The following is a 56198-nucleotide window of genomic DNA, read 5'->3' as shown; positions in this document are numbered from 1 at the left end:
CGCTCCAGCGCGAACACGCCCATGGCGCCGACCTTGAACTCGATCCACACGAACGGGACTTCCGGCAGCAGCGCGGCCAGCGCGTGCTCGCTCTCGCCCACTTCGACGATCAGCAGGCCGTCCTCGCTGAGGTGATCGGCCGCTTCGTCCAGCATGCGCAGGCACAGGTCCAGGCCGTCTTCGCCGGAGGTCAGGCCGAGCTTGGGCTCGTGGCTGTATTCGCCCGGCAGCGCGGCGTATTCGGCTTCGGTGACATAGGGCGGGTTGGACACGATCAGGTCGTAGACGCGGCCCTGCACGCCGTTGAAGAGGTCGGACTTGACCGCCTCGACGCGGCCTTCCACGTGCTGGAACACGATGTTCTCGCGCGCCAGCGACAGCGCTTCCTCGCTGACGTCGACGATGTCGACCTGCCAGTGGGGGTTGTACTCGGCCATGGCGATGCCGATGCAGCCCGAGCCCGTGCACAGGTCGAGCGCTCGCTCGACGTGGCGGTGCTCCAGCCACGGCTGGAAGCCGGATTCGATCAGCTCGGCGATCGGCGAACGCGGCACCAGGGCGCGGCGGTCGCTCTTGAACTTCAGCCCGGCGAACCAGGTTTCGCCGACCAGGTAGGCCACCGGCAGGCGCTCGTTGACGCGGCGCTCGATCAGCGCCAGCACGCGCTCGCGCTCTTCGCCGGTGAGCTTGCCGGCGCCATAGGCCGGCGGGATGTCCGGCGGCAGGTGCAGGCTGGCCAGCACCAGATGAGTGGCCTCGTCGATCGGGTTGTCGTGGCTGTGGCCGAAGGTCAGCCCGGCGGCCGAGAAGCGGCTGGCGCCGTAGCGGATGAAATCGATGATGGAGGCGAGTTCGGCGGTCACGGCGGCCAGGGTCTGCGGCTGGAGGATCGCCAAGTATAGCCGCTGGGGATGGCCTCACTGTGGGGACCGGGCTGGCGGCGGGGGTGGGGCTGGCCGATATACTGGCCGGATGACTTTCAAAGTGCTCCTGCAATACCTCCTGCCCCATCGCGCGCTGTCGCGGGTGGTCTACTGGGCCACGCGCTGGACTTTCGTGCCGTGGAAGAACTTCCTGATCGGGCAGATCGTGCGCCGCTACCAGGTGGACATGGCCCAGGCCGCCCAGCCCGATCCGTTCGCCTACCAGCACTTCAATGCCTTCTTCACCCGCAAGCTGCGGCCGGATGCGCGCCGTGCCGACGCCGACCCGCAGGCTCTGCTCAGCCCCGCCGACGGGCGCATCAGCCAGTCCGGCCGCATCGTGGACGGGCGCATCTTCCAGGCCAAGGGCCAGGAATACACCGCCGCCGAACTGCTGGGCGACGAGGCCGCCGCCGCGCCGTACCGCAACGGCCGCTTCGCCACCATCTATCTGTCGCCGCGCGACTACCACCGCGTGCACATGCCGCTGGCCGGCACGCTGAAGGAAACCGTGCACGTGCCGGGACGCATCTTCAGCGTGGCGCCGTTCGCGGTGGAGGCGATCCCGCGCCTGTTCGCGCGCAACGAGCGCCTGGTCTGCCACTTCGAGAGCGAGCGCGGCCCGTTCGTGGCGGTGATGGTGGGCGCGATCCTGGTGTCGTCCGTGGCCACCGTGTGGGACGGCCTGGTGATTCCGCCGTATGCGCCGGCGATCCGCCGCAAGTCCTTCGCCGGCCAGAACATTTCACTGGAGCGCTTCGCCGAGATGGCGCGCTTCAACATGGGCTCGACGGTGATTCTGCTGCTGCCCGACGGCATGGCGGAGTTCGACGAATTGCAGCCGCAGCAAGCGGTGCAGGTGGGTCAGCGTCTCGGTCGCTGTACGAACTGACTCACATATCCGAGTGACGCTTTTCGTCGTTTTGTGACTTTTTTGGCGCAAGGCGAAGCGAGGCGTCGCTATCCTCCCCGGTATTCGCCGCAGCGCGTGGACGCGCTGCATCCCGAATCCGCGACCGGAGGAATCGCATGCGCATCGTCAGTCAGATCATCGCCCTGAGCCGCAGCCGGCAGCTGGGTCGTCAGTTCCGCGAGATCGAGCGCATCGTCAACAGCCTGCCACGCCGCACGCGCGTCCAGCTCGGCACGCTGACCCTCCGCGAGATCGGCCAGGCCTCGCGCAGCGAATTCCCGCACCTCTATGGCACCTCGCCGGAGCAGCGCTACCTGCCCTGGGGCGAAGGCACCGACGTCGGCTATGCGCGCGCCCGCTCGGACAACGCCGAAGTCGCCATCCGCGGCGTGGCCCTGTGGCTGGCGGTGGCCTACCACGAGACCAAGGATTCCCCGCACCTCAAGCTGCAGCTGCAGCACCGCCATCTGCTGAAGGTGCTGCACGGCCTGAAGGAAGCACACCGCAACGGCGCCGAGGCGGCGCCGACCCGCGGCAACAGCCTCGCCGCGGCCTGAGTGCGATAAGCGACACCCTCCCAAAGCCGTCATTCCGGCGCAGGCCGGACGAGCGCGTAGCGCGAAGAACGCCTGAAGGGCGGCCCCGAAGGGGTGAGCGAAGCGAATCATCCAGTGGCGTCATGGCTGGGTTTTCGCGACCTCGTCCGACAGCTCTGCCCTGTCGCGACCATCGATCGATATCGTTACTGGATTCCGGCCTACGCCGGAATGACGAGAGTGTGGGTCAGCGGCAAGCGGGCAATTTGAGCGTCTGCCCCGGCTTGATGTGCTGCTGCCTGATGCCGTTGAGCTGGGCCACTTCCTGCACGTCCGAGCAGCCGAGCTTGCGCACGATGCCGGCCAGGGTGTCGCCGCGCTTCACCGTATAGCTGCGCGATTTCGACGGCGCCGAACGCGACGGCGACGGATCCGGCGTGGAAGCCACCACCGGCACCACCGCGGTATGCAGGTCGTTGGCCAGGATCGGCCAGGGGCCGTCCGCGCAGCGCGCCGCATAGGAGGGCTCGATCAGCTTCGGCACCACCAGCTTGGTGCCCTGCGGCAGCGCCGCCTGCGGATCGACGCGCGGATTGAGATTGCGCAAGGTGCGGAACCAGCCGCTCTCCATGCCGCCGGCCGAACCCAGGCACACGGTGAGTTCGCTCAGCGAGGCCGGCCGCTTCAGCACCACGCTGCCCGGCACGCCGTCGACCTTGGGGAAGCGCAGGTTGTAGCTGTCCGGATGCAGGAACAGCCACGCGGCCGCCAGTACCGCCGGCACGTAGTCGCGGGTTTCCTGCGACAACTGGTTGTAGATGCGCGGGTCGTAGAAGCTCACCGAGGTATCGTCGCCGACCAGGCGGCGCATGCGGCCTTCGCCGCCGTTGTAGGCGGCCAGCGTCACTTCGAGGTTGTTGTTGAAGATGCCGAGCTGCTCGTCCAGGTATTCGGCATTGGCGCGCGCGGCCAGCGCCGGATCGAAGCGCTCGTCGAAGCCGCCGTCGCTGCTGAGGCCGAAGCGCAGGCCGGTCGCGTACATGAACTGCAGCGGGCCTGCCGCGCCGGAGCGCGACACCGCATGCACCTTGCCGCCGGATTCCTTGGCCATGATGCCGAACAGCACCGCCTCGGGCAGGTCGCGGCTCTGGTAGGCCGGCCACATCTGGTAGCGCATGTACTGGTAGTTGACGTAGGCGTCCATCAGGTTGGAGCGCCACTGGGTCAGCCACATCTCCAGCGCCGCCTTCACCGGGCCGTTCATGGCGATCAGCTCCGACAGCTTCTGGCCGTGCAGCAGGGTCACGCTGCGCTGCGCCTGCGGCAGGCTGGCGGCGCCGGTTTTGCCGGCGCTGGCGGTGCCTTCGGGGGTCTGCTCGCCGCTGACTTCCACGTCGTCGCCGAGCGAGAAGCTGCCGTCCTTCAGGCGCAGCAGGCGGTCGTACACGGCGAAGAAGCGCTGCGGATCGCAGCCCGGGCTGCTGCCGCACTGCGCCGAGGCGCGCTTGAGCTGCTCCAGCGAGGTGGACAGCGTCTGCTGCGAAGCCTGCGCGTCGCCGGCGCGCGCCTGCTGCAGCGCCGTGTCGTAGCCCTTGCTGGCCTGGTCCAGCTGCGCGTACAGCGCATTCACCTGGGCCGAGGGCGCCGCCGCCTTGGTGCCGCCGCCGCTCGCGCAGGCGCTCAGCGCGGCCAGTGCCGCGAACAGGGGAAGCAGGCGCAGGGAGCGCGCGGAAGCAGTTGACGGCATGAGGAAAGTCGCGTGTCGAAAGCGACGACAATAGCCGCCGCCCGCATCCGGCTCAACTGATCAGCGCCTGTCCGCACGCGGCTACAATCGCGGCGCCACTCTCGGACGGATCCTCATGACTGACATCTTCATCGGCCGCAACGACAGCGCCACCGTCAACCTCGACCCGCATTACGGCAACCGGCACGGCATGATCGCCGGCGCCACCGGCACCGGCAAATCGGTCTCGCTGATGGTGCTGGCCGAAGGTTTCTCGCGCCTGGGCGTGCCCTGCTTCCTGGCCGACGCCAAGGGCGACCTCGCGGGCCTGGCCATGGCCGCCGGTGAGCCGGGCGACAAGCTCAAAGCGCGCCTGGCCAAGCTCGACCTGAAGGACTGGAAGCCGCAGGCCAATCCGGTGATCTTCTGGGACATCTACGGCAAGCTCGGCCACCCCGTGCGCGCCACCATCAGCGAGATGGGCCCCACCCTGCTCGGCCGCATCCTGGAATTGAACGACACCCAGGAAGGTGTGCTCGAAGTCGTTTTCAAAGTGGCCGACGACAACGGCTGGCTGCTGCTGGACCTGGCCGACCTGCGCGCCCTGCTCGGCTTCGCCGCCGAACATGCCAAGGACATCTCCACCCAGTACGGCCTGATCAGCACGCAGAGCATCGCCGCGATCCAGCGCGCGGTGCTGAAGCTGGAACAGGACGGCGCCGACCAGTTCTTCGGCGAGCCGGCGCTGGAGCTGGCCGACCTGATGCGCCAGGACATGAGCGGCCGCGGCGTGATCAACGTGCTGGCAGCCGACCAGCTGATCCTCAAACCCCGCCTGTATTCCACCTTCCTGCTGTGGCTGCTGTCGGAGCTGTTCGAGCAGCTGCCGGAAGTGGGCGACCTGGACCAACCGAAGATGGTGTTCTTCTTCGACGAGGCGCACCTGCTGTTCGACGACGCCCCGGCCGCGCTGCTGCAGCGGGTGGAACAGGTGGTGCGGCTGATCCGCTCCAAGGGCGTGGGCGTGTATTTCTGCTCGCAGAATCCGGACGACGTGCCCGGCAATATCCTCGGCCAGCTCGGCAACCGCGTGCAGCACGCGCTGCGCGCGTTCACGCCGCGCGACCAGAAAGCGGTGAAGGCCGCGGCCGAAACCTTCGCGCCGAATCCGAAGCTCGACGTCACCGACGCCATCACCAAGCTCGCCGTCGGCGAGGCGCTGGCGTCCACCCTGCGCGACGGCGGCGTGCCCTCGCCGGTGGAACAGGTACTGGTGGCCTCGCCCACCGCGCGCATCGGCGCGATCACCGAGGCCGAGCGCGCCACGGTGCGCCAGCGTTCGCCGGTCGGCGCCAAGTACGACACCGCGGTGAACCGCGAGTCGGCAGCCGAGATGCTGGCGGCGCGCGCGGGCGAGAAGGTCGCTTCCGCCGCGCCGGCCGGCAAGGGCGCACCCGCCGCGGCGGAAGGCCCCGGCTGGGGCGATGCCGTGCGCGACGTGCTGCTGGGCAACGGCCGCCGCCAGGGCGTGATCGAGGCGATGGCGAAGTCGGCCACGCGCAGCATCGGCTCGCGGCTGGGCACGCAGATCGTGCGCGGCGTGCTGGGCAGCATCTTCGGCGGCAAGCGCTAAGCCGATGCCGAAGATCGCCACGGTCGCCGCGGACAAACCCTTCGCCGAACGCCTGCCCGCGGCGTTCGCCTATCCGCTGCGCGGCGCCGCGCTGGCCAGTTGCGTGGGGCTGGCGCTGGTGCACTACGTCGGCCTGCTGCCGTCGCTGCTCGGCGGTATCGGCACGCTGGCGGTGTGGGCGGCGACGTGGCGCTATGCCGCCGACTGCATGCTGCATACCGCCAACGGTTTCGCCGATCCGCCGGATGTCAGCCTGGGCGGCAATGAATCCTCCGGCTGGGCGCTGACCGCGATCCATTTCCTGCTGGCCGCGCTGTGCGTGCTCGCGGCGGTGTTCTTTCCGCACGCGCTGTGGCCGATCCTGCTGGTGTCCGCGCTGATCCTGCCGGCGATCGACATGACGCTGGCCTTCGAGGGCAATCTGGCCGATGCGCTCAATCCGCTGCAGATGCTGCGCGTGATCGGCGGTTTCGGCCTGGCTTATCTGATCCCGGTGGCGATCAACCTGATCGTGGCCGTGCTGATCGTGCTCGCCGCGGCCGCCACCGGCTGGCTGCCGCGGCTGCTCGCGCTGCCGCTGTATTCGTTCGCCTACACCTATCTGATCGTGCTCGGCTTCCATCTGATGGGCGCGATGATCCACGAGCGGCACGAGCAGTTCGGCATGGCGCCCGAGGCCGAGCGCCTGGTCGCCGCGAGCGGCCAGGACGAGGACAGCCGCCTGCTCGCCGCCGTGCAGCAGCGCGCCGCGGAACAGCCGCGCGCCGCCATCGACATGCTGGTGGGCCGCCTGCAGGACCGCAGCGCGCCGGCCTCGCTGCACCTGGCCTATCGCCAGCTGCTGCGCCAGGAAGGCCTGCGCGAGGCCTTGCTGGTGCACGGGCAGATCTGGACCGCCGCCCTGCTCGCCAACAACGAAGGCAAGCGCGCGCTTGGCCTGGTGCAGGAATGCATGGAGATCGATCCGGCCTTCCTGCCCGACGACCCGGCCACCGCCGCCCCGCTGGCCGAACTGGCCGCGCGCATGGGCATGAGCCGGCTCGCGGTGAAGCTGTGCAAAGGCTATCTTTCGAAATGGCCGCGCACGCCGGAAGCACCGCGCATCGGCCTGCTCGCCGCGCAGCAGCTCGGCCTGCGGCTGGACCAGCCTGCCGAAGCGCTGGTGCTGCTGCGCAAGCTCGCCGCCGCATTTCCGGATCACCCGGTGCACGCGGAGCTGCTCGCCCTGGAACGACAACTGCTGGATACCCCTCAAGCCCGATGAGCCGCTGGCGCCCACCTTCCCCTTCCTCGACCGCGATCATCACCCGCGAAGGCTTCGAGAAGCTCAAATCCGAACTCGATCACCTCTGGCACACGCTGCGGCCGGAAGTGGTGAAGGCGCTCGCCGCCGCCGCCGCCGAGGGCGACCGCTCGGAGAATGCCGAATACACCTACCGCAAGAAGCAGCTCGGCGAGATCGATCGCCGCGTGCGTTATCTGAGCAAGCGGATTCCCGCGCTGAAGGTGGCGGAAGGCGCACCGGCGGATCGCGGCGTGGTGTTCTTCGGCGCGCGCATCGAGCTGGAGAACGTGGACAGCGGGGAGACGGTGGTCTACCGCATCGTCGGCCCCGACGAGACCGACGCGAAAGCCGGCTGGATCAGCATCGATTCGCCGATGGCGCGGGCGGCGCTGAAGAAGCGCGTGGACGACGAGTTCGACGCGGAGCTGCCGGGCGGGCGTACGCGGTTTGCGATTGTGTCGGTGGAGTACTGAGCGCGCCGCGAGGGCGCGCTCAGGTGCCGCGACTGGATTACTTCGCGCCTTCGCTCATCTGCGCCGCAATCTGCTGCTGGTGCGACTCGAAGAACGTCACGTTGGCCGGATTCACCTTCGACTGGTCGATGGTCTTGGCCAGGTTGGGATCGCTGCGCGCCTGCACCGCCAGCGCCGCATTCATCAGCGCGAGATTGGCCAGCAGGAATTCCTTGGGCGTGAAGCCGTGCTTCTGCACCAGCGGCGCGAGCTTGCTGTCGCCGCCGACCGCGTAATTGGCCAGATCGTCCAGGTTGCGCACCTTGGTGGGATCGGGCGCCGGCTGTGGGTGGATGTTCTGCGCACGCGCTTCCTTGGTCACCGCCATCAGGCGGCCGAGCACGTCTTCGTTGAGCGTGTAGTTCCTGATCGCCAGCTGGTCGGCGGCCGGCAGTTCGGGACCGCTCGCGTTCGCCTGTGACTGGCCGGACTGCCCGGACTGGCGCTGCGGCGCCGCTTGCGGCTGCGGTGCGGCTTGCGGGCGGGGGCTGGCCTGCGCCGCGGCCGACAGCGGCGACAGCGCGGCGGCGCCCATCATCGAGAGCGCGAACAGCCAGCGCATGGAGGCGCCGCGGCGGCGGGCGTGGTGCTGAGTCATGCGAGATCTCCTGGTGGCATGAACGCCTCACCCTACGGATAAAGGATGAACCTCACCTGCCCAGGCGGGCTGAGCAAGATTGAATTTCCGACGCCGGGAAAGGGGTTCCCGGCTCTCAATGCGCCTGCAATTGCTGCAGCACCTGGTTGTGATCCGCCTCGATCTGCCGCAGCCGCGCATCGCGCGCCGCGTCGCTGACCCAGCGCCCATGCTGGGCCTGCTGCCGCTGCAAGGTGTATTCCATGTCCGAGAACGGACGCAGCACCAGGCTGTTGGCGGGCACGAAGCCGGCAAGATCGGGAATGCGCGCCAGATTGTCGCGCTCGCGTTCGCCCGCGGCGCCGCCGCCCTTGCCGTAGCCCAGCATGAAATCGGTGAGCTGCTTGCGCAGCTTCGGCTCCATGCCCGCGCGCACCACCAGCACGCCGGAGGGAATCAGGCTGGAGCGCCAGATCACCTTCAGCTGCGCGGCCTGTTCGGGAAAATTGCGGCGGAACAGATCCAGGTCCGGATTGTTGCCGCTGGACACATCCACTTCGCCGTTGACCACGGCCAGCGCGTTGTTCTGGTGGTTGCCCACGCGCACGCGGGCGAAGAAGGTGTCCGAATTGAGTCCGCGCGGCGCGAACACCTCGGCCTCGGGCGCGACATAGCCGGTCACCGACAGAGGCTCGCCGCGCGCATAGCGCCAGCGGCCAGGGTGCGCCAGCAGGCTGGTCAGGTCGCGGATCGGGCCATCGGCGCGCACCACCAGCAAGGCTACGTTGCCCTTGGCGCCGTCGCTGCGCTCGAACTGCGCGAAGACGCTCATCTGCTGGCGCAGCACCGCTTCGATGGCCAGCCGGCCGGACAGGAAGGCGATATCCACGCGCTGGTCGCCGATCGCGCCGGAAAGGCCGGCGTAACTGCTCACCGAGACGGTGGTGATCGGATGGCCCAGTCGTTTCTCCAGGTCGGCCAGCAGCGGACGCCACTGTTCGCGCGATTCCGCCGCACTGCCGATCGGCAGGATGCCGAAGCGGATCGGCTCGGCCGGCACGGCCTCCGCCGCCAGCGCGGCGAGCGGCAGCCAGCAGGCCAGTCCCAGCAGCCAAGACCCGATCCAGCGCCAACGCCCCGACGTTCCGGCCGCCATAAGAACCGCCCCCGATTTGCCCCGGCGTTTATATAGCCGCGAAGGCCCTGCGTCGGCAATTGCCGCGACAGTTCATGACAGCGGGGACGTGACGGCCGACACCGGCGGCGGATAGCGGCGCCCGTGGCGCAGGGGCTGGTAACACTCGGCGCGGCGATGAAAAACCTCGCTGCCATTGTCCGGATGCCAGCCTGGAATGCCGGACAGGGGCAGCGGGCGCAGCTCGAGCGGGTCGCGCAGCAGCGTGCCGTCCGCGATGCCGGCGGCGCAGCGCTGCGCCAGCGCGGCCTCGCCCTGCTCGCCGCAGGCAAACACCAGGGCCTTGCCCACCAGCAGCTTGCCGTCGGTCAGCGCGTGCTCCAGCAGGGCATGGCCGAACACCTCGGCATGGATCGAACCGTCCAGCCAGGCCTCGCGGCGGCGCCAGAACAGGCCGTGCCAGTCGTGCGCGTCCCATAGCGCCAGCAGCGAAGGGTCGCGCACGGCGACCAGCACGCCGGCTTCGTCGAAATGAGTGAGCGCGTACTGCGGTCGCGAACGCGTGCTCGGCCCCATCTGCGCGACCCCGGCCACCTGCTGCGCATTCAGCGCGCGCTTGATCGCCGGATAGCGCAGCCAGGCCAGCGCATTGAACAGGTCGTGCCAGTTGGCGGCGCGCGTGGCGATGGCGCCCTGCGCGTGGATGCGCTGCTCGTAGTGCAGGCCGTCGTCCAGCACGGCGCGCGTCTGCGCCACGAAGCGTTCGCGCTGCTGCGGCGGCAGCAGCGCATCGAGCCGGGCGACGTCGGGCCAGTCAGGCCCGCACAACAGATCGGCGTACTCGCTCCAGGCCGCCAGCGGCGGCCGCTGGAACACGGCCGGATCGACCGAGCCGCGCGCGGGCGCCACGTAGCGCATGGGGAATCAGCCGGCGAGGCGCGCGTGCAGGTCGTGCTCGTCGGCGGCTTCGACCACCACGTCGACGAACTGGCCCGGCTTCAGCGGCTGGCCCGGCTTCGCCGGATCGAGCGCGATGCGCACCAGGCCGTCGATCTCCGGCGCGTCGGCGGCGGAACGTGCGACCGCGCCATGCGCGTCGGCCTCGTCCACCAGCACCCGGATGGTGCGGCCGATCTTGCGCTGCAGCTTGGCCGCCGAGATCTCCGCCTGCACCGCCATGAACTGCTCCAGGCGGTCTTCCTTCAATTCCTCGGACACCGCGCCCGGCAGCTCGTTGGCCTTGGCGCCGTCCACCGGCGAATAGGCGAAGGCGCCGACGCGGTCCAGTTCCGCCTCGCGCAGGAAGTCCAGCAGCTCTTCGAATTCGGCGTCGGTCTCGCCGGGGAAGCCGACGATAAAGGTGCTGCGGATGGTCAGGTCCGGCACCGCCTTGCGCCAGTTGCGCACGCGTTCCAGCGTCTTGTCGATGTTGCCCGGGCGCTTCATCAGCTTGAGGATGCGCGGGCTGGCGTGCTGAAACGGGATGTCCAGGTACGGCAGCAGCTTGCCGTCCGCCATCAGCTGCATCACTTCGTCCACGTGCGGATACGGGTAGACGTAGTGCAGGCGCGTCCACACGCCCAGCTCCGACAGGCCTTCGCACAGCTCGGTCATGCGCGTGCGGTAGCTCTTGTCGCGCCACTGGCGCTCGGCATACTTCAGGTCCACGCCGTAGGCGCTGGTGTCCTGCGAGATCACCAGCAGTTCCTTCACGCCGCCCTTCACCAGGCGCTCGGCTTCGAGCAGCACTTCGTCGACCGGACGCGACACCAGGTCGCCGCGCATCGAGGGGATGATGCAGAAGCTGCAACGATGATTGCAGCCTTCGGAAATCTTCAGGTACGCGTAGTGCTTCGGCGTGAGCTTGATACCCGTGTCCGGAATGATGTCCAACAGCGGATTGCGCTTCGGCGGCAAGGTCGCGTGCACCGCGTTCATCACGCTGGCGTAGTCCTGCGGACCGGTGATCGCCAGCACGTCCGGATAGGCCTCGCGGATCAGCTCCGAGCGCTTGCCCAGGCAGCCGGTGACGATGACCTTGCCGTTCTCGTGCAGCGCCTCGCCGATCGCATCCAGCGACTCCTGCACCGCCGCGTCGATAAAGCCGCAGGTGTTGACCACCACCGCGTCGGCCGCGCCGTAGCTGGGCACGATCTCGTAGCCTTCGACCTTGAGCTGGGTAAGGATGCGCTCGGAATCGACCAGGGCCTTGGGGCAGCCGAGGCTGACGAAACCGATCTTCTGGGTGGCCTGGGACATGACCTGGGGACCGTTAAGAGGTTGGCAAACCGGGAATTATAGCTGAACCCGCCTGCCCCGTCCGGGCCGGCGCCCCGCTCAGGATTTCCATTCCTCGGTAAAGGCATAGCGCGTGGGCCGCAGCGACATGTACTGCACCACGCGCGGGCGCTGCGCCCGGTTCGGGCTGCTGCCGTGGGGCAGCAGGTGGTGCCAGATGACCATGTCGCCGCGGTTCGCGGCGATCGGCTGCATGGTCAGGGTGCGGCGCGCATGGTCGTTCGGATTCACGCCGGCCGGAACCGTTTTCAGCCACTGCTTCAGCTCGCGATGGAAGCCCGGCACGCAGCTGAAGGCGCCCTGGTCGGGCGCCACGTCGGCGAGATACAGGATGCCCTGCAGTTCCAGGTGGTGCGGTTCGGCGAGCGTGGAATCCCAGTGCAGATGCGGGCCGGGAAACATCCATTCGGGGCGCTCGGGCGGATTGAAGCCGACCTGGTCGACGGTGACCCACAGATCCTCGCGCCCCCACAGCTGCGCATGCGCCTTGTGGATGCGCGGCGAACGACGGTTCGCCACCACCGCCGGATGGTGCAGCAGCGGCACCCAGATCGAGTGGCCGAGCGATTGGCGGTACCAGGACTCCGGGTCGTCGCGATCCATGCCGAGAAAATCGTAGATGGCCGCTTCGGTGCTTTGCGCCGCTTCCGGCGCGATGGCGTTGCGCAGGATCACGTAGCCGTGTTCGTCCCAATGCGCGAGGTCGTCGGCGCTCAAGCCTTCGACGTCGTCGAGATCGCCGACTTCCGAACCGACCGCCTCGCCTGCCAATGCACGCCGCAGGCGACACAGCGCCGCTTCGTCCAGCCCGCCGCCATGGCGCTCGCCGATCCAGGCTTCGAACTGCGCGAAGCCCGGCTTGTGCTGGTGCAGATAACGCAGGGTTTCCAGCACGTTGAGGCGCAGGCCTGCAAGCAGGGTTCTCACTACGTCCTGCGGCAGCGGCGCCACCGAACCCGGCGCGCACTGGCACGCCCAGTACGTGTGCAACTGCTCGATACCCAGGCCCGCCGCTGTCTCGCTCATCGTGCCCCCCGACACTTCAAAGATGTTTCCGCTGCGCCGCGGCGCTTCAATAATCGCGGATATCCAGCGTGATGAAGCAGCGCGCGCTATAGCCCGGCCCGCCCGACGGCCAGGCCAGCTGGGCCAGCAGGCGGTCGCCGCCCGGCCAGGGCTGGTTGTCCAGCAGCGCTTCGGCCAGCACCGCGCCGTCGTCGGCGCGGCGGTAGAACAGGCGGATCCAGTGCAGCTCGCCGCTCAGCGATTCGTTGCGCAGCGCTTCCTGCAAGCCTTGCAGCAGGCCATCCGGAGCGGCCACGTCGTCGCGGCTCATCGCCAGCGGGCCGACGAAGATGTCCCAGCTGCGCAGGCCCAGTTCCCAGTTCTGCAATTGCATGCGCCGGTCGTCGGTGACGTACCAGCACGAGGCCAGCAGGACGTACAAGGCATTGCGCTCGAACGCCTTCAGCGCATCGCACATGCCCGCGTCGCCGCGGCCCTGGCCGGCGAAGCTTTCCTCGATATGGCGCTCTTCGCTGATCACCACGTCGACGTCGAGCCGGCCCGGCGCGTCGCCCGCGCCCTCGTGCCAGGTGGCGCGGATGGCCGGGAAATCGCCGTCGGTGACCAGCCATTCCTCGTCCAGCTCGAGTTCCACCTCGTGGCGCTCGAACAGGCGCAGCAGATCGGTTTGCACGGATTGGCCGTTCATCGAAACATCCTGGGAAATAAGCCGCACTAGCCTCTCATAAATGCACGGCCGCTCCCATCCGCCTAAACTCGGTGCTTTGCCGCAGCGAGAATGCAGCATGGGTCAAGACATCAACCTTCCCACCTCCGGCACCCAGTGCATCGGCGCCTACCTGGCCAAGCCCGAGGGCAAGCCCAAAGGCGGCATCGTGGTGATCCAGGAAATCTTCGGCGTGAACGCGCACATCCGCAGCGTCGCCGACCGTCTCGCCGCGGTGGGCTACATCGCCGTGGCGCCACATTTCTTCGACTACCTGGAGAGCGGCGTGGAGATGGACTACAACGCCGACACCATGGCGCGCGGCAAGGCGCTGGTGAACGAGCTGGGCATGGATCGCGCGGTCGAGGCCGTGGGCAGCGCGGCCGAATCGATCGCTTCCGCCGGCAACATCGGCACCGTGGGTTTCTGCTGGGGCGGCACGGTGGCGCTGCTGGCGGCGATCCGGCTGGGGCTGCCGTCGGTGAGCTATTACGGTTCGCGCAACCTGCCCTATCTCGACCAGCCGCTGCGGGCGCCGGTGATGTTCCACTTCGGCGAACTCGACAAGAGCATCCCGCCGGAGATGGTCGCCAGGCATCGCGAGAAACTGCCGCAGATGGAGATCTACACCTACCCGGCCGACCACGCCTTCAACCGCGACATCGGCGCGCAATACCACGAGCCCAGCGCGACGCTGGCCTGGGACCGCAGCATGGGTTTCTTCGCGCACGAACTGGCCGGCGCATGAGCGGGCACTTCGCGCTGGACGGCCGCCTCGCCGCCGACACCCGCCACGTCGCCAGTCTGCCGCTGTGCGAAGTGCTGCTGATGAACGACGCGCGCTTCGCCTGGCTGGTGCTGGTACCGCGCAAGGCCGGCATGGTGGAGATCGCGGACCTGGCGGACGCCGAGCAGCTCACGCTGTGGAGCGAAGTGAATCAGGCGGCGGTTGCGCTGCGCCGTTGCGCGCCTTGCGACAAGCTCAATCTGGGTGCGCTGGGCAATATCGTGCGGCAGCTGCACGTGCACGTGGTGGCGCGGCGCGAAGGCGATGCGGCGTGGCCGGGGCCGGTGTGGGGCAGCGGTGCGGCGCAGGCGTATGCGCCGGAGGCGCTGGACGCCTTGATCGGCAGCCTGCGCGCCGCACTGGCCTAGCCGAAAACAAAAAAGCCCGCGATCGCTCGCGGGCTTCTTGCCGGACCGAAGCGCGCTTAGCGCTGCGACGGATCGTAGCCGCCGCCGCTCGCTTCCTTGCCCTTCAGCTCGTCGTTCATCTTGACCGGGGCGTGGTAGTCCTCCAGCGCGCGCGCCTTGGTCTCCACCGGGTTGATCTTCTTCAGCGTGCCGCCGTCGTCGTAGTACACGGCGAAGCCGTAATCCAGCTGCATGCGCGCCATGAATTCCAGATGCGCCTTGCGCACCTTCGACTCGTCGCTGGGGGTGAGCAGCACGGTCTTGGGCAGCTTGCCCTGGTCCTTCAGGTAGGCGAAGTGGCTGCCGGTGTCGAGCGCCGAGAGCACCGCGCCGTCGACCACGAACTGGCCGCTCTTGTAGGCCTCCACCGTGGCGTCGAACTGGCCCTGCATCTGGGCCGTCTTGATGGCCTCGTCCTTGGTGGCGCCGCGATGGCAACCGGCCAGGACCAGCATGCTGCCCAGCAGGACGGCGGCAGCGCTGCGGCTGAGTAGCGTGGATAGACGAATCATGTGCATCTCCGGCAATTCAATTCAGGTGAAGACAACGAAGCGAGTGTAGCGCCGGCCCCCTGGCCTGCACCGGCGCGGGACGACGGCCGTTCAGCTGCCGCCCCGCGCGAATTCCTGCGAATCAGGTGCGCGGCAGCGTGACGCCGAGCTGGCCCTGGTATTTGCCGCCGCGGTCGCGGTAGCTGGTCTCGCATTCCTCGTCGGATTCGAGGAACAGCATCTGCGCCACGCCTTCATTGGCATAGATCTTGGCCGGCAGCGGCGTGGTGTTGGAGAACTCCAGCGTGACGTGGCCTTCCCACTCCGGCTCCAGCGGCGTCACGTTGACGATGATGCCGCAGCGCGCGTAGGTGCTCTTGCCCAGGCAGATGGTCAGCACGCTGCGCGGGATGCGGAAGTACTCCACCGTGCGCGCCAGCGCGAACGAGTTCGGCGGGATGATGCACACGTCCGCCTCCACGTCGACGAAGCTGGTCGGGTCGAACGCCTTCGGGTCGACGATGGTGGAGTTGATATTGGTGAAGATCTTGAATTCGCGCGCGCAGCGGACGTCGTAGCCGTAGCTGGACGTGCCGTAGGAGACCAGCTTGTTGCCGTCGCGGAGCTTGATCTGGCCCGGCTCGTACGGCTCGATCATGCCCTTCTGCTCGGCCATGCGCCGGATCCACTTGTCGGATTTGATGCTCACTCGGACTCCCGTTGCGATCTGCTGGTCCGGCCCCGCGCGAACGCCGGGCCGAAAGCGGAAAAACATAGCGGATCGCCCTGGGTCCCGCCAGTCGCGACCATGGGAGGACCGCGGCACCGGGGGCGGGGGCGGCCGCCTCGATCGCCGCTACGCACGAGGCCGATTATCGTCAGCCAGCCGCAAGCCACGCAGGACAAACCACTGATTCGAAGAGATTTTCAGAACAGACCAATTGAGTCCAAGGCTGAGCGCCGGCTAAATCCGCCCTGCCCGCGCCCGTCAACACGCCCTCCGGCCTCCCGTTCTCCGCAGCACCCGGGCCACGCTGTTCCACCATTCCAAAGAGGAGAACGTCCATGCAGCATCGCATCAGCTTCCGCCGTCTCGCGCTCGCCGGTTTCATCGCCGCCGCCTTCGGCGCCGCTGCCCACGCGCAGGAGGCACCGGTCAATCAGGACGTGCAGCGCAACGTCAACCAGCAGCAGCGCATCGAGAACGGCGTCAAGGACGGCCAGCTGACCACCCGCGAAGCCTCGCAGCTGGAACAGGGCCAGGCCCACGTCGACCGCATGGAGCAGCGCGACCTGAAGAAGGGTCCGCTGACCAGCCAGGAACAGGCGCAGATCCAGCACGCGGAGAACGTGCAGAGCCACGACGTCTACCGCGACACGCACAACAACCGCACGCAGAACCCCAACTCCGCTTCTTCGCGCCGCATGGCCAACGACGTGCAGCGCAACGTCAACCAGGAAAAGCGCATCGACCAGGGCGTGCGCAGCGGCTCGCTCAACGACAACCAGGTGGCGCACCTGCAGGGCCGCGAGGCGCACGTCGACCACGAGGAGCACAACGCCGGCGCCAACGGCCATGTGAGCCGCGGCGAGCAGCGGCATATCCAGCACACGGAGAACCGCGACAGCCGTGCGATCCACCGGCAGAAGAAGGCCGGCGGCTGATACGGATGACGGATACACGACGGGCGCCGCGAGGCGCCCGTTTTTTTTATGCGGCCAGCGCAGCGGCCAGGCGGGACAGCGCGGCGCGGATGCGTTCCACGTGGCTGGCATCGCCGAGCAGCGCTTCCACCGAACAGCCTGCGCCTGGCAACGGGAATGAAGCCGCCGCTTCGTCCAGCATGCGCGCCGACATGGTGACGAGGATCTCGCGCAACGCGTCCTGCGCGTGATGCGAACCGCGACCCGAGGCATTCCATTGCGCGACCGGCTTGTCCGGGAATTCCAGGCTGGATACCAGCCAGTCGAGCAGATTCTTGAACGGGCCCGGCACGCCGTGGGCGTATTCGGGACAGGCGATGACGATGGCGTCGCTCGCGCCGACCGCTGCACGCAGTGCGAGCACCGCGGGCGGCAGCGGTTCGACGTCGAGATCGGGATTGAACAGCGGCAGTTCGCCCATGCGTTCGAACAGCGTCAGCTCAAGCGATGCCGGAGCGAGTGCGCGGCAGGCGCGCAGCAAAGCAGTGTTGGCGGAAACGCCGCGCAGGCTGCCGCTGAGGCAGAGGATGCGCAAGCTCAATGCCACCGGCCGGCGTAGGTTGGGGTGAGCGCAGCGAACCCCCACAGCCCCCGCCCGCCGGGGCCCAGGTGGGGGGGGGGGGGGGCCCCCCCACCCGGGCGGGGGTGGGTTGGGTGGCGCGCAGCTACCCCCAACAGCCCCATACCGCGGTCGCCATGTTGGGGTTCGCTGCGCTCACCCCAACCTACGCCGTGACTGGTCATGCCGACGGTGTGCCCTGCACGATGATCTTGCCCAGCCCCAGCGACTTGTTGCGCGGCTGGCGCGACAGGCGCCCGGCGGCATTGCGCGCGATCTCGCGATAGCGCGCGGCCAGGTCGGAATCGGGAATCGCCGCGACGGTGGGCGTGCCGCTGTCGGCCTGCTCGCGGATGCGGATGTCCAGCGGCAGCGAGCCCAGATACGCCACGTGGTACTGCTCGGCCATACGCGCACCGCCGCCCTCGCCGAAGATCGGTTCCTCGTGCCCGCAGTTCGTGCACACGTGGGTGGCCATGTTCTCCACCACGCCCAGCACCGGCACCTCGACCTTCTCGAACATCTTCAGCGCCTTGCGCGCATCCAGCAGGGCGATGTCCTGCGGCGTGGTGACAATCACCGCGCCGGCCACCGGCACCTTCTGCGACAGCGTGAGCTGGATGTCGCCGGTGCCGGGCGGCAGGTCGATCACCAGGTAGTCGAGCTGCTCCCAGCGCGAGTCGTTGAGCAGCTGCATCATGGCCTGGGTGACCATGGGGCCGCGCCAGATCATCGGCGTCTCTTCGTCGACCAGGAAACCGATCGACATCGCCTGCAGGCCATGCGCCTGCAGCGGGGTGATGGTCTTGCCGTCCGGCGATTCCGGCTTGCCGCTGATGCCGAGCATGCGCGGCTGGCTGGGGCCGTAGATGTCCGCATCGAGCACGCCGACCTTGGCGCCCTCGGCGGCCAGCGCCAGCGCAAGGTTGGCGGACACGGTGGACTTGCCCACGCCGCCCTTGCCCGAAGCGACCACGATGATGTTCTTCACGTTGGGCAGCGGCGCCAGCGTGCCCTGCACCTTGTGCGCATAGATGCGGCTGCCCGCCGACACCGCGGCGGCCTCGATCGCCGGGTCCGCTTCCAGCGCCTGCTTCGCCAGCGCGGCGATCGCATCCACGGCGCCCGCGGCGGGATAACCCAGCTGCAGGTCGACGGAAACGCGCGCGCCGTCCACGCCGACGGCGCGCAGGCTGTCGGCGAGCGGTGCGCCGGTGTGGGGGTCGATCGTGTCGCCGAGGATGCGGCGTACCAGGGCTTCGCTTGCCTGCGTCATGGAAGGGATTTGCTGCGGGAGAGAGCGGCCATTATGCCAGCCCATGGCCTCATTACTGAGCTGCCGCGGCCTCGGGACCGAGCTTGCGCATTGCAGCTTGACGGGCCGGCAGGGCCTCGTCAGGCTCCGTCCATACCGTTTCGTATGGGAGGGACTGCATGAAGCCTTTGATCCGCCTCGCCACCGCCGCCGGCCTGCTCTTCGCCGCCGGTGCCGCCCTGGCCGCCAGCAACACGCCGGTAGGCACCTGGAAGACCATCGACGACAAGACCCACCAGCCCAAGTCCATCGTGGAGATCACCGAGGTCAACGGCGAGCTGCAGGGCAAGGTGCTGCATGTGCTGCAGTCCGACCATGGCCCGAACCCGAAGTGCGAGGAATGCGACGGCGCGCGCAAGGACCAGCCGATCGAAGGCATGGTGATCCTGTGGGGCGTCAAGCAGGACGGCGACGAATGGGACGGCGGCAAGATCCTCGATCCCAAGAACGGCAAGACCTACAAGGTCAAGCTGAAGATGCTGGAGAACGGCGCCAAGCTCGACGTGCACGGCTATATCGGCTTCTCGCTGATCGGGCGCAGCCAGGTGTGGGAACGCCAGGAATAAGCCGCCCGCCAGGCAACCAGAAAGCCCCGCACAAAGCGGGGCTTTTTTTTGTCAGTCCGCCGCCGCGTCCGCGCGATGCACCGCCACGCCGCGCGCCGTGTAAGCCGCTCGCGCCGCCTTGTCCACGTCGTGCTCCACCACCAGGTGCTGCACCTCGCCCAGCTCCGCCACGCGATGCGTGGCCACCGTGCCGAGCTTGTCGCTGGTGACCACCACCGCGGTCTCGCCGCTGCACTCGACCATGGTGCGCTTGAACAGCACTTCCTCGCTGTCGAAACCCCACAGGCCGCCGTCCAGGTCCAGCGCGCAGGCGCCGGGAAAGCACAGGTCCGCGCGGATCCCCTGCAGCGACTTCACCGCCTGCGCACCCACCGCGCCGCCGATGCGCGCATCCACGCGGCCGCCGACCAGCAGTATCTCGAAACCCTCGCGGTCCATCAGCGCCAGCGCCACGTCCGGCGCATTGGTCACCACGGTCAGGCCGCTGCGTTCGGGCAGCGCGGCGGCAATGGCGGTATTGGTGGAACCGGCGTCGATCAGCAGGATCTGCCCCTGCCGCACCAGCGTCGCCGCCTTGCGCGCCAGCGCCTGCTTGCGGCCGGCGTGCTCGGCGCGGCGCTGCTTCAGCGGCTGCACGGTGACGGTAAGCGGCAGCGCGCCGCCGTAGACGCGCTTGCACAGACCCTGCGCGGCCAGTTCGCGCAGGTCGCGGCGGATCGAGTCCTCCGACACCTGGAACTCCGCCGCCAGCTCCGCCGCCACCACGCGGCCGCAGCTACGCAGGCGCTGCAGAATCCATTGCTGGCGCTCCTGCGGCAGCGCCTCGGCGGGGAAGCTTTCGTTGGCGACGCTGCGGCTCATGCGGTGGCCCTTGCGCCGACCAGTCCCTGCGCAGCGAGCCAATCGCGCAGGCCTTCCGCGCCCTGGAACCACCACGCATGCATGCCCAGCGCGGCAGCGGCATCCACGTTGCGGCGCGCATCGTCGATATAGATGCTGCGCGCCGGCTCGATGCCGTAGCGCTCGAACAGCCGCTGGTAGATGCGCGGATCGGGCTTGATCAGCCGCTCCTCGCCCGACACCACGATGCCTTCGAACCAATGCAGGAAGTCGTACAGCTGCAGCGCACGCGGGAAGGTTTCGTTCGACCAGTTGGTGAGCGCGTAGAGGCGCACGCCGCGCGCCTTCAGCTCCGCCAGCAGTTCCACGCTGCCGGCGATGGGGCCGGCCAGCATCTCTTCCCAGCGTTCGCGGAAGGCAGTGATCAGCGGGGCCTGCCGAGGATGCCTGGCGCAGAGTTCGGCGATCGCCTCGCTCCACGGACGGCCCGCATCCTGCTGCTCGTTCCACGGCCCCGTGCATACCTCGGCGAGGAAATGCTCCATCGCCGCCTCGTCGTCGAACAGCTGGCGGTACAGATGGCGCGGATTCCAGTCGACCAGCACGCCGCCGAGGTCGAACACCACGGTATCGATCATTGCATCACCCTTAGTTTTAGCTGCACGTCATCGCCGCACGATCCGCGCCGAAGCGGACACCACCACCAGCAGCCCCGCCACCGCGGCCATCGCCATCGGCAGGCTGCTGATCTTCGAAAGAAAGCCGATCAGCGCCGGCCCGCTGAGCAGGCCGATATAGCCGAGCATGGTCACCGTCGCCAGCGCGACCGCCGGCGAGGTGCCGGGCAGACGGCCCGCGGCACTGAACATCACCGGCACGATGTTCGAAGCGCCCAGGCCGATCAGCACGAAGCCGAGCAGCGAGGCCGGCGCCCACGGCACGGTGGAAACCAGCGCGAAACCGGCTGCGGCGATGGCTGCGCCAGCACGCACCGTCCATACCGTGCCCACGCGCTGCACCAGCCGGTCGCCGGTGAGGCGGCCCAGCGCCATGGCGATGGAGAAGCAGGCGTAGCCGATGCCGGCGGAGCTGGCGGCGAAGCCGCGGAAGTCGCGCAGGAACACCGCGCTCCAGTCCAGCATCGAGCCTTCCGCCATGAAGCTGACGAAGCACAGCAGGCCCAGCAGCAGCACCAGGCCGCGCGGCATGCCGAACGCCGCATGGCCTTCCGCCTCGCTGGCGCCTGTGAGCAGTCCATCGCGCAAGAAGAACACCAGGGCGGCGAGCAATGCCGCGACCGCCGCCGCGCACCAGGCCAGCGAAAGGCCCGTCGCGAGCAGAGCGCTCATCACCGCCGCGCCGGTCAGGCCACCGACGCTGAAGAGTCCGTGGAACCCAGACATCAGCACGCGCCCGTCGAGCTTCTCCACTTCCACCGCATGCGCATTCATGGCGACGTCGACCACGCCCAGCATCACGCCGAAATACGCCAGCGCCGCGGTAAGCGCGATCGCGCTCGGCGCCAGCGCCAGGGCCGGCAAGGCCAGGCACAGCAGCAGGCCCGAGGCGACGATCACGCGGCGGTTGCCATAGCGATGGCTGAGCCAGCCCACGAACGGCATCGAGGCCATCGAACCGCCGCCGAACACCAGCAAGATCAGCCCCAGCTGGGCGTCGTCCAGGCCCAGCCGCGACTTGGCGTACGGCACCATCGGCGCCCACGCCGACATGCCGATGCCGGAGACCAGGAAGATCAGGCGGGTGGACAGCGTGGCGCGGCCCAGGGATACGCGGCCGCCCAGGGCGCCGTCGGTGCTTGCTTTCATGCGGTGTTGCTCGGGGTCAACAATGGGGATGAATGTATACAATCGTGCATAAACAAGCAAACAGCGAAAGTGCGCGACGCTTAAGCCCCTCTCCCCTTGGGAGAGGGGTTGGGGTGAGGGTACGGGCGGAGCGCAAGAGTGATGTGCACCGCTCCGGCCGAACCCTCATCCGCCTGCCGGCACCTTCTCCCGGAGGGAGAAGGGCCCTACCTTGGAGGGCTAAGGAAATAGCGCAGCGCGCAAGGAAGACCCATGCCCACCATCCTCACCCACGCCGCCGTCCCCCTCCTGCTCGGCGCCGCCGCCGGCCAGCGCGCGGTATCGCCCCGCCTGCTCGCCGCCGGCGCCATCGCCGCCATGCTCCCCGACGCCGACATGCTGGCCTTCAAATTCGGCATCGCCTACGCCGACAGCTTCGGCCATCGCGGCGCCACGCATTCCATCGGCATGGCGCTCGCGCTCGGCGCCATCGCCGCGCTCGCCCATCGCCCCTTACGGACCACCGCGTGGCGCGCCTTCCTGTTCGTCGGCCTCGCCGCCCTCTCGCACCCGCTGCTGGATGCGCTGACCGACGGCGGCCTCGGCGTCGCGCTGGCCTGGCCGTTCTCCAGCGAGCGCTTGTTCTTCCCCTGGCGGCCGATCGCGGTGTCGCCGATCGGCGCGCGCTTCTTCAGCGCGCGCGGCCTGTCGGTGCTCGCCTCGGAACTGCGCTGGGTATGGCTGCCCTGCGCCCTGGCGGCGCTCGCCGTGTGGCTGGCCCGGCGGCATGCCGGCAGCGCCCGCGTGCCATAATCCTCGATCCCTCCGCCAGCCGAGCAGCCATGTCCCGCCGACTCCTCGTCACCAACGCCCTGCCCTACGCCAACGGTCCGCTGCACCTGGGCCACATGGTGGGCTACATCCAGGCCGACATCTGGGTGCGGGCGCAGCGCATGCAGGGCGACGAGGTGTTCTACGTATGCGCGGACGACGCGCACGGCACGCCGATCATGCTGGCGGCGGAGAAGGCCGGCGTGGCGCCGGAGACCTTCATCGAAGGCGTGCAGCTGAGCCACGAGGCGGATTTCGCCGCCTTCGGCGTGGCCTTCGACCATTACCACTCCACCCATTCGGACGAGAACCGCGAGCTGTCGGCGCTGATCTACACGCGCCTGCGCGACGGCGGCTACATCGCGCGCCGCACGATCCAGCAGCTGTTCGATCCGGAAAAAGCCATGTTCCTGCCGGACCGCTACATCAAGGGCACCTGCCCGGTGTGCGGCACGCCGGACCAGTACGGCGACAACTGCGAGAACTGCGGCGCCACCTACGCGCCCACCGACCTGATCAACCCCTACTCGGTGATGTCCGGCGCCACGCCGGTGCTGCGCGATTCGGAGCACTACTTCTTCGAGCTGGCCAAGTTCGAGCCGCTGCTGCGCGACTGGTTCGGCGGCAAGCTCACCGACGGCGCGCCGGTGGCCAACAGCGGCGTGATCGCCAAGCTGCGCGAGTGGCTGGACGGCGGCCTGAAGGACTGGGACATCTCGCGCGACGCGCCCTACTTCGGCTTCCCGATTCCCGACGCGCCGGGCAAGTTCTTCTACGTCTGGCTGGACGCGCCGGTCGGCTACCTGGCCAGCTTCCAGGCGCTGTGCGCGAAGACCGGCACGCGCTTCGAGGATTTCCTCGCGCCGGACAGCCGTGCCGAGATGCACCACTTCATCGGCAAGGACATCATCAACTTCCACGGCCTGTTCTGGCCGGCCATGCTCAAGGGCGCGGGCTTCCGCACGCCGACGGCGCTGCACGTCAACGGCTATCTCACCGTCAACAACGCGAAGATGTCCAAGTCGCGCGGCACCTTCATCAAGGCGCGCACCTACCTGGACGTCGGCCTGCATCCGGAATTCCTGCGCTACTACTTCGCCTCGATGCTGGGCGACACGCCGGTGGACGTCGACCTGGACCTGAAGTCGTTCGAGGAGCGCGTCAATTCGCATCTCGTCGGCAAGTGGGTGAACATCGCCAGCCGCACCGCCGGCTTCCTGCAGAAGTTCTTCGACGGCCGCCTGGCGCCCGCTTTCGGCAAGGAAGAAGCCGAGCTGTGGCGCGAACTGATGACGCACTACGACGAAGTGCCGGCGCTGTATCGCCAGGGCGAGTTCGCCGAAGTCACGCGCAAGTTCGTGCAGATCGCCGACCTGGTGAACGGCCACATCGCCGCCAAGGCGCCGTGGAACATCGCCAAGGACAGCACGCGCAAGCAGGAGCTGCACCAGGTCTGCTCGTTCGCCATTGCCGCGTTCCGCCTGCTCGCCGGCCTGCTCAAGCCGATCCTGCCGGCCACGGTGGAAAAGGCCGAGCGCTTTCTGGATGCACCGGTCACCGGCTTCGACGACGCACGCGCCGAACTGCACAACCACACCATCCATGCCTTCGAGCCCCTGCTCGGCCGCATCGACCCGAAGCTGATCGAAACGATGGTGGAGGAGTCGCGCGATTCGCTGGCTCCGCCCGAGCCGGCCGCCAAGCCGGCCAAGGCCATCAAGAACGAAACGAAGAAGGACAACGGCAAAACCATGAGCGACACCAGCAGCACCGACACCGTAGCCACCATCGGCATCGACGACTTCGCCAGGCTCGACCTGCGCATCGGCAAGGTCACCGCCTGCGAGTTCGTCGAAGGCTCCGACAAGCTGCTGCGCTTCGAACTGGACGCCGGCCCGCTGGGCGCGCGCCAGATCTTCTCCGGCATCCGCGCCGCCTACGGCGAGCCGGAAAAACTGCTGGGCCGCAACGTGGTCTTCATCGCCAACCTGGCGCCGCGCAAGATGCGCTTCGGCCTGTCGGAAGGGATGATCCTTTCCGCCGGCGACGGCGGGGACGACCTGTTCCTGCTCGATGCGGATCAGGGTGCGAAGCCGGGGGCCACGGTTCGCTGAGTTCCGCCGGAAGAACGGGATACCTCATTCCCGTTCTTCCGCTTCGTTCAAGCCCGACGCCATGAACACCCTCGCCGACCGCATCGACACCCTGCTGCCGCAGACGCAATGCGAGAAATGCGGCTATCACGGCTGCCGTCCGTATGCGGAAGCGATCGCGTGCGGTGAAGCGCAGATCAATCAATGCCCGCCCGGCGGCGCGGGCGGCATCCGCAAGCTGGCGGATCTGCTCGGGCGCGAGCCGCTGCCGCTGAATCCCGACAACGGCGTGGAAAAGCCGCGCACGCTGGCGCGCATCGTCGAGGCGGACTGCATCGGCTGCACCAAATGCATCCAGGTCTGTCCGGTGGATGCCATCGTCGGCGCGGCGAAAGTGATGCACAGCGTGATCGCGGACGACTGCACGGGCTGCGAGCTGTGCGTGCCGGCCTGCCCGGTCGACTGCATCGTGCTGGAGCCGATGCCGCTGGCGCAGGTGGAAGACCTCGCGCATGCCGACCGGGCGCGCGCGCATTTCCAGCGCCGCGAGGCGCGCCTGGCGCGCGAGCGCGAAAAGCAGGCGGCCGAGCTGGCCGCGCGCAAGGCGCAGCTCGGTGCGGCGGTGAGCGACAACCCGGTGCTGGCCGCGCTGGCCCGCGCCAAGGCCAGGCAACAGGAACCCAAACCGTGAAGCGAGCCGACGTCGTCGAGCTGTTCTCCCGCCTGCGCGAACTGGATCCGCATCCCACCACCGAACTGGACTACACCACGCCGTTCGAGCTGCTGGTGGCGGTGGTGCTGTCGGCGCAGGCCACCGACGTGGGCGTGAACAAGGCCACGCGCAAGCTGTATCCGGTGGCGAACACGCCGCAGGCCATCCTCGATCTCGGCGAGGAACAGCTCAAGCGCTACATCAGCACCATCGGCCTGTTCAACGCCAAGGCCAAGAACGTGATCGCGCTGTGCCGCATCCTGGTCGAGCAGTACGCCGGCGAAGTGCCGCAGACGCGCGAGGCACTGGAAGCGCTGCCGGGCGTGGGCCGCAAGACCGCCAACGTGGTGCTCAATACCGCGTTCGGGCACGCCACCATCGCGGTGGACACGCATATCTTCCGCGTCTCCAACCGCACCGGCCTGGCGCCGGGCAAGGACGTGCGGGCGGTGGAGGACAAGCTGGAAAAAACGGTGCCGCCGGAGTTCAAGCAGGATGCGCACCACTGGCTGATCCTGCACGGCCGCTACGTGTGCAAGGCACGCAAGCCGGATTGCCCGCAGTGCGTGATCCGCGATCTGTGCCAGTACAAGGACAAGACGCCGGCGGAGTCCGAGAAGAAAAAAGCCCCGGCCAAGAAGGCAGCGACGAAGAAGACCGCATCGCGGCGTAGGTTGGGGTGAGCCTAAGGCGAACCCCAACAATGCGACCGCGCCGCGACCGTGCGGACGTTGGGGTTCGCCATAGGCTCACCCCAACCTACGCCAGATATTTCGCGCACATTTAAAGCGTCCACACGCAGACACCGCCGCGCCGCGTCGCCACCGCGGCCATGCCCTTCGAGCGCAGCTTGGTCTTGCAGGTCGGGCACACCAGGTGCGAACCGTTCGGCTGCAGGATCGACTTCAGCCCACCCTCGTAGCAATGCACGCACAGGTCGTGCGGCACCGCGCCGGATTCGCGGCTGGTCTTGAAGCGATACACCAGGCCGCCCTGCGGCAGCTGGTGCAGCACGTAGCGTTCGCGCTCCATGCGCGCCTGGCGCACCTCTTCCACTTCGCGCGCCAGCGCATCGCGCTCCTCCAGCAGGACGCCATAAGCCAGTTGCATGGCGGCGAGGCGGTGCTGGATCTCGGCCATGGCGCCATACAGTTCCGGCGCCTTGCCGCGCGTCTCGTCCGGCGACAGCGCGCCGGCCATGTCGCGGGCGATGTCCGAGCCGGTCTTGATGGCGCCCAGCGCCGCTGTGATGTCCGCGAGCATCGCTCAACTCCCCTTGCCCCGGTCAAAGAAGCCCCGCGGACGCGCCTGGGCATCCGCGGGGTGTGGCAAAACCGCATGAAGCGATCAGGCCGCCTTGGCCGGACCTTCCACGCGACGCTCAAGCTCCATCCAATCCACCACCAGTTCGCAACCCCTGGACTTGGCGTTGCGGGCCCAGTCGCGCAGCAGCTCGAAGCTGGCCTGGTCGACGTGGTGCAGGTCGTCCATCACCACGTGCAGGCGCGTGTTCGGCGGCACCTGTTCCAGCGTGCGCGCCATCGACGGCACCTTCAGGAAGGTGGCAATGCCGGTCAGGTGCAGCTTGGCCGCGCCGGGCTCGTCGTCGTGCTCGGCCAGGTTCACCTTCAGGCGCGAAGACAGCAGGGCCAGGCGGAACAGCGACAGCGCGAAGCCCACCAGCACGCCGGCCAGCAGGTCGGTGGCGACGATGGCGAAGGTGGTCGCCAGGTAGATCGCGGCGGTGCCCTTGCCGTAGGCGGCGAAGCTCTTCACCTGCTTGAAGTTGATCATCTTCACTCCGGTAAAGACCAGGATGCCGGCCAGGCAGGACACCGGCGTCATGCGCATCAGCCACGGCAGCAGCAGGGCGAACACCAGCAGCCAGGCGCCGTGCAGCATGGTGGCCATGCGCGTGGCCGAACCGGCCTGCACATTGGCCGCGCTGCGCACGATCACGCCGGTCATCGGCAGCGCGCCGAACAGGCCGCACAGCGTATTGCCCACGCCCTGCGCGGTCAGTTCGCGGTCGTAGTTGGTGCGCGCGCCGTCGTGCATGCGATCGACCGCCGCCGCCGACAGCAGGGTTTCCGCGCTGGCGATAAAGGCGAAGGTCAGCGCGGCGATCAGCAGCGAGGGTTCGAGCAGGCCGCCGAGATCGGCGAAGCTGGGCAGCGCGATCGCCGACAGCAGGTTGGCCGGCACGTCCACCTTGTTGACGTTCACGCCGTTGAACTGCACGAACGCGGTCACCGCCACCACGGCCAGCAAGGCGCCGGGCACGAAACGCAGCTTCTGCGGACGCAGTTTTTCCCAGCCCAGCATGATCGCGATGGTGGCCAGGCCCACGCCCAGCGCGGCCAGGCCGGTGCCTTCGCCGGAGAACGCGTCGGCCAGTGCACCCGGCAAGGCGGCGAAATTCTCCAGGCCGCGCGCCGCCGGCTTGGCGTCGATCAGCACGTGCGCCTGCGAGGCCACGATCAGGATGCCGATGCCCGACAACATGCCGGCGACCACCGCCGGCGAGGTCATGCGGAACCAGATACCCACGCGGCACAGCCCCGCGGCGATCTGGATCAGGCCGGCCAGCAGCACCACCGGGCCTAGCGCCGCCACGCCGTGTTCGCGCACCAGCTCGAACACCAGCACGGCCAGGCCAGCGGCGGGGCCGCTGACCTGCAAGGGCGAGCCGGCGATCGAGCCGACCACGATGCCGCCGATGATGCCGGTGATCAGGCCGGCCGCCGGCGGCATGCCGGAGGCGATGGCGATGCCCATGCACAAGGGCAGCGCCACCAGGAAGACCACGATCGAGCCGAGCATGTCACGGCCGAACAGACCGCCCGAAAAGTACTTCGAAAACGCAGGGGAACTCATGGCGGGCAGCTCCTTAAGCCGTCGACGCGGAAGCGGCGAAACGCGCGTGCGGCGTCGCGTCCGGCACTTCGCGGGTGCTCGGATCGATCAGCACGAAGTGGCCGCTGTGCGCGTCGAACGCACGCAGTTCCGCCTGGGCGATGTCGTACAGCCAGCCGTGGATGCTCACGCTGCCGTTGGCCATCGCGGCGGCGACGGCGGGCAAGGTGCGCAGGTGTTCGAGCTGGCCGACCACGTTCTCTTCGGTGACGCGGCGCAGCGCTGCCTCGCCTTCCAGGTCCGGGCTGTTTTCGGCCACGACATAGCGCGCCACGTCGGCGTGCTTCAGCCACGCGGCGACCGACGGCATGTGCGCGACCTTGGCCGGCGCCAGCAGGCCCTTCATGGCGCCGCAGTCGGAGTGGCCGCAGATCACGATGTGCTTCACCTGCAGCACCTTCACCGCGTACTCGATCGCGGCGACCACGCCGCTCACGTGCTGCGCGTACGGCGGCACGATGTTGCCGATATTGCGGTAGACGAAGATCTCGCCCGGCAGCGCCGAGAAGATCATTTCGGGCATCACGCGCGAATCGGCGCAGGTGATGAACAGCGTATGCGGGCTCTGGCCGGTGGCCAGCTTCTTGAACAGCTCGCGCTGTTCCGGAAAGACGGTGCGGCGGAAGTGTTCGAAGCCTTCGAGCAGACGTTCCATGGGTAAATCTCCCAAGCAGTGGGGAAACGGGGCGGCAAACGGGCCGCCAAAAATTCTTCGATGGGGATGCGCCTCGCGCGGACACGGCAAGGCATCGGCAGGCAAGCTGCCGCAGGCGCGCAGGGACCTCAGCCGCGGACGCTCAGGCGCCGCGACGGAAAGCGCGCAGGGAGATCAGGCGTTGGGAGGGGGGCAGATCAGCCCGACCACGTGCTCGTGCACGTCGGGCACCGGGCCGATGGCCACGGAAGGAGCGCGGTCGTGCCACACGGACCACTCCATCGTCTCGACCATGATGTCGTCCAGACACTGGTCGTCGATGGCGCAGGCGCCGGCAAGCGCGTCGGAGCCGTCCTCGCCGTCGTCGGCGAGATCCTGGGCGATGTCTGCGTCGACCACGGCCGCCACGGCGGCGCGTCCGTCCTTGCCCATGCTCTGCGCCGTCGACGCGAACGTCACCAGCACGCCGAACAGGCATGCCAGGAACAGGACGAGGACGCGGGAGTAGCGGGTACGCATGACGTAGGAAGATACGGGCTCGCGCGGCGATGCTCAAGCCCTTGCAGCGCACAAATTTCGATCAAGCTGAATATGGACGTCCATTTCATTCAGCGCCGTGAAGCCAAAAACAAGGCTTTTTCTTCAAGTTTGCCCCCCGGCAAACCGGCGCTGCGCGGCCAGGCCGTCACAAAACCGACATGCCCGCGCCCTAGGCTCGCCGCCCCGCATGCCGCAAGAATTTGCGCGCAGGCATCCGCCGAAGCGGCGCCGGGCATCCAGGGACGGGAATCCATACGGCGCCGCGCGCATTCGCCACGCGGCCTACGCCGCCGATTCCTGGACGACCATGAAGAGAAAAAAACTCGCCTCGATGCTCTGGACCGTGGGCGCCGCCGCGCTCTCGGAAACGGCAGCCGCCGCCACGCTGGACCTGTACGTCGACCGCAAGACCCAGCAGATCTTCGCCGAGCCCGGTCCGGGCCGCGTCAAGCTCGGCACCTTCATGCAGGTGGATGAAAGCAGCGCCGCCGCGCCCGCTGCTTCGGCAAACGCGAGCGCGGCCACGCCCTCCTCCGCCATCGTCGCCGCGCCGGCAGCCGAAGCGAAGCCCGCCAAGGCTGCCGAGAAGAAGTGGTACGACCGCATCTCGCTGCGCGGCTACACCCAGCTGCGCTACAACCAGGGCCTGGGCGGCGATGCGGCGGACCTGCGTTCGCCCGGCGACCGCTTTATCGGCGACAACCAGGGCTTCGGCATCCGCCGCGCGCGCGTGGTGATCAGCGGCGATCTCAACGATCGCGTGTCGATCTACCTGCAGCCGGATTTCGCCAGTACGCCCACCGGTTCCACCACCAGCAACTTCGCCCAGCTGCGCGATGCGTATGCGGACATCTACTTCGACAAGAACCGCGAATTCCGCGCGCGCGCCGGCCAGTCGAAAGTGCCTTACGGCTGGGAAAACCTGCAGTCCAGCCAGAACCGCATCACGCCGGACCGCGCCGATGCGCTGAATTCCGGCGTGCGCGACGAACGCGATCTGGGCGTGTTCTTCTACTACACGCCGAAGCACGTGAAGGAGCGCTACCAGTACCTGGTGAAGTCCGGCCTCAAGGGCTCGGGCGACTACGGCGTGCTGGGCCTGGGTTTCTACAACGGCCAGGGCGCCAACCGCGCCGAGCAGAACAACAGCCTGCACACCGTGCTGCACGTCAGCTACCCGTTCAAGTTCGCCAACGGGCAGTTCTTCGAAGTGGGCGCCGATGCGTACAGCGGGCGCTTCAAGATCGCCACGCCGGCAGCCATCACCGTCAACGGCCGCAGCTTCACGCCGAAGGACACCGCGCCAGTCAACGGCTCGATCGACCAGCGCGTGGCCGTGCACGCCATCTACTACCCGCAGCCGTTCGGCCTGCAGGCGGAATGGACGGTGGGCCGCGGCCCGGAACTGGATATCGCGCGGCGCCAGATCCGCACCAAGTCGCTGCGCGGCGGCTACGTGCAGGCGATGTACAAGGTCGATGGCGGCAGCATCGGCACGCTGTTCCCCTACCTGAAATGGCAGACCTATCGCGGCGCTTCGAAATTCGACACCAACACGCCGCGCATGCTGGTCGACGAAACCGAGATCGGCGTCGAGTGGCAGCCGAACAATGCGGTGGAGCTGGCGGTGGCCTACGCCAATATGCGCCGCACCAATGTCGGTTCGGCGCCGTATCGCCGCATCGACGGCGACCTGCTCAGGGTGCAGCTGCAAGTGAACTACTGAACCCAGGCCGCTTCGCCACAACCCGGAAACTTTCTGGCTGCCGCAAAAAGCAAACGGCGGGCTTGAGGCCCGCCGTTTTCCATCCTTGGGTCGAACTCCCTTGCGATAACCGGTGAATCAGTAGGACAGCACGCCCCAGAAGCCGATTTCGTCCGTCTTGTACTCGAACGCGCGGATCGGGCCTTCCAGCTTGTCGTGCTTCCACGCGAACGCCAGGCGCAGGTTCTTCAGCGCGTCGTACGATACGCCGGCGTTGTAGTAGGTGTCCTTCAGCTTGCTCTGCGGGCCGGCGATGCCCCACCACTTGTAGTCCACGCGGTCGTAGCGGGCGAACACGGCCCACTGCGGCGCGAAGGAGTAGTCGCCGAACAGCGAGTAACCCTCGGACTTGTCGCGCACCACGGCCGGAGCCGGCACCACGCCGTTGTACTTCAGGACATCGTCCCAGTTCTTGGCGGTGAAGTATTCGGCGCCGACGCCGAAGGTCTTGTCGCGGTAGGCCACCAGCGCGTCGCCGCGGGTCGCGTTCTGCGTGGCCGCGCCGTTCTGCACCTTGTTGCCGCGCTTGCCGTCGTAGCCACCGATGGCGATGACCATTTCCTGGATCGGCTGGTAGCCGAAGCGGCCTTCCACGTCCACGCTGTCAGAGCGCGACGGGTTGCGGAAACCCCGGCCGTTGACCACCGACAGCTGGTAGTTGATGGCGTTGTCGCCGGTGGTCGCGCCCAGGGCATGGATACCCCAGTCGGACGAGTTGCCGAACGAACCCACGCCGGTCGGGGCCACGCCCACGGTGCCGCGGCCGCCGTCGATGCTGCGGTCGATCAGGGTGTTCTCGATGAAGCGGTAGCCGTACCACTTCTCGGCGAACGGAATCCACGGCATGTCGGCCGCACCGAAGCGCACCGTGAAGAGCGGGTCGAACGTGCCCTGCACGTAGGCCTTCTTCACGAACAGGCTGGTCTGGCTCAGCGTGGACTGGTAGTTGAAGTCGGTGGTCAGGTTGGCCGACCAGGTGTCGTCGAACTTGTGGTCGACGGTCAGGTAGAAGCGCTTGACGTCGAAGCCGGTGCCGTTGACCGAGCCATGGCCGTCCTTGCTGACGAAGCCGCCGGTCTTGCCCTTTTCCTTGTGGTCGGCATTGGTCAGGTCGAAGAACATGGTGCCGCCGATCTTCGTGTTGTTCACGAACTTGTCGATCGTGGACATCTTCTTGTCGGACGCGACCTGCGCCTTCTGCACGGCCTCGATGTTCTGGCCGGTGGACACGTTGATGTCCGACTGGGCGTCAGTGCGCTCTTCCAGTGCGATGACCTTGGCCTGCAGCTCGGCGAGCTGGGCCTTCAGCGCCTCGATCTCGGCGTTCTGGGACGCCTGCGAACCCTGGCTGGAGGTCTGGGCGGCCTTGCCCTTCGTCGCCGGCTCCGCGGCCACGTGGAAACTGACTACGCCCAAACCGGCAGCAATCGCCACCGCGAGCAACTTAGAACGCATGGATGTTCTCCGCATGTTGGTAGACATTGCCTGGACCGCCCCCTCTCGATCGGCACGGCCAACCAGGTAATGGCCGGCAGCATGCGGTGGGCGTTTTACGATTCCGTGCTACTTGCATGACAAAATAAAGACACTGGTGCGGCCAGTTGCAACAAAAGCTCCCTGCCCGCCCCGGGCCGATTCACGGCCGCCCCGGGCCGGCTGATATGCTTGCTCGATGGATAAACCGGAAAACCTCAGCAACAGCATGTCCAGCCGGCTGGCCGACCGCTTCCGCGGCTTCCTGCCGGTGATCGTCGACGTGGAAACCGGCGGCTTCGACGCCGAGCGCGACGCCCTGCTGGAAATCGCCGCCGTCACCCTGGACATGGACGCCGAGGGCTATCTGCGCCCCCGCCCGGCGGTGTCGGCCCACGTGGAGCCGTTCCCCGGCGCCAACATCGACCCGCGCGCGCTGGAGATCACCGGCATCGACCCGGACAACCCGCTGCGCGGCGCGCTCAACGAGCGGGCGGCGCTGGACCACATCTTCAAGGAAGTGCGCGAACGCATGCGCGACGCGGACTGCCAGCGCGCCATCCTGGTCGGCCACAACGCCGCCTTCGACCTGGGCTTCCTCAATGCGGCCGTGCGCCGCACGGGCCACAAGCGCAATCCGTTCCACCCTTTCAGCTGCTTCGACACCGCCACGCTCGGCGGCCTGGCCTACGGGCAGACGGTGCTGAGCAAGTCGGTGCAGGCGGCCGGCTTCGTGTTCGACACGCGCGAGGCGCACTCGGCCGTGTACGACGCCGACCGCACCGCCGACCTGTTCTGCGCCATCGTCAACCGCTGGCGCAGGCTGGAAACCTTCGAGCGCGAGCACATCGGCCTGGATGTGCTGTAGGTCCCGGAAAACCCTATAGATAAGGAATGCTTTCCGGCCGGCGCGGCGTGATGGTTTTGTCGCCGCTCCCGCCAATATGACAAGTTGTCATATCGGTGAAACATTCAGCTCATTTCATTGCAACACGGCGCGCATGAAATAGCGGTCGGGCGGGAATCCCCCGTGACCCTTATCACTAAGGAGCAACCGTGTTGACCTCTAGCAAATCTTTCTCCCGTATCGGCACGTCCGCTGTGTTCGCCGCGGCGTCGCTGTTCGGCATGTCGGCCCACGCCACGGACATCACCGGCGCTGGTTCGAGCTTCGTCTACCCGGTGCTCTCGAAGTGGTCCGCTGGCTACTCCGAAAAGACCGGCAACAAGCTCAACTACCAGTCGGTCGGTTCGGGCGCCGGCGTGGCGCAGATCAAGGAAGGCACCATCGATTTCGGTGCCACCGACGCCCCGCTGAAGGCCGAGGACCTCGCCAGCTTCAAGCTCGGCCAGTTCCCGGTGGTGGTGGGCGGCATCGTGCCGGTGGTGAACATCCCGGGCATCAAGGCCGACCAGGTCAAGCTCGACGGCGAGACCCTGGCCGACATCTTCCTGGGCAAGATCACCAACTGGAACGACCCGAAGATCGCCGCGCTGAACGCGGGCCTGAGCCTGCCGGCCAAGAAGATCACCGTGGTGCACCGCTCCGACGGTTCGGGCACCTCGTTCAACTTCACCAACTACCTGTCCAAGGTCAGCAAGGAGTGGGCGGACAAGGTGAAGTTCGGCACGGCCGTCGAGTGGCCGACCGGCGTGGGCGGCAAGGGCAATGAAGGCGTGTCGCAGTACGTCAAGCAGATCCCGGGTTCGATCGGCTACGTCGAATACGCCTACGCGAAGAAGAACACCATCGCCTGGGTCGACCTGAAGAACTCCTCCGGCCAGTTCATCGTGCCCAGCGCCGACAGCTTCGCCGCTGCCGCCGCCACGGCCGACTGGGCCAGCGCCAAGGACTTCAACGTGATCATGACCAACGCCCCGGGTGCGCAGGCGTGGCCGATCACCGCCACCACCTGGGTGGTGATGTACAAGAGCCCGAAGAACGCCGAGCACACCAAGGTGGCCTTCGAGTTCTTCAAGTGGGCGCTGAACAACGGCCAGTCCGACGCCGCCTCGCTCGACTACGTGGCCCTGCCGGCCACCCTGGTGCAGAAGATCGAAGCCTACTGGGCCTCCGAGTTCAAGCACTGATGAAAACCGCGGCGGGTTGTAAAGCAACCCGCCGCCACCGGCACGGAAGCCGCGCGTAGGACCGGGCCGCCCCATCGCAGGATGGGGCGGCCTGCTGCTGAACAGCGCCGACGCGGCGCCCAATCCATCGACCGGGCGGCCCAGCCGGCCGGCGTTGCCAGGAAAGCGAAACCATGCAAGCGAACGAGGCCGCGGCAGCGCCCTTTTCCACCCAGGAAGTCCGCGCCCGCCGCGACGCACGGGACGACCGCCTGTTCGGCTGGCTGCTCAAGGGCTGCGGCCTGCTGGTCCTGGCCAGCCTGCTCGGCGCCGCCGGCGCCACCTTGTGGGGCGGACGCGATGCGTTCGCACACTTCGGCCTGGGCTTCCTCACCAGCAGCGAATGGAATCCCAGCGACGACGTCTACGGCGCCCTGGTGCCGGTGTTCGGCACGCTGATCACCTCGTTCATCGCCCTGCTCGTCGCCGTGCCGATCAGCTTCGGCATCGCGCTGTACCTGTCGGAAGTGGCGCCCCCGTGGCTGCGCACCCCGGTGGCCTCGGCCATCGAACTGCTGGCCGGCATTCCTTCGATCATCTACGGCATGTGGGGCCTGTTCGTGTTCGCGCCCTTCTTCGCCGACCACGTCAAGCCCTGGCTCACCAATTACCTGGGCAACCAGCCGGACGACGGCAAGGTGTCCTGGGTGGCCGAGCACGTTCCCTTCATCGGCCGCATGTTCGGCAACGACAACCCGTTCGGCGGCAGCGTGCTGACCGCGGGCATCGTGCTGGCGATCATGATCATCCCGTTCATCTCCTCGGTGATGCGCGAAGTGTTCCAGACCGTGCCCACGCGCCTGAAGGAGTCGGCCTATGCGCTCGGCTCCAGCACCTGGGAAGTGGTGTGGGACATCGTGCTGCCGTATACCCGCTCGGCGGTGATCGGCGGCATCTTCCTCGGCCTCGGCCGCGCGCTGGGCGAGACCATGGCGGTGACCTTCATCATCGGCAACAAGATGAAGCTGTCGCCCTCCCTGCTCGATCCGGGCGCGTCGATCGCCTCCACCATCGCCAACCAGTTCGGCGAGGCCGCCGGCCTGCAGAAGTCCGCGCTGATGGCGCTGGCCTTCCTGCTGTTCGTGGTGACCTTCATCGTGCTCATGATCGCCCGCCTGATGTTGCGCCGACTCGCCCACAAGGAGGGCCGCTGATGAAGTCCTCCTCGCTCTATCTGCGCCGCCGCGTCAAGAACGTGGTCGCCCTGGGCCTGAGTTCCGTCGCCACCCTGATCGGCCTGGTGTTCCTGGCCTGGATCCTGTGGGAGACGCTGCGCCAGGGCATCGGCGCGATCAACTGGAACCTCTTCAGCAAGATCTCGGTGTACCGCGAAAACGGCGGCCTGGCCAACGCCATGGTCGGCAGCCTGATCCTGGACCTGCTCGGCATCGCCATCGCCACGCCGATCGGCGTGCTGGCCGGCACCTGGCTGGCCGAATACGCCAACCGCACGCGGCTGGGCGAGTCGATCCGCTTCCTCAACGACATCCTGCTGTCGGCGCCGTCGATCGTGCTGGGCCTGTTCGTCTACACCATCGTGGTGCTGCCGACGACCGCGCTGACCAATGGCAACACCACGTTCTCCGGCCTGGCCGGCGGCATCGCGCTGGCGCTGATCGCCCTGCCGGTGATCGTGCGCACCACCGACGAAATGCTGCGCCTGGTGCCGTCCACCCTGCGCGAGGCGGCGCTGTCGCTGGGCATCCCGCAGTGGAAGCTGACCATGCAGATCCTGATGCGCGGCGCGCGCTCGGGCATCATCACCGGCGTGCTGCTGGCGCTGGCGCGCATCAGTGGCGAGACCGCGCCGCTGCTGTTCACCGCGTTCGGCAACAACTTCCTGACCTTCAATCCGATGGACAAGATGCCGAGCCTTCCCCAGGCGATCTACGAGTACACCAAGGACCCGGATCCGGCGATCAATGCGATCGCCTGGGCCGGCGCCTTCGTCATCACCATGTTCGTGCTCGCGCTGAGCCTGCTTTCCCGCCTGATCCTCTCCCGCAACAAGGTGTCCCATGACTGAGTCCGCCGCCGCCGGCATTCATCCGCAGCCCGCCGCCGCGCTGGCGCCGACCAAGCTGCGCGTGCGTGACCTGAATTTCTACTACAACGGGTTCCATGCGCTGAAAGGCATCAACATGGACATCCCGGAGAAGAAGGTCACCGCCATCATCGGCCCCTCCGGCTGCGGCAAGTCCACTCTGCTGCGCATCTTCAACCGCATCTATGCGATCTACCCGAAGCTCGAAGCCAAGGGCGAGATCATGCTCGACGAGGAGAACATCCTCGACACGCGCTATTCGATGAACAAGCTGCGCAGCAAGGTCGGCATGGTGTTCCAGAAGCCGGTGCCGTTCCCGATGACCATCTTCGAGAACGTGGCCTACGGCATCCGCCACCACGAGCGCCTGTCGCGCGCCGACATGGAGATCCGCGTGGAGCAGGCGCTGCGCAGCGCCGCGCTGTGGGACGAGGTGAAGGACAAGCTCAAACAGAATGCGCTCGGCCTCTCCGGCGGCCAGCAGCAGCGCCTGTGCATCGCCCGCGGCATCGCCCTCAAGCCCGAAGTGCTGCTGCTGGACGAGCCCACCTCGGCGCTGGACCCGATCGCCACCGGCCGCATCGAACAGCTGGTGGAAGAGCTCAAGAGCGAGTACACCATCGTCATCGTCACCCATAACATGCAGCAGGCGGCCCGCTGTTCGGACCTCACCGCCTTCATGTACCTGGGCGAGCTGATCGAGTTCGACCGCACGGAACAGATCTTTACCAAGCCGGGCAAGAAGCAGACCGAGGATTACATCACCGGCCGTTTCGGCTAAGCATCATTGCTCCCTCTCCCCGCCGGGGAGAGGGCTGGGGTGAGGGGCGGGTGCTCGCGACAACCTGTCCTACCGACTCAAAACGAGACCAAACACATGAGCGGCAGCAGCAAGGAACACATCATCAAGAGCTACGACGACGAACTCGCCCGCCTCACCGGCGAGATCGTGCGCATGGGCGAACTGGCCGTGACGCAGCTGGAATCGGCCATCGACGTGGTCGAGCGCCGCGACGAGCGCGCCGCCCAGCGCGTGGTCGCCAACGACGACGCCATCGACCAGCTCGAACAGGAAATCAGCCACGACGTGGTGCGCCTGCTGGCGCTGCGCGCGCCGATCGCCGGCGACCTGCGCAACGTGTTCGCCGCGCTGCGCATCGCCGCCGACATCGAACGCATCGGCGACTACGCCGCCAACGTGGCCAAGCGCTCCATCCCGTTGTCGATGGTGGCGCCGATCGCCCCCACCAACGGCCTGGGCTACCTGGCGGAACTGGCCGCGGGCGAAGTACGCGAAGTGCTGGTGGCCTACCGCGACCGCGACGCCGAGCGCGCCTACCAGGTGTGGAAGGACGACGCCCTGCTGGACGAGGCCTACACCGGCTACTTCCGCCAGCTGCTCACCTACATGATGGAAGACCCGCGCAACATCACGCCGTGCACGCACCTGCTGTTCATGGCCAAGAACATCGAGCGCATCGGCGACCACGCCACCAATATCGCCGAGAACATCTGGTTCCAGGTGCACGGCGAGCCGCTGACCACGCAGCGGAGCAAGCGCGATTTCACCTCCAACCCCGAGATCACCAAGCTGGGCGATCGCGAGTAAGGCCGATCGGCTGCCATAAAAAAGCCCGCCGATCGGCGGGCTTTTTATTGTGCAGGTTGGGGTGAGCCGCAGGCGAACCCCAACCATGCGATGCGCCCGGCCACGTTGGGGTTCGCCTGCGGCTCACCCCAACCTACGCCGGATGACGTCGCTCAATGCGCCCCGCCGGTGAGCTTCAAGCCGATGATCCCGACGAAGATCAACGCCACGCACAACAACCGCGCCGGCGTCGCCGGATCGCCGAACAGCACGATGCCGAGTATCACCGCGCCCACCGCGCCGATGCCGGTCCACACCGCGTAGGCCGTGCCGATCGGCAAGGTCTTCACCGCCAGCGCGAGCAGGACGATGCTGACGGTCATCGCCGCCACCGTGCCCACGGTGGGCCACAGGCGGGTGAAGCCTTCGGTGTATTTCAGGCCGATCGCCCAGCCGATCTCGAACAGGCCGGCGAACACAAGATAGATCCAGGGCATGACAGACTCCTTGGGAGCCGATCGACGCATGCCTCGCGCATGCGGACCGCATCCGACGCTACGGGGCCGTCCCCGCGGGTGAGGATACGAGCGGGGTCGTCCCCGCAAGCCGGCGGAAGGCCGGAGCCCGCGCATTCTACCAAGCCGCGCGCTCCGCCTCCTGACCCGCTATTCAGCTGATGCGCTGCTCCACGTCCTTCAGCTCGCGCCGCACGCGCGCACTGTTGGCGATGCCGTAGATGCCGATCACCATCCAGGCCAGCTGCATCACGAAGGCCGATGCATTGAAGCTGCCGAACAGCAGCGACAGCATCACGCCCAGCGCACCCAGCACGTTCATCAGCTGGTACACCAGCCCGTTGCCGTGCAGCTTGCGCGCCTGCAGCAGCAGGAAGGCCAGCAGGACCAGCACCACGCCGAGATAACCGGCCCAGTCGTGCCACAGGATATTCATCGTTTCGCACTCCTTTGGCGCAGCGCCTCGAACAGCACCACGCCGGTGGCGACGGAGACGTTGAGGCTTTCCATCGTGCCCGGCATCGGGATGCGCGCCAGGAAGTCGCAGGTCTCGCGCGTGAGCCGGCGCATGCCCTCGCCCTCGCTGCCGAGCACCAGGGCCACCGGGCCCTTCAGGTCGATGTCGTAGATCGAGGTTTCGGTTTCGCCGGCCAGGCCGGTGATCCACACGCCGGCATCCTTCAGCGTGCGCAGCGCGCGCGCCAGGTTGGTGGCGGCCACCAGCGGCACGCGGTCGGCGCCGCCGGCCGAGGCGCGGCGCACCACCGGCGTGAGGCCGACGGCGCGGTCCTTCGGCACGACCACCGCGGTGACCTTGGCCGCCGCCGCGCTGCGCAGGCAGGCGCCGAGGTTGTGCGGGTCGGTGACGCCGTCAAGCACCAGCACCAGCGCATCCGGCCCGGCCTGCTCCAGCAGTTCGGGCAGGTCGCCCTCGTTCGCCATCGGCGGTGCCTCGTAACGCGCGACGACGCCTTGATGGCGCGCCTCGCCCGCTACTTTGTCCAGCTGCTCGCGCGGACGGTGGTGCACCGGAATGCGCAGCGCCTTGGCGCGCTCGGCCAGTTCATGCACGCGCGCGTTGCGCTGGCCGTTCTCGACCAGCACTTCCCGCACGCGTTCGGCGTCGTTGCTCAACGCGCCTTCGACCGGGTTGATCCCGACGATCCAACTCTCGCTCATCGCTTGCCTTTAGGTTTCGCGGACGGACGCCCGGTCTTGCGCGGTGCGCCGGCCTTGCTCTTGCTGGCCTTGGCCTTGGGGCCGCCCGTGGTTTTCGCCTTGGCGCCGCCCTTGGAGAAGCGGGAAGGCGGCGCCGCATCGCGCGCATTATCGCGCGACGGCGCCGTCTTGCGCTCGCCGCCCGCGGGAGGCTTCGGCAGCTTGGGCAGCGAATAGCGCTCGCCGGCCTGTGCGTAGTCGTAGGCGCGCGCGGCGCGCGGCGGCACGAAGGGCTCGCTCTTGCCGACCAGGCGGAAGTCGATCTTGCGGTCCTCCAGGCTGGCGCGCAGTACCTGCACGCGCACGTGGTCGCCCAGGCGGAACTGCGCACCGCTGCGCTCGCCCTTCAGCAGATGGCGGATCGGGTCGAAGTGGTAGTAGTCGTTCGACAGCTGGCTGATATGCACCAGGCCGGACACCTTCGACTCCTTCAGCTCCACGAACAGGCCGAACGAGGTGACGCCGGTGACGGTACCGTCGAACTCGCTGCCGACGTGCTTGGACATCCACGCGCACTTGTAGCGCTCGTCCACGTCGCGCTCGGCTTCCTCGGCGCGGCGCTCGCGCTGCGAGCAATGCAAGGCCATCGCCGCCATCTGCGCGGGGCTGTACACGTAGTCGGCCGGCTTGCCGCCTTCCACCGCATAGCGGATCGCGCGGTGCACCAGCAGGTCCGGATAGCGGCGGATCGGCGAGGTGAAGTGCGCGTAGGCCTCCAGCGCCAGGCCGAAGTGGCCGCGGTTGTCCGGCTGGTAGGCGGCCAGGCTCTGCGCGCGCAGCAGCACCGACTGCACCAGTTCGCGCTCGGGGCGGTCCTTGACCATGCGCAGCACGTCGGCGAAATCGCCGGGCGTCACTTCGTCCAGCGGCGGCAGGCGCAGCTTGAACTCGCGCAGGAACTGCTGCACGTCCTCGTACTTCTCTTCCGGCGGCTGCTCGTGGGCGCGGAACAGCGCGGGGATTTTCTTCTTCTCCAGGAACATGGCCGCCTGCACGTTGGCGGCGATCATGCATTCCTCGATCAGCTTGTGCGCGTCGTTGCGCTCGGTGGCGCCCATCGCCACCACGTCGCCGGTGTTGTCCAGGCGGAACTTCACCTCCGGCGTCTCGAAGTCGATCGCGCCGCGGCGCTTGCGCTGGGCGGCCAGCAGCTTGTACAGGCCGTGCAGGTTCTCCAGCTGTGGCAGCACGTTGGCCAGCTCGTGGCGCGCGTCCGCATCGTTCAGGCCGATCGCCTGCCACACGCGGTCGTAGGTGCAGCGCGCATGCGAGTACATCACGGCGCTGTAGAACTTCGAGCGGATGACTTCGCCGTCGACGTCCACCGTCATGTCGCACACCATGCACAGGCGCTCGACCTTCGGGTTGAGCGAGCAGATGCCGTTGGACAGCGTCTCCGGCAGCATCGGCACCACGAAGCCGGGGAAATACGTGGACGTGCTGCGCTCGTAGGCCTCGCGGTCCAAGGCGCCGCCTACCGGCACGTAATGCGAGACGTCGGCGATCGCCACCACCAGGCGGTAGCCGCCGCCGCGCTTGGGTTCCGCGTACACGGCGTCGTCGAAGTCGCGCGCGTCGGCGCCGTCGATGGTCACCAGCGGCAACGAGCGCAGATCCACCCTGCCCTCACGCTCGGCGGCGGTCACCTGCGGCTCGACCTGGGCGGCTTCGCGCGTCACTTCCGGCGGCCATTCGCGCGGCAGGTCGTAGCTGGCGATCGCCATCTCCACCAGCAGCGAGGGTTCCAGCCGCTCGCCCAGCACGGCGAGGATGTTGCCCATCGGGCCGCGGTGCGGTGTCGGCGGGTCGGTGATTTCCACCACCACGATCTGGCCGTTGCGCGCGCCCTGATTCTGGCCGGGCTTGATCATGATGTCCTGGTGCACGCGGCGGTCGTCCGGCGCCACCATGGTCACGCCGTTCTCCATCACCACGCGGCCGACCAGCCGTGGCGAACGGCGCTGCAGCACTTCGACGATGGCGCCCTGCTTGCGGCCGCGCCGGTCCAGGCCGACCACGCTGGCCAGCACGCGGTCGCCGTGCAGCACCTGGCGCATCTGCTGCGGCGACAGATAGAGGTCTTCGGTGCCGTCGTCCGGGCGCAGGAAGCCGTAGCCCTCGGCGTTGGCCAGCACCTGGCCGGCGATCAGGTCGAGCTTGTTGCTGGGCGCATAGCCGCCGCGGCGGCCGAGCAGCAGCTGCCCGTCGCGCACCATCGCGCCCAGGCGCTTGCGCAGCGCGTGCAGGTCGTACTCGTCGTGCAGCTGCAGCGATTCGGCGATGCGCGCCTCGCTCAGCAGCTCGCCGTGCTCGGTGAGCAGGGCGAGGATCGCCTCGCGGCTGGGAATCGGGCGCTCGTAGCGCTGGGCCTCGCGCTCGGCGTGCGGGTCGGACGCGCCGCGCGCTGCGTCGGCGCGCTTGCGCGGCGCGGGCGCCGCCTTGCCGGCCTGCGCCGGGCGGTTGGAGGTCTTCGGTTTGCCGGGGTTAGCCGGCTGGTCCTGTTTTTTTCGGGTCACTTATCAGCCTTGATGAAAGGCGCTGCGTCGGTCCGACGAAGCGCGATGAAGAATCGGTAAAAGAATAGTTGACAACCCACAGCTCCATCCCTAATCTACGCGGCTCACGCAGCTCGCTTAGCGCGGCGCGGGACACCTGCCCAGGTGGCGGAATTGGTAGACGCACTAGTTTCAGGTACTAGCGGGTAAAACCGTGGAGGTTCGAGTCCTCTCCTGGGCACCAATTGTAAACGAAGCCCGCCGAAAGGCGGGCTTCGTCGTTTCGGGGCCTCCGGATCAGGCGGCCGGCGCGCTTGCCGCCCTGGTTTTCGCTGGCATGCACAGGCGCAGCAAGCGCTCGCGCGTCCACCTCGAGAGCGGCGCTTCCACCCAGCGGAACAGCGCCCACGCGCAGATCACGGCGATCACCGGGCGTATCAGGAACAGCACGATCTCCGCAGCGGCCACGCGCTGCAGCAGCTCGAACACATACACGTGCACCAGATAGAGCGAGTACGAGATACCGCCCATCCACGCGCTCCAGCGCGGAACGCGGATCGCGTCGATCCTGGCCAGCAGCGCGATGCCGGTGAACGCGATCGCCAGCGGCGCGCCCCAGCCTTGCGGGCCGAAGAAATTCACCATGTGCAGCGATTGCCAGGCGATCCACAGCATCGCCAGGCAGATCGCTGTCATCGCGCAGATCTTCGCCACGGAACGGATCCCGATGCGCGAACCGTAAAGCCACGCCACCGCCATGCCGGCGATGAAATCCCACACGATCGGATTGACCGCGAGGTTCGCATAGCGCGACCACGCCACCAGCGGCTGCTCGCCCACATGCAGCGTGTAGCCGCCGCGCCATAGCGGGATCGCCAGCAAGGTCAAGGCGAACCATGCGGCCATGGCCAGGTAGCGCCGCCGCCCGAACAACATCGCCGCCGCGAACACCAGGTAGAAATACCATTCGAAGCACAGCGTCCAGGCCACGCCCACGGCCATGCGGAAATAGATGCCCGATGCAGCGGGGTCGTGCGGCACAAAGGCGAGTCCTTCCAGATACGAAAGCACCAGCGCGCGATCGCGCATTCCGCCGAAGCCGTGCTCCACCACCAGGGCCACGGGCGTCATCACCGCCAGCAAGGGCCAGATCCTGGCAAAGCGCTTGACCAGGAATTGCCAGGCGTAAGCCTTGCTTCCATCGAAATCGCGCGTGGTCCACACCATCAGGAAACCGCTGATGATGAAGAACAGATCCACGCCCATCGCCATCGGCAGCAGCACCTGGTCGGCGATCGCCCGGCCCGTCGCCGTGCCCATCAACATGCTGCGGCTGTGGACCATCACCACCATCAGCGCGGCGACGCCGCGCAGCGCCTGGATCCATGCCAGTTTTTGCGCGTCCGTCCGCGCGATGCCATCCACGCGCTAAGCCTCCGGCAAGGCCTGGTGCCGCCGGCGCCGGTAGGCCTGGTGGAAACCGGCGGTGTGATGCAGCTGCGCCGCTTCTTCGCGATCCTCGGTGCAAGTGGTGCGCGCAAGGAAGAAGGTGTGCGAACCGATGATCTGGCTGTGCACGATCGCCAGCTCCTGGATGCGCAACGCTCCTGCCACCACCGGAAAGCCGAACTCCCTCGATGGCCGCGTAGGCAGCGGCAAGTCGTTCCAATCCTGCGGCGGCTGCCGGTGATGCGCGGCGAGCTTGTAGACGACAGCCTTCATGGCGGCCGGAATATGCGACAACGCCACCTTGCGCACGTCGCGCATCACCGGCTCCGACACATTGGTGCTGCGCAGCGCCAGCGAATACAAGCCGCTGCGCTCCAGCGGCCCGATCAGGTCCATCGGGAAGATGTTGCGATGCCCCGCCGCCGCCACCGAAACCAGCACCACCGGCCTCGGACACAGATAGGCGATCATCAACTGCTGCGCGGCGGCCGGCGGCATGTTCAGGTGATTCGACGCCGCGTGCTTCGCCATGCTGCGGTTCTGCAACCACGCATTCCACGGACGCAGCGGCCAGGCGAGGCAATGATGCTCGCCGGCTTCGACCCGATAGAACGCCAGCGGAGCCACCTCGACGGCAAGCGAGCTGTCGCGAACCAGCTGCAGCCTGCCGAGCACGCGCCCGCTCGCGCTGTCGCGGTATTCGAGAACCGGACGCGCACCGCCGTCGACGCTGCTGGCGATGGTCAGCGGATGCAGCGATGCCACGGTGTGATCCGCCGTCACGTCCACCGACTGTGCATCCCAGCGCAGCGCCGCCGTCACCAGCGGTAACGCCGGCACCACGCCCACCGCCGACCACTGCGGCAAGGGACGTACGAACGGCCTGACCCAGTCCTTCCACATATCAGACGCGCCGGAACAGCAGGAACATATACAGGTTCACCAGCATGCCCGGACCGCTCGGCATCAGCCGTTCCAGCCGGAAATACGGCGCCGCCGCGCGCGCCACCACGCCGGGCGCAAACCGATGCACGCCGCTGGCGGTGTCGAACGTATAGCGGCCATCGCGCAGCAGCTTCAGCAGATTTCCGCGCCACCAGCCGTAGCGCGCATCGCCCAGGTAATAGGGATTGAGCATGCTCGCCAGCACGAAGCCGCCCTCGCCCAGCACGCCGGACAACTGCGCGAACAGCGCCGCGTGATCGGCGAAATGATTGAGCACGGCAAAGTTGGCGGTGACCGCCCGCACCTTGCAGCCCAGCGACGAGCCGAGCTCGATCACGCTGCCGCCGGCGAGCTCGTCGCGGCAATGGATCTGCAGATACTCACGCATCGATGCCGCGGGTTCGTAGACGAAGGTCCGGTGCCCGCGCGCGGCGTAGGCCTTGGCGTCGATACCGGTGCCGGCGCCGAAATCCAGGACGTCGTCACCCGTGGCCAGCAGGCCCAGCGCCATCCTCTGAAACCTCTCGCGCACCGCCAGGTCGCGCGGGGAGGACATGAAGAGCTGGTGGTACTGCGCCCCGGTATGCACGTGCTCGATGGCCTCGCGGTGGCGACCCATGGACGTCGGCTGGGTGTGAGTACCGCTGCGGCCGGGAAAGGTTGCCTGGACGGCGTCAGCCTTCGGCGAACGCGTCCACCCCGTCGACCAGCCGCTTCGCCAGCCGCGGCTGCGCGAACTGCTCCAGCCACCAGGCCAGGGCGCGGCCTTCGTGATCGCCGCGCCAGGCGACGTAGAGCGTGTTCGGCTCGCGCGGATCGGCGGTGCGCCGGGCCACCAGCTCGCCGCGCCTGAGCAGCGAGGCCACCCGCTGCTTCGGCAGCCAGCCCACGCCCAGCCCGTCGCGCTGGGCCAGGATCTTGGCCTGCATGCTGGGCACGGCCAGCACCGGCTGGCCGCCCTGCAAGCCGTAGGCGCGCCCGGCCGATTGGCGCGCCGTGTCGGCCACCACCACGGCGCGATGGGCCTGGATCGCTTCGCGTCCCAAGGGTTCCTTCGCCTTGGCCAGCGGGTGCCGCGGCGACACGGCGAATACCCATTCCAGCGCGCCCAGCTCGCGCCATTGCAGGTTCGGCATCGACGGCGGCTCGTTGGTGGCGCCGACCACCACGTCGGCGCGGCCGTCGCGCAAGGCTTCCCAGGTGCCGCCCAGCACTTCGTGGGTGACGCGCAGATTCACGCCCGAGGCCAGCGCATCGAAGGCGCGGATCACCGGCAGCAGGGTGGCGAATTCCAGCAGCTCGTCGGTGACGATCCACAGCCGGTCTTCCCAGCCGCTGGCCACCTGCTTCACGCGCCGGCCCAGGCGCGAGCTTTCCAGCGCCAGCCGTGCTGCCTCCTGTGCCAGCAAGTGGCCGGCGGCCGTCAGTTGCAGGCGGTAGCGGCGGCGATCGAACAGCAGCGCGTCGAAGCGCGCTTCCAGCTGGCGCGCCGCATGCGACACGGTGGAAGGCGCCTTGCCCAGCCGGGCCGCCGCACGGGACAGGCTGCCGCTTTCGCGGATGGCTTCCAGCAGGGCCAGTTCGTCGTCCGACAGCATGGTGTCTCCCCTTGCGGTGCGCCGCGATGCTACGGCAACACGTTCGATGCCGTCGAACGTTTCCGTCGAAGCGCCGGCACGGCATCGGCGGGCCACGGGCGCAGCATCTGCTCCAGTTCAACACCTGCCCACTGGAGATACGCCATGAACCGTTTCGCCCACCAGACCGTCCTCGTCACCGGCGGCAGCAGCGGCATCGGCCTCGCCGCCGCGAAAGCCTTCGCCGCCGAAGGCGCGCGCGTGGTCATTACCGGCCGCGACGCCGCCGCGCTGGAACGGGCCGCCGCCGACATCGGCCACGGCACCTTGGCCGTGCGCAACGACGCCGGCAACGTCGCCGCCGCGCGCCAGCTCGCCGCCACGCTGGCCGGGCACGCTATCCGCCTCGATGCGGTCTTCATCAACGCCGGCATCGCGCGCTTCTCTGCCTTCGCCGACGTGCAGGAAAGCTTCTGGGACGAGATGTTCGACATCAACGTCAAGGGCGCTTATTTCCAGATCCAGGCGCTGCTGCCGCTGCTGAACCGCGGCGCGTCCATCGTGCTCAACGGCTCGATCAATGCGCATATCGGCATGCCGGCGTCGTCGGTGTATGCCGCGAGCAAGGCCGCGCTGATCTCGCTGGCGAAGACGCTGTCGGGCGAACTGCTGGCCCAGGGCATCCGCGTCAACGTGATCAGCCCCGGCCCGATCGGCACGCCGCTGTACGGCAAGCTGGGCCTGGATGCCGCCACGCTGGAGAGCACCGCCGCGCAGATCCAGAACCAGGTGCCGCTGGGCCGCTTCGGCACCTCGGAGGAACTGGCTTCGACCGTGCTGCATCTGGCCGCGCCGGAATCGGCCTTTATCGTCGGCACCGAGATCGTGGTCGACGGCGGCATGAGCCAGCTGTAAAGCGCAGTCTTACGGCGATTCGCCCAGCGTCTTCACGATCAGGTTGATCGCCTCGTCGTTGCGGTATACGCGATGCCCCGAGGTCACCGTGGTGGTGGACACCGCGCCCGGCAGGAAACTGCTTTCCAGCGGCACCACGCCGTCGCCCGGCACCGCTTCGCCGGGCAGGCTGCCGGCGATGGTGTAGTAGCGCACGCCGGGCACTGGCAGCAGCGACCAGGCGGCGCGGCTTACGGGTTGATCGGGCCGCAGCGAGCTGATGCTGCTGAGGCCGCGTTCGCGATAGGCGCGCAGCAGGTCGGGCTGGATCTCGTCGGGGTTGGCCTTGACCAGGCGCGCGATCGCATCCAGTTCCGGCCCGCCCGGCTTCACCAGATGCTGGGCGAGGCGGCCGAAGAAATCCTCGGTGGCCGGACTGCCGTGATGCGGCGTGGCGAGGAAGAACGCGGTGTCGACGCCCGGATACGGCGTGAAGCGCAGCACGCGGCGCATGGTGTCGATGTCGTCCGTGCTGCCGTGCAATTGCTGCTCCGGCACCAGGAAGGCGGCGCGCCACAGCACGTCGCCGCTGTCGGCGCTGAGCAGGCGCGCGATGATGCCGCCCATGCTGTGGCCGACCAGCACCATGTGCGTGCGCGCCGCATCGTGCGCAGCTGGATCCACCGCGGCCCAGGCGTGGTCGAGAAAACCCTGCACGCGCAGGCGCGACAGCAGCACCGGCGCATTGGTCTGGTACACCACGTGCCACACCTGGTAGCGCGAGCGCAACGCCGGCGTGCCCTGGATGCGGTTGGTCAGGCGCGCCCATACCAGCGGGCTGCCGCCCAGGCCGTGCAGCATCACCACCGGGATCTTGCCGGGGTCGTAGTCCTCCAGCAGGTACACGCCCTGGCGCACGCCGATGTCGCGGCCGTTGACCAGCAGGTTGCGGATCGCCAGCTGCTTGAGCTGCGAGGAGTCGGCCAGCATCGCGTAAGGCGCGGTGGTGTCCATCGACAGCACGTATTCGCGCGGGCCGATCGCCAGGCTGCCCAGCTTCAGCGGATCGGCGAAGACCAGGCGCGGCGTGCCGCCCTGCGCATCCGCCTCGACCCAGGCCACCGCCGTGCGGGTGACGCCTTCCGGCGGGAACAGGCGGCAGCGCGGCGTGCCCTCGCAGCGCCGGGTGGCCGCGACCAGGGCCACGCCGAAGCCGTTGGTGGCGAAGCGTTGGCCGAACATCAGGCCGGAGATCTGGATGCGGTCGGCGCGCACGAACATGGGGGCGCCGGCGAGGTCCGGCGACAGCTCGCCCAACTGCACCGCCAGCGGATCGCCGCCGACGTCCAGCGTGCGCGCCTTCCAGCGTTCTTCTTCGGTGGCCAGCAGGAAGTCGAGCAGATGGCCGGTGCATTGCGTATCGAGCGCCACGGCTTCGTCCGCCACCGCGCCGCCGGCCAGCGCCGCGCGATACGCACCCGCGGCGCAGCGCAGCCAGCCGCGCGCCGCGCGTTCCGGCGAGGCCTGGTGCATGGCGTCCATGGCCGCGGCCTTGGCCACGCTCAGGGTGGCGTCGGGCGCGGGCGGCGCCAGCCGGCGTACCGGCGACGCGCAGCCGGCCAGGATGCCGGCCAGCGCCAGCAGCCCGCACACCCGTCTGCACCACCGATGCACCACGCCACGCATGCAGCCCCCTTCGACGCGCCGCCGCTCGCCGCGCTCAAGCCTGCGCCGGCGGCCCTTTCAGCTCGATCATGTTGCCCTGCGGATCGTACAGATACAGCGAGGGGCCCTCGCCCTCCGCGCCGTAGCGCGAGCCGCTCTCGCCGATGCGCACGCCGTGCGCCTCGAGATGGGCGCGGATGGCCGCCTCGTCGTAGCCCTCCACCGCCAGGCAGATATGGTCCACGTTGTGGCCTTCCGCACCCGGCGCCGCGCCGCCGAGGCGGCCCAGCTTGCTGTCGATGCCGACCAGGTCGATCAGCGAGGCGCCGGCGCGCAGCTGCACCAGCCCGATCGCCTCCTGCCGCCGCTCCACCGTGCAGCCGAGCACGCGGCAGTAGAAGTCTTCGAGCGCCGCGGGGTCGAGGGCGCGCAGCACGATGTGGTCGAGCTGGCGCAGGCGGAACGGGGGATGGGACATGGATGCACCTGAATGAGGGGATCCGGCAGACGCTACTCCGTCGCGCCGGGGGAACGCGCAAGTTTTCGTTAAAACCACCACTGCGCCAAGCCTCTGCCCCCTCTCCCCGCCGGGGAGAGGGTTGGGGTGAGGGGGGCCTACGGAGCGGTGAAGCGAGAGCGGGAGAGCGGGCGTCGCTTCGTCGATCTTCCGTGGCGAGCACCCGCCCCTCATCCGCCTGCCGCCACCTTCCTCGCTCCTCAAAGCCGGGCACATCCCTGTGCCCTCCCCGCGTGCTCCCCGGAGGGGAGAAGGACCTCCGGGTTGGGTATAATCGCCAGCTTAGGCGCGGTGGGAGAAGCGGACAGGTCCGCTGCCGAAGGCGCAACGCCCGTAATCGCTCAGGCTCCCATACCACCGCCGCCGCGGAACAACTCTGGAGAGACCGGTTAGATCCGGCGCCGAAGGGGCACGAAGCGCGAGCTTCCAAACTCTCAGGCAAAAGGACAGAGGGGCGCCTGACGTGCGGCACGCACGTCCTGCCTGTATTCAGGCACTCCGGACGCCCCTGTCATGACCAAGCCCGCTTCCCCCTCCCTGCGCGATCTCGAGCACCACGAAGCTTTCATCGAGCGCCATATCGGCCCCAACGACGCCGAGATCGCGCACATGCTGCGCGCGATCGGCCACGACTCGCTGGAGTCGATGACCGACGCCATCGTGCCGGGCCAGATCAAGTCCGCCGCGCCGCTGGCCCTGGCGCCGGCCATGACCGAAGTGGAAGCGCTGGCGAAGATCCGCGCCATCGCCGGCAAGAACAAGGTGTTCCGCAGCTTCATCGGCCAGGGCTACAACGGCACGCACACGCCGAACGTCATCCTGCGCAACATCCTGGAGAACCCGGCGTGGTACACGGCCTATACGCCGTACCAGGCGGAGATCTCGCAGGGCCGCATGGAAGCGCTCATCAACTTCCAGACCATGGTGGCCGACCTCACCGGGATGGACATCTCCAACGCCTCGCTGCTGGACGAAGCCACCGCCGCGGGCGAGGCGATGACGCTGGCCAAGCGCTCGGCCAAGTCCAAGAGCAACGTGTTCTTCGTCGCCGACGACGTGCACCCGCAGACGCTTGAAGTGCTGCGCACCCGCGCCGACGGCGTGGACATCGCGCTGCACGTCGGCCCGGCCGCGGAGGCCGCCACCGTCGACAGCTTCGGCGTGCTGCTGCAGTACCCCAACACCTACGGCACCATCAACGACTACCGCGCCGCCGCCGAGGCCGTGCACGCGCGCGGCGCGCTGGTGGCGGTGGCTACCGACCTGCTCGCGCTCACGCTCATTGCCTCGCCCGGCAGCTGGGGCGCCGACATCGTCTTCGGCAACAGCCAGCGCTTCGGCGTACCGTTCGGTTTCGGCGGCCCGCACGCCGCCTACCTGGCCTGCCGCGACGCCTACAAGCGCTCCATGCCGGGCCGCCTGATCGGCGTGTCGGTGGATGCCGAAGGCAAGCCGGCCTACCGCCTGACCCTGCAGACCCGCGAGCAGCACATCCGCCGCGAGAAGGCCACCTCCAACATCTGTACCGCGCAGGTGCTGCTGGCGGTGATGGCCAGCATGTACGCCGTGTACCACGGCCCCGACGGCCTGCAGCGCATCGCGCGCCGCACCCATCGCCTGGCGGCCATTCTGGCGGCGACGCTGCGCAAGGCCGGCCTCGATGTCGGCGGCGATTTCTTCGACACGCTGCGCATCACCGGCGTCGACGCCGACGCCATCCACGCCAAGGCCGCCAGCAAGGGCCTCAACCTGCGCCAGATCCACGGCCAGTGCGTGGGCATCAGCCTGGACGAGACCACCACCCGCGCCGACGTGCAGGCCTTGGCCGCGCTGTTCGGTGCTGAGCTGGGCGATATCGACGAAGCCGACACCGCCACCGCCGACGCGCTGCCCGCCGCCCTGCTGCGCCAGGACGCCTTCCTGCAGCACCCGGTGTTCAACACCCACCACAGCGAGCACGAACTGCTGCGCTACATGCGCTCGCTGGCCGACAAGGACCTGGCGATGGATCGCACCATGATCCCGCTCGGTTCCTGCACCATGAAGCTCAATGCCACCGCCGAGATGATCCCGGTGACCTGGCCGGAATTCGGCAACATCCATCCGCTGGCGCCGGCCGAGCAGACCCAGGGCTACAAGCAGCTGATCGACGAGCTGGAAGCCATGCTGGTGGAGTGCACCGGCTACGACGCGGTGAGCCTGCAGCCGAACTCCGGCGCGCAGGGCGAATACGCCGGCCTGCTGGCGATCCGCGCCTATCACCGCTCGCGTGGCGACGATCACCGCGACGTGTGCCTGATCCCCGAATCCGCGCACGGCACCAACCCGGCTTCCGCGCAGATGTGCGGCATGACCGTGGTGGTCACCAAGTGCGACGCCAACGGCAACGTGGACCTGGAAGACATCCGCGCCAAGGCCGAGAAGTACAGCGAGCGCCTGGCCGCGCTGATGATCACCTACCCGTCCACGCACGGCGTGTTCGAGGAAGACGTGGTCGCCATCTGCGAGATCGTGCACAAGCACGGCGGCCAGGTGTACACCGACGGCGCCAACATGAATGCGCTGGTCGGCCTGGCCAAGCCGGGCAAGTGGGGTTCGGACGTCTCGCACCTCAACCTGCACAAGACCTTCTGCATCCCGCACGGCGGCGGCGGCCCGGGTGTCGGCCCCTGCGCGGTGAAGTCGCACCTCGCGCCGTTCCTGCCGCGCACGCTCGGCGGCGAAGGCACGGTGGGCATGGTGTCGGCGGCCAGCTTCGGCTCGGCCTCGATCCTGCCGATCAGCTGGATGTACATCGCCATGATGGGCCAGCAGGGCCTGCGCAAGGCGACCCAGGTGGCCCTGCTCAACGCCAACTACATCGCCAAGCGCCTGGCCGCGCACTACGAGACGCTCTACACCGGCCGCAACGGGCTGGTGGCGCACGAGTGCATCCTGGACCTGCGCCCGCTCAAGGACGCCACCGGCATCAGCGCCGAGGACGTGGCCAAGCGCTTGATCGACTTCGGCTTCCACGCGCCGACGCTGAGCTTCCCGGTGGCCGGCACGCTGATGGTGGAGCCGACCGAGAGCGAATCGCAGCACGAGCTGGACCGCTTCATCGACGCCATGATCCAGATCCGCGAAGAGATCCGCGCGATCGAGGACGGCCGCCTGGACCGCGAGGACAACCCGCTCAAGCACGCCCCGCACACCGCCGACGCGGTGGCCGGCAGCGAGTGGGCCCATGCCTACCCGCGCGAGCTGGCGGTGTTCCCGCTGCCCAGCCTGCGCCTGCAGAAGTACTGGCCGCCGGTGGCGCGCGTGGACAACGTCTACGGCGACAAGAACGTGATGTGCGCGTGCATCCCGGTGGATGCGTACAAGGAAGAAGCCGAGGCCTGAGCCGCCGGTTTCACCCCTGCGTTCCGCGACAGGCCCCGCTACGGCGGGGCCTGTTTCGTTTCGGGGAATGACTTTCGGGCTCTTGCCATCGGCGGGGGTGGCTGCTCTGATCGCCCACGTCCTTCGCAGGTTGGGGTGAGCGCCAGCGAACCCCGACATCGCGAACCGGATACGCCAGCGTTGGGGTTCGCTCACGCTCACCCCAACCTACGCCGATCGTATCGACCGCGCCGTAGCCAAGGGAGCCAACATGCCGCATCCATTCGCTCGTTTGCTCGCCCTCGCTGTCCTTTTCTCTCTCTTGTCAGCGCCCGCCGCGGCGCAGACACCGCCCGCCGCCGAACAGGGCAGCTTCGTGCTGCACAAGTTCGCCCGTGCGATCGGCAAGGAGAGCTATACGATTTCCAGCGAGAAGGGCCAGCTGGTCCTGCGCTCGGATTTCAGCTTCAAGGACCGCGGCACCGAGGTGCCGCTGAAGACCGAATTCACCGCCGCCGACATCACCCATCCGCTGAGCCTGAAGAGCGACGGCCAGTCCTCGCGCCAGTCGCCGATGCACGACCGTTTCACGCTCGACCCCAAGGCGGGCCGCGTGACCCTGGTGCGCGACGGCAAGACCAGCGAGCACCCGGTCGGCGACACCACTTTCCTGGTGGACGGCTATTCGCCGGTGGCGATGCAGCAGATGCTGCTGCGCTACTGGCTGGCCAAGGGCAAGCCCGAACGCATCGCCGCGCCGCCGGATGCCGATATACGCATCCAGAGCGCCGGCGACCTGGAGCTCCCGCTCAACGGCAAGACGGTGCAGCTGCACGGCTACGTGATCAGCGGCCTGGTCTGGGGCAACGAGACGGTCTGGCTGGACGACCAGCAGCAGCTGGCCGCCGTGGTCACCACCGACAGCGAGTTCGATCATTTCGAAGCGGTGCGCAGCGGCTACGAGACCGCGCTGCCCACCTTCATCCAGCGCGCCGCCGCCAACAACCTGGATGCACTGGTCAAGCTCACCGAGACCGCGAAGCGTCCGCCCTCGAAGAAACTGGTGGTCACCCACGTCACCCTGATCGACGGCACCGGCGCGCCGGCCAGGCGCAATGCATCGGTCTACGTGGAAGACGGCCGCATCGCGCGCATCGACACCGCGCGCATCGACACCAGCGGCGCGGCGCCGAAAGCCGAAGCGGGCCTGGACGTGCTCGACGGCAGCGGCAAATTCCTGATCCCCGGCCTGTGGGACATGCACGCGCACTACGAGCAGGTGGAATGGGGCCCGATCTACCTCGCTGCCGGCGTCACCAGCGTGCGCGACTGCGGCAACGAGTTCGACTACATCACCACCGTGCGCGACGCCATCGCTTCCGGCCGCGGCATCGGCCCGCGCCTGCTGGTGGCCGGCATCGTCGACGGCAACGGCCCCATCGCACTCGGCGCGATCACCGCCGACACGCCTGCGGAGGCGCGCGCGGTGGTGCGCCGCTACAAGGACGCCGGCGCGGTGCAGATCAAGATCTACAGCAGCATGAAGCCGGAACTGGTGCCGGTGATCGCCGACGAGGCGCACAAGCTCGGCCTCACCGTCACCGGCCACGTGCCGCAGGGCATGACCAGCGCGCAGGTGGTGGAAGCCGGCTACGACAGCATCAACCACATTCATTTCGTGATGCGCGATCTGCTCGGCGTCCAGCGCGGGCAGCCGCTGCCGCCGCTGGATTTCAAAACGCCCGGCGCACGCCGCCAGCTGGCGCTGTTCAAGCAGCACCACACCGTGTTCGACGACACCATCGCCCTGTTCGAACTGTTCGACCGCCCCAGCACCACGCCGCTGCGCTCGATCGAGCCCGGCATCGACCACGTCGCCGCGCCGCTGGCCGCCGCCTTGAATGCGACGGGCGCGGCGCCGGACCAGACCGAGGATTCGATCAAGCGGTATCAGTACATGCTAGCCACGTTGCGCGAACTGCACCGCCAGGGCCTGACCATCGTGGCCGGCACCGACCAGGCGATTCCCGGCTACTCACTGCACCGCGAACTGGAGATCTACGTGCAGGCCGGCTTCACCCCGATGGAAGCGCTGCAGGCGGCGACCAGCGTACCGGCGAAGGTGCTTGGCCTGGACAAGGAAGTGGGCACCCTGCAGGTGGGCAAGCGCGCGGACATGCTATTGCTCGATGCCGACCCGCTGGCCGACATCCACAACACCCGCCGCATCGCCAAGACCATCGCCAACGGCAGCGTGTACGACCCCGCGCCGCTGTGGGAGTCTGTCGGCTTCAAGCCCTGATCCCCCATCGCCCGCAAGGAGACCACCATGCGCAAACCCCTGCTCTTCCTGCTCGCCGCCCTGGCATTCGCCCCCTTCGCGCACGCCGCCGACGAAAGCTCCGCGATCCGCACCGTGCTCTCCGCACAGCAGGACGCCTGGAACCGCGGCGACGTCGACAACTTCGTCACCGCCTACAAAGACGCCCCCGACACTACTTTCATCGGCTCGAAAATCCGCCAGGGCTACGCCCGCATCCTGGAAAGCTACAAAAAGAACTACGCCACCAAAGAACAAATGGGCAAGCTCACCTACTCCGACATCGAAGTACGTCTCCTGCCATGCCCCGACGGCCAGTCGCACTACGCAGCAGTAACCGGCCGCTTCCACCTGGACCGCACCGCCCACGGCACCGCGGCAAAAGACGACGGCGTGTTTTCGCTACTGTGGGAAAAGACTGCGAGCGGCTGGAAAATCGTGCTCGACCACAGCTCCTGATCTATACGCCGCAAGACTCGGCGCGTCGCTCCGCCCGCCCCCTCACCCCGACCCTCTCCCCGGAGGGGAGAGGGAGAAGTGTGGTGGCGTCGCATACAGGAGCGAAGAACAAAAGCTGGCTTCAGTCGCTAAACGTCCTCTTCGCCACGGCACGTTGAAGCGCGCGTCACGTAAACGCACAGTCGCTTCGTGTAGACCCAGGTTAATCCGGTTACCGCAGCCGTCATTGCTCGTTCTAGTCGCGTCGCGAGCCTTTGCTCTCAGGCCATTTCTTTTGGGTTACTTTTTCT

The 56198-nt window shown here is 67.9% G+C and carries 54 protein-coding genes, 1 tRNA gene and 1 riboswitch (1 of these 56 only partly in view); of the genes, 25 read left to right on the top strand and 30 right to left on the bottom strand.

Annotated features, from left to right (window positions below; translation table 11 throughout):
- A protein-coding gene (prmB, locus tag KK141_RS04320) for a 50S ribosomal protein L3 N(5)-glutamine methyltransferase (RefSeq protein ID WP_214571714.1) crosses the window boundary here: on the bottom strand, positions 1-863 show its 5' portion. The gene continues 61 nt to the left of window position 1, outside the view; the window shows 863 of its 924 coding nt (coding positions 1-863); the start codon lies at positions 861-863; the stop codon falls past the left edge of the window.
- Positions 864-972: 109 nt separating this feature from the next.
- On the opposite strand from prmB, the gene asd reads away from it, so the two are divergent.
- Positions 973-1815 carry an archaetidylserine decarboxylase gene (gene asd, locus KK141_RS04315; protein WP_214571632.1) on the top strand — a complete coding sequence of 281 codons (843 nt, stop codon included), beginning with the start codon at positions 973-975 and terminating at the stop codon, positions 1813-1815.
- Between the two features lie 137 nt (positions 1816-1952).
- A complete protein-coding gene (locus tag KK141_RS04310; RefSeq protein WP_214571633.1) occupies positions 1953-2393 on the top strand; it encodes a hypothetical protein in 441 nt (146 codons plus the stop codon).
- 226 nt (positions 2394-2619) lie between these two features.
- Here the strand turns inward: KK141_RS04310 and KK141_RS04305 are convergent, their stop codons facing one another.
- Positions 2620-4119 (bottom strand): transglycosylase SLT domain-containing protein, encoded by a 1500-nt coding sequence (locus KK141_RS04305; protein WP_214571634.1) that lies wholly within the window; start codon positions 4117-4119, stop codon positions 2620-2622.
- A gap of 115 nt (positions 4120-4234) precedes the next feature.
- On the opposite strand from KK141_RS04305, the gene KK141_RS04300 reads away from it, so the two are divergent.
- Genes KK141_RS04300 through greB form a run of 3 tightly spaced genes read left to right on the top strand, consistent with a single transcriptional unit; the run spans position 4235 to position 7489 of the window.
- A complete protein-coding gene (locus KK141_RS04300; RefSeq protein WP_214571635.1) occupies positions 4235-5731 on the top strand; it encodes a helicase HerA-like domain-containing protein in 1497 nt (498 codons plus the stop codon).
- 4 nt (positions 5732-5735) lie between these two features.
- Positions 5736-6995, top strand: coding sequence for a hypothetical protein (locus KK141_RS04295; RefSeq protein WP_214571636.1), 1260 nt, complete (start codon positions 5736-5738; stop codon positions 6993-6995).
- On the top strand, positions 6992-7489 hold the full coding sequence (gene greB / locus KK141_RS04290) for a transcription elongation factor GreB (protein WP_214571637.1): 498 nt from the start codon (positions 6992-6994) through the stop codon (positions 7487-7489). The genes KK141_RS04295 and greB overlap by 4 nt, the downstream gene beginning before the upstream one ends.
- 37 nt (positions 7490-7526) lie before the next feature.
- Here the strand turns inward: greB and KK141_RS04285 are convergent, their stop codons facing one another.
- The 6 genes from KK141_RS04285 to KK141_RS04260 all read right to left on the bottom strand — a co-directional run bounded on the left by KK141_RS04285 (position 7527) and on the right by KK141_RS04260 (position 13252).
- Positions 7527-8126 carry a hypothetical protein gene (locus KK141_RS04285; protein ID WP_214571638.1) on the bottom strand — a complete coding sequence of 200 codons (600 nt, stop codon included), beginning with the start codon at positions 8124-8126 and terminating at the stop codon, positions 7527-7529.
- A 115-nt stretch (positions 8127-8241) separates the two neighbouring features.
- Positions 8242-9261 carry a phosphate/phosphite/phosphonate ABC transporter substrate-binding protein gene (gene phnD, locus KK141_RS04280; RefSeq protein WP_214571639.1) on the bottom strand — a complete coding sequence of 340 codons (1020 nt, stop codon included), beginning with the start codon at positions 9259-9261 and terminating at the stop codon, positions 8242-8244.
- Positions 9262-9333: 72 nt separating this feature from the next.
- On the bottom strand, positions 9334-10158 hold the full coding sequence (locus tag KK141_RS04275) for a DUF3025 domain-containing protein (protein WP_214571640.1): 825 nt from the start codon (positions 10156-10158) through the stop codon (positions 9334-9336).
- 6 nt (positions 10159-10164) lie between these two features.
- A complete protein-coding gene (gene rimO, locus KK141_RS04270; protein WP_214571641.1) occupies positions 10165-11499 on the bottom strand; it encodes a 30S ribosomal protein S12 methylthiotransferase RimO in 1335 nt (444 codons plus the stop codon).
- A 78-nt stretch (positions 11500-11577) separates the two neighbouring features.
- On the bottom strand, positions 11578-12564 hold the full coding sequence (locus KK141_RS04265; protein ID WP_214571642.1) for a phytanoyl-CoA dioxygenase family protein: 987 nt from the start codon (positions 12562-12564) through the stop codon (positions 11578-11580).
- Positions 12565-12610: 46 nt separating this feature from the next.
- Positions 12611-13252 carry a DUF6348 family protein gene (locus tag KK141_RS04260; protein WP_214571643.1) on the bottom strand — a complete coding sequence of 214 codons (642 nt, stop codon included), beginning with the start codon at positions 13250-13252 and terminating at the stop codon, positions 12611-12613.
- Positions 13253-13349: 97 nt separating this feature from the next.
- On the opposite strand from KK141_RS04260, the gene KK141_RS04255 reads away from it, so the two are divergent.
- A complete protein-coding gene (locus tag KK141_RS04255; RefSeq protein WP_214571644.1) occupies positions 13350-14018 on the top strand; it encodes a dienelactone hydrolase family protein in 669 nt (222 codons plus the stop codon).
- Positions 14015-14425, top strand: coding sequence for an HIT family protein (locus KK141_RS04250; protein ID WP_214571645.1), 411 nt, complete (start codon positions 14015-14017; stop codon positions 14423-14425). Before KK141_RS04255 ends, KK141_RS04250 begins: the two co-directional genes overlap by 4 nt.
- 56 nt (positions 14426-14481) lie before the next feature.
- On the opposite strand, the gene KK141_RS04245 is transcribed toward KK141_RS04250, so the two are convergent.
- Together KK141_RS04245 and dcd are read right to left on the bottom strand one after the other, a co-directional pair.
- Complete coding sequence (locus KK141_RS04245; RefSeq protein ID WP_167255827.1) at positions 14482-14976, bottom strand: hypothetical protein; 495 nt, start codon at positions 14974-14976, stop codon at positions 14482-14484.
- 121 nt (positions 14977-15097) lie between these two features.
- Positions 15098-15664 carry a dCTP deaminase gene (dcd, locus tag KK141_RS04240; protein ID WP_167255829.1) on the bottom strand — a complete coding sequence of 189 codons (567 nt, stop codon included), beginning with the start codon at positions 15662-15664 and terminating at the stop codon, positions 15098-15100.
- 356 nt (positions 15665-16020) lie between these two features.
- Here dcd and KK141_RS04235 point away from each other — a divergent pair, with 356 nt between their 5' ends.
- Entirely contained in the window at positions 16021-16620 is a 600-nt protein-coding gene (locus KK141_RS04235; RefSeq protein ID WP_214571646.1) for a hypothetical protein, read from the top strand.
- A 46-nt stretch (positions 16621-16666) separates the two neighbouring features.
- Here the strand turns inward: KK141_RS04235 and KK141_RS04230 are convergent, their stop codons facing one another.
- Positions 16667-17194, bottom strand: coding sequence for an NADPH-dependent FMN reductase (locus tag KK141_RS04230; RefSeq protein ID WP_250901560.1), 528 nt, complete (start codon positions 17192-17194; stop codon positions 16667-16669).
- Positions 17195-17399: 205 nt separating this feature from the next.
- Complete coding sequence (gene apbC, locus KK141_RS04225) at positions 17400-18494, bottom strand: iron-sulfur cluster carrier protein ApbC (protein WP_214571648.1); 1095 nt, start codon at positions 18492-18494, stop codon at positions 17400-17402.
- Between the two features lie 158 nt (positions 18495-18652).
- On the opposite strand from apbC, the gene KK141_RS04220 reads away from it, so the two are divergent.
- Complete coding sequence (locus tag KK141_RS04220) at positions 18653-19099, top strand: DUF2147 domain-containing protein (protein ID WP_214571649.1); 447 nt, start codon at positions 18653-18655, stop codon at positions 19097-19099.
- Between the two features lie 51 nt (positions 19100-19150).
- Here KK141_RS04220 and KK141_RS04215 read toward each other — a convergent pair whose 3' ends face one another.
- From KK141_RS04215 to KK141_RS04205, 3 genes are read right to left on the bottom strand one after another with little or no spacing between them, the layout of a single operon-like run.
- On the bottom strand, positions 19151-19960 hold the full coding sequence (locus KK141_RS04215; RefSeq protein WP_214571650.1) for a DeoR/GlpR family DNA-binding transcription regulator: 810 nt from the start codon (positions 19958-19960) through the stop codon (positions 19151-19153).
- Positions 19957-20577 carry an HAD family phosphatase gene (locus tag KK141_RS04210; protein ID WP_214571651.1) on the bottom strand — a complete coding sequence of 207 codons (621 nt, stop codon included), beginning with the start codon at positions 20575-20577 and terminating at the stop codon, positions 19957-19959. Before KK141_RS04210 ends, KK141_RS04215 begins: the two co-directional genes overlap by 4 nt.
- Positions 20578-20604: 27 nt before the next feature.
- Positions 20605-21765: an MFS transporter gene (locus KK141_RS04205; RefSeq protein ID WP_214571652.1), complete on the bottom strand. Its 1161-nt coding sequence runs from the start codon at positions 21763-21765 to the stop codon at positions 20605-20607.
- Positions 21766-22017: 252 nt separating this feature from the next.
- Between KK141_RS04205 and KK141_RS04200 the strand changes: the two genes are divergently transcribed.
- The 4 genes from KK141_RS04200 (at position 22018) to nth (ending at position 26063) form a co-directional block, all read left to right on the top strand.
- Positions 22018-22557, top strand: coding sequence for a metal-dependent hydrolase (locus KK141_RS04200; RefSeq protein WP_214571653.1), 540 nt, complete (start codon positions 22018-22020; stop codon positions 22555-22557).
- 29 nt (positions 22558-22586) lie between these two features.
- A complete protein-coding gene (metG, locus tag KK141_RS04195) occupies positions 22587-24689 on the top strand; it encodes a methionine--tRNA ligase (protein ID WP_214571654.1) in 2103 nt (700 codons plus the stop codon).
- Positions 24690-24750: 61 nt separating this feature from the next.
- Positions 24751-25359 carry an RnfABCDGE type electron transport complex subunit B gene (locus KK141_RS04190; RefSeq protein WP_214571655.1) on the top strand — a complete coding sequence of 203 codons (609 nt, stop codon included), beginning with the start codon at positions 24751-24753 and terminating at the stop codon, positions 25357-25359.
- The gene (gene nth, locus KK141_RS04185; protein WP_345777594.1) at positions 25356-26063 is read left to right on the top strand and encodes an endonuclease III; all 708 of its coding nucleotides are present in this window, start codon (positions 25356-25358) and stop codon (positions 26061-26063) included. Before KK141_RS04190 ends, nth begins: the two co-directional genes overlap by 4 nt.
- Positions 26064-26163: 100 nt before the next feature.
- On the opposite strand, the gene KK141_RS04180 is transcribed toward nth, so the two are convergent.
- From KK141_RS04180 to KK141_RS04165, 4 genes are all read right to left on the bottom strand, one after another.
- Entirely contained in the window at positions 26164-26643 is a 480-nt protein-coding gene (locus KK141_RS04180) for a hypothetical protein (RefSeq protein ID WP_214571656.1), read from the bottom strand.
- 84 nt (positions 26644-26727) lie between these two features.
- Positions 26728-28257 (bottom strand): SulP family inorganic anion transporter, encoded by a 1530-nt coding sequence (locus KK141_RS04175; protein WP_214571657.1) that lies wholly within the window; start codon positions 28255-28257, stop codon positions 26728-26730.
- Between the two features lie 13 nt (positions 28258-28270).
- A complete protein-coding gene (locus KK141_RS04170; RefSeq protein ID WP_214571658.1) occupies positions 28271-28951 on the bottom strand; it encodes a carbonic anhydrase in 681 nt (226 codons plus the stop codon).
- Between the two features lie 174 nt (positions 28952-29125).
- Positions 29126-29470 (bottom strand): hypothetical protein, encoded by a 345-nt coding sequence (locus tag KK141_RS04165; RefSeq protein WP_214571659.1) that lies wholly within the window; start codon positions 29468-29470, stop codon positions 29126-29128.
- Positions 29471-29798: 328 nt separating this feature from the next.
- Between KK141_RS04165 and KK141_RS04160 the strand changes: the two genes are divergently transcribed.
- Positions 29799-31217, top strand: a complete 1419-nt coding sequence (locus KK141_RS04160) for a porin (RefSeq protein WP_214571660.1) — start codon at positions 29799-29801, stop codon at positions 31215-31217.
- A gap of 117 nt (positions 31218-31334) precedes the next feature.
- On the opposite strand, the gene KK141_RS04155 is transcribed toward KK141_RS04160, so the two are convergent.
- A complete protein-coding gene (locus KK141_RS04155; protein ID WP_214571661.1) occupies positions 31335-32711 on the bottom strand; it encodes a porin in 1377 nt (458 codons plus the stop codon).
- Positions 32712-32928: 217 nt separating this feature from the next.
- On the opposite strand from KK141_RS04155, the gene rnt reads away from it, so the two are divergent.
- The 6 genes from rnt (at position 32929) to phoU (ending at position 38512) form a co-directional block, all read left to right on the top strand.
- Positions 32929-33597 (top strand): ribonuclease T, encoded by a 669-nt coding sequence (gene rnt / locus KK141_RS04150; RefSeq protein WP_214571662.1) that lies wholly within the window; start codon positions 32929-32931, stop codon positions 33595-33597.
- Positions 33598-33785: 188 nt separating this feature from the next.
- Complete coding sequence (gene pstS, locus KK141_RS04145) at positions 33786-34820, top strand: phosphate ABC transporter substrate-binding protein PstS (RefSeq protein ID WP_214571663.1); 1035 nt, start codon at positions 33786-33788, stop codon at positions 34818-34820.
- A 173-nt stretch (positions 34821-34993) separates the two neighbouring features.
- Positions 34994-36013, top strand: a complete 1020-nt coding sequence (gene pstC / locus KK141_RS04140; RefSeq protein WP_214571664.1) for a phosphate ABC transporter permease subunit PstC — start codon at positions 34994-34996, stop codon at positions 36011-36013.
- Positions 36013-36885: a phosphate ABC transporter permease PstA gene (pstA, locus tag KK141_RS04135; protein WP_214571665.1), complete on the top strand. Its 873-nt coding sequence runs from the start codon at positions 36013-36015 to the stop codon at positions 36883-36885. Before pstC ends, pstA begins: the two co-directional genes overlap by 1 nt.
- A complete protein-coding gene (gene pstB / locus KK141_RS04130; RefSeq protein WP_035322032.1) occupies positions 36878-37684 on the top strand; it encodes a phosphate ABC transporter ATP-binding protein PstB in 807 nt (268 codons plus the stop codon). The genes pstA and pstB overlap by 8 nt, the downstream gene beginning before the upstream one ends.
- 96 nt (positions 37685-37780) lie before the next feature.
- Positions 37781-38512 (top strand): phosphate signaling complex protein PhoU, encoded by a 732-nt coding sequence (phoU, locus tag KK141_RS04125; protein ID WP_214571666.1) that lies wholly within the window; start codon positions 37781-37783, stop codon positions 38510-38512.
- 152 nt (positions 38513-38664) lie between these two features.
- Here the strand turns inward: phoU and sugE are convergent, their stop codons facing one another.
- From sugE to rnr, 4 genes are all read right to left on the bottom strand, one after another.
- Positions 38665-38988: a quaternary ammonium compound efflux SMR transporter SugE gene (sugE, locus tag KK141_RS04120; RefSeq protein ID WP_214571667.1), complete on the bottom strand. Its 324-nt coding sequence runs from the start codon at positions 38986-38988 to the stop codon at positions 38665-38667.
- Between the two features lie 172 nt (positions 38989-39160).
- Positions 39161-39442 carry a hypothetical protein gene (locus KK141_RS04115; RefSeq protein WP_214571668.1) on the bottom strand — a complete coding sequence of 94 codons (282 nt, stop codon included), beginning with the start codon at positions 39440-39442 and terminating at the stop codon, positions 39161-39163.
- A complete protein-coding gene (gene rlmB / locus KK141_RS04110) occupies positions 39439-40185 on the bottom strand; it encodes a 23S rRNA (guanosine(2251)-2'-O)-methyltransferase RlmB (protein WP_214571669.1) in 747 nt (248 codons plus the stop codon). Before rlmB ends, KK141_RS04115 begins: the two co-directional genes overlap by 4 nt.
- Positions 40182-42740 (bottom strand): ribonuclease R, encoded by a 2559-nt coding sequence (rnr, locus tag KK141_RS04105; RefSeq protein ID WP_214571670.1) that lies wholly within the window; start codon positions 42738-42740, stop codon positions 40182-40184. The genes rlmB and rnr overlap by 4 nt, the downstream gene beginning before the upstream one ends.
- A gap of 138 nt (positions 42741-42878) precedes the next feature.
- Between rnr and KK141_RS04100 the strand changes: the two genes are divergently transcribed.
- Positions 42879-42963 (top strand) — tRNA-Leu (locus tag KK141_RS04100).
- A 53-nt stretch (positions 42964-43016) separates the two neighbouring features.
- Here the strand turns inward: KK141_RS04100 and KK141_RS04095 are convergent.
- The 4 genes from KK141_RS04095 to KK141_RS04080 are packed head-to-tail and all read right to left on the bottom strand — an operon-like array spanning position 43017 to position 46711.
- Positions 43017-44144, bottom strand: coding sequence for an acyltransferase (locus KK141_RS04095; protein WP_214571671.1), 1128 nt, complete (start codon positions 44142-44144; stop codon positions 43017-43019).
- A 3-nt stretch (positions 44145-44147) separates the two neighbouring features.
- The gene (locus KK141_RS04090; RefSeq protein ID WP_214571672.1) at positions 44148-45071 is read right to left on the bottom strand and encodes a flavin reductase; all 924 of its coding nucleotides are present in this window, start codon (positions 45069-45071) and stop codon (positions 44148-44150) included.
- Between the two features lies 1 nt (position 45072).
- The gene (locus KK141_RS04085) at positions 45073-45732 is read right to left on the bottom strand and encodes a methyltransferase domain-containing protein (RefSeq protein WP_250901559.1); all 660 of its coding nucleotides are present in this window, start codon (positions 45730-45732) and stop codon (positions 45073-45075) included.
- Between the two features lie 55 nt (positions 45733-45787).
- Positions 45788-46711 (bottom strand): LysR family transcriptional regulator, encoded by a 924-nt coding sequence (locus KK141_RS04080; RefSeq protein WP_214571673.1) that lies wholly within the window; start codon positions 46709-46711, stop codon positions 45788-45790.
- A gap of 144 nt (positions 46712-46855) precedes the next feature.
- On the opposite strand from KK141_RS04080, the gene KK141_RS04075 reads away from it, so the two are divergent.
- Positions 46856-47605, top strand: coding sequence for an SDR family oxidoreductase (locus KK141_RS04075; RefSeq protein WP_214571674.1), 750 nt, complete (start codon positions 46856-46858; stop codon positions 47603-47605).
- 9 nt (positions 47606-47614) lie between these two features.
- Here the strand turns inward: KK141_RS04075 and KK141_RS04070 are convergent, their stop codons facing one another.
- Positions 47615-49270, bottom strand: a complete 1656-nt coding sequence (locus tag KK141_RS04070) for an alpha/beta fold hydrolase (protein ID WP_214571675.1) — start codon at positions 49268-49270, stop codon at positions 47615-47617.
- 34 nt (positions 49271-49304) lie between these two features.
- Positions 49305-49727 (bottom strand): VOC family protein, encoded by a 423-nt coding sequence (locus KK141_RS04065; RefSeq protein WP_214571676.1) that lies wholly within the window; start codon positions 49725-49727, stop codon positions 49305-49307.
- A 405-nt stretch (positions 49728-50132) separates the two neighbouring features.
- A riboswitch (glycine riboswitch) is annotated at positions 50133-50226 on the top strand.
- A 53-nt stretch (positions 50227-50279) separates the two neighbouring features.
- Here KK141_RS04065 and gcvP point away from each other — a divergent pair.
- From gcvP to KK141_RS04050, 3 genes are all read left to right on the top strand, one after another.
- Positions 50280-53150: an aminomethyl-transferring glycine dehydrogenase gene (gene gcvP, locus KK141_RS04060; RefSeq protein ID WP_214571677.1), complete on the top strand. Its 2871-nt coding sequence runs from the start codon at positions 50280-50282 to the stop codon at positions 53148-53150.
- 301 nt (positions 53151-53451) lie between these two features.
- Positions 53452-55431, top strand: coding sequence for an amidohydrolase family protein (locus tag KK141_RS04055; protein WP_214571678.1), 1980 nt, complete (start codon positions 53452-53454; stop codon positions 55429-55431).
- A 27-nt stretch (positions 55432-55458) separates the two neighbouring features.
- On the top strand, positions 55459-55908 hold the full coding sequence (locus KK141_RS04050; RefSeq protein ID WP_214571679.1) for a nuclear transport factor 2 family protein: 450 nt from the start codon (positions 55459-55461) through the stop codon (positions 55906-55908).
- Positions 55909-56198 lie beyond the last annotated feature (290 nt).

Origin of the sequence: Dyella sp. LX-66 (genome assembly GCF_018599165.1) — a bacterium.
GTDB lineage: Bacteria > Pseudomonadota > Gammaproteobacteria > Xanthomonadales > Rhodanobacteraceae > Dyella_D > Dyella_D marensis.
This window is presented reverse-complemented; position numbering and strand designations above follow the sequence as displayed.

Coding starts and splice junctions, on each gene's coding strand:
- KK141_RS04255 (WP_214571644.1), top strand. CDS start 13,350: ATGGGTCAAGACATCAACCTTCCCACCTCCGGCACCCAGTGCATCGGC.
- KK141_RS04260 (WP_214571643.1), bottom strand. CDS start 13,252: ATGAACGGCCAATCCGTGCAAACCGATCTGCTGCGCCTGTTCGAGCGC.
- KK141_RS04305 (WP_214571634.1), bottom strand. CDS start 4,119: ATGCCGTCAACTGCTTCCGCGCGCTCCCTGCGCCTGCTTCCCCTGTTC.
- KK141_RS04215 (WP_214571650.1), bottom strand. CDS start 19,960: ATGAGCCGCAGCGTCGCCAACGAAAGCTTCCCCGCCGAGGCGCTGCCG.
- KK141_RS04080 (WP_214571673.1), bottom strand. CDS start 46,711: ATGCTGTCGGACGACGAACTGGCCCTGCTGGAAGCCATCCGCGAAAGC.
- KK141_RS04205 (WP_214571652.1), bottom strand. CDS start 21,765: ATGAAAGCAAGCACCGACGGCGCCCTGGGCGGCCGCGTATCCCTGGGC.
- asd (WP_214571632.1), top strand. CDS start 973: ATGACTTTCAAAGTGCTCCTGCAATACCTCCTGCCCCATCGCGCGCTG.
- metG (WP_214571654.1), top strand. CDS start 22,587: ATGTCCCGCCGACTCCTCGTCACCAACGCCCTGCCCTACGCCAACGGT.
- KK141_RS04295 (WP_214571636.1), top strand. CDS start 5,736: ATGCCGAAGATCGCCACGGTCGCCGCGGACAAACCCTTCGCCGAACGC.
- phoU (WP_214571666.1), top strand. CDS start 37,781: ATGAGCGGCAGCAGCAAGGAACACATCATCAAGAGCTACGACGACGAA.
- KK141_RS04115 (WP_214571668.1), bottom strand. CDS start 39,442: ATGAATATCCTGTGGCACGACTGGGCCGGTTATCTCGGCGTGGTGCTG.
- pstA (WP_214571665.1), top strand. CDS start 36,013: ATGAAGTCCTCCTCGCTCTATCTGCGCCGCCGCGTCAAGAACGTGGTC.
- gcvP (WP_214571677.1), top strand. CDS start 50,280: ATGACCAAGCCCGCTTCCCCCTCCCTGCGCGATCTCGAGCACCACGAA.
- phnD (WP_214571639.1), bottom strand. CDS start 9,261: ATGGCGGCCGGAACGTCGGGGCGTTGGCGCTGGATCGGGTCTTGGCTG.
- KK141_RS04245 (WP_167255827.1), bottom strand. CDS start 14,976: ATGATTCGTCTATCCACGCTACTCAGCCGCAGCGCTGCCGCCGTCCTG.
- KK141_RS04075 (WP_214571674.1), top strand. CDS start 46,856: ATGAACCGTTTCGCCCACCAGACCGTCCTCGTCACCGGCGGCAGCAGC.
- KK141_RS04070 (WP_214571675.1), bottom strand. CDS start 49,270: ATGCGTGGCGTGGTGCATCGGTGGTGCAGACGGGTGTGCGGGCTGCTG.
- KK141_RS04210 (WP_214571651.1), bottom strand. CDS start 20,577: ATGATCGATACCGTGGTGTTCGACCTCGGCGGCGTGCTGGTCGACTGG.
- KK141_RS04090 (WP_214571672.1), bottom strand. CDS start 45,071: ATGTGGAAGGACTGGGTCAGGCCGTTCGTACGTCCCTTGCCGCAGTGG.
- KK141_RS04165 (WP_214571659.1), bottom strand. CDS start 29,470: ATGCGTACCCGCTACTCCCGCGTCCTCGTCCTGTTCCTGGCATGCCTG.
- KK141_RS04050 (WP_214571679.1), top strand. CDS start 55,459: ATGCGCAAACCCCTGCTCTTCCTGCTCGCCGCCCTGGCATTCGCCCCC.
- KK141_RS04310 (WP_214571633.1), top strand. CDS start 1,953: ATGCGCATCGTCAGTCAGATCATCGCCCTGAGCCGCAGCCGGCAGCTG.
- KK141_RS04250 (WP_214571645.1), top strand. CDS start 14,015: ATGAGCGGGCACTTCGCGCTGGACGGCCGCCTCGCCGCCGACACCCGC.
- rnt (WP_214571662.1), top strand. CDS start 32,929: ATGGATAAACCGGAAAACCTCAGCAACAGCATGTCCAGCCGGCTGGCC.
- KK141_RS04180 (WP_214571656.1), bottom strand. CDS start 26,643: ATGCTCGCGGACATCACAGCGGCGCTGGGCGCCATCAAGACCGGCTCG.
- pstB (WP_035322032.1), top strand. CDS start 36,878: ATGACTGAGTCCGCCGCCGCCGGCATTCATCCGCAGCCCGCCGCCGCG.
- KK141_RS04160 (WP_214571660.1), top strand. CDS start 29,799: ATGAAGAGAAAAAAACTCGCCTCGATGCTCTGGACCGTGGGCGCCGCC.
- greB (WP_214571637.1), top strand. CDS start 6,992: ATGAGCCGCTGGCGCCCACCTTCCCCTTCCTCGACCGCGATCATCACC.
- KK141_RS04300 (WP_214571635.1), top strand. CDS start 4,235: ATGACTGACATCTTCATCGGCCGCAACGACAGCGCCACCGTCAACCTC.
- KK141_RS04275 (WP_214571640.1), bottom strand. CDS start 10,158: ATGCGCTACGTGGCGCCCGCGCGCGGCTCGGTCGATCCGGCCGTGTTC.
- KK141_RS04085 (WP_250901559.1), bottom strand. CDS start 45,732: ATGGGTCGCCACCGCGAGGCCATCGAGCACGTGCATACCGGGGCGCAG.
- KK141_RS04175 (WP_214571657.1), bottom strand. CDS start 28,257: ATGAGTTCCCCTGCGTTTTCGAAGTACTTTTCGGGCGGTCTGTTCGGC.
- KK141_RS04285 (WP_214571638.1), bottom strand. CDS start 8,126: ATGACTCAGCACCACGCCCGCCGCCGCGGCGCCTCCATGCGCTGGCTG.
- KK141_RS04065 (WP_214571676.1), bottom strand. CDS start 49,727: ATGTCCCATCCCCCGTTCCGCCTGCGCCAGCTCGACCACATCGTGCTG.
- apbC (WP_214571648.1), bottom strand. CDS start 18,494: ATGACGCAGGCAAGCGAAGCCCTGGTACGCCGCATCCTCGGCGACACG.
- KK141_RS04170 (WP_214571658.1), bottom strand. CDS start 28,951: ATGGAACGTCTGCTCGAAGGCTTCGAACACTTCCGCCGCACCGTCTTT.
- KK141_RS04265 (WP_214571642.1), bottom strand. CDS start 12,564: ATGAGCGAGACAGCGGCGGGCCTGGGTATCGAGCAGTTGCACACGTAC.
- pstC (WP_214571664.1), top strand. CDS start 34,994: ATGCAAGCGAACGAGGCCGCGGCAGCGCCCTTTTCCACCCAGGAAGTC.
- rimO (WP_214571641.1), bottom strand. CDS start 11,499: ATGTCCCAGGCCACCCAGAAGATCGGTTTCGTCAGCCTCGGCTGCCCC.
- KK141_RS04200 (WP_214571653.1), top strand. CDS start 22,018: ATGCCCACCATCCTCACCCACGCCGCCGTCCCCCTCCTGCTCGGCGCC.
- rlmB (WP_214571669.1), bottom strand. CDS start 40,185: ATGAGCGAGAGTTGGATCGTCGGGATCAACCCGGTCGAAGGCGCGTTG.
- KK141_RS04155 (WP_214571661.1), bottom strand. CDS start 32,711: ATGCGTTCTAAGTTGCTCGCGGTGGCGATTGCTGCCGGTTTGGGCGTA.
- KK141_RS04220 (WP_214571649.1), top strand. CDS start 18,653: ATGAAGCCTTTGATCCGCCTCGCCACCGCCGCCGGCCTGCTCTTCGCC.
- sugE (WP_214571667.1), bottom strand. CDS start 38,988: ATGCCCTGGATCTATCTTGTGTTCGCCGGCCTGTTCGAGATCGGCTGG.
- KK141_RS04235 (WP_214571646.1), top strand. CDS start 16,021: ATGCAGCATCGCATCAGCTTCCGCCGTCTCGCGCTCGCCGGTTTCATC.
- KK141_RS04190 (WP_214571655.1), top strand. CDS start 24,751: ATGAACACCCTCGCCGACCGCATCGACACCCTGCTGCCGCAGACGCAA.